At 42.9% G+C, this 57,671-nt stretch carries 40 protein-coding genes (2 of these 40 cut by a window edge); 24 read left to right on the top strand and 16 right to left on the bottom strand.

What is annotated here, in order from left to right:
• Window positions 1-1,287, top strand: partial view of a two-component regulator propeller domain-containing protein gene (locus tag AB3G73_RS19910; protein WP_367745490.1) — the end only. Its footprint begins 2,811 nt before the window's first position; the window shows 1,287 of its 4,098 coding nt (coding positions 2,812-4,098); its start codon lies beyond the left edge, outside the window; its stop codon occupies window positions 1,285-1,287.
• Between the two features lie 86 nt (window positions 1,288-1,373).
• Window positions 1,374-2,663, top strand: a complete 1,290-nt coding sequence (locus AB3G73_RS19905; protein ID WP_234132539.1) for a hypothetical protein — start codon at window positions 1,374-1,376, stop codon at window positions 2,661-2,663.
• 67 nt (window positions 2,664-2,730) lie between these two features.
• On the opposite strand, the gene AB3G73_RS19900 is transcribed toward AB3G73_RS19905, so the two are convergent.
• The 5 genes from AB3G73_RS19900 to AB3G73_RS19880 form a co-directional block, all read right to left on the bottom strand.
• The gene (locus tag AB3G73_RS19900) at window positions 2,731-3,864 is read right to left on the bottom strand and encodes a glycoside hydrolase family 88 protein (RefSeq protein WP_367745489.1); all 1,134 of its coding nucleotides are present in this window, start codon (window positions 3,862-3,864) and stop codon (window positions 2,731-2,733) included.
• A 4-nt stretch (window positions 3,865-3,868) separates the two neighbouring features.
• A complete protein-coding gene (locus tag AB3G73_RS19895) occupies window positions 3,869-5,164 on the bottom strand; it encodes a BNR repeat-containing protein (RefSeq protein ID WP_367745488.1) in 1,296 nt (431 codons plus the stop codon).
• Between the two features lie 9 nt (window positions 5,165-5,173).
• A complete protein-coding gene (locus tag AB3G73_RS19890; RefSeq protein ID WP_367745487.1) occupies window positions 5,174-6,196 on the bottom strand; it encodes a glycoside hydrolase family 43 protein in 1,023 nt (340 codons plus the stop codon).
• 27 nt (window positions 6,197-6,223) lie between these two features.
• Window positions 6,224-7,480, bottom strand: coding sequence for a DUF2264 domain-containing protein (locus tag AB3G73_RS19885; RefSeq protein WP_217721876.1), 1,257 nt, complete (start codon window positions 7,478-7,480; stop codon window positions 6,224-6,226).
• 296 nt (window positions 7,481-7,776) lie between these two features.
• Window positions 7,777-9,333: an ATP-binding protein gene (locus AB3G73_RS19880; protein ID WP_148363992.1), complete on the bottom strand. Its 1,557-nt coding sequence runs from the start codon at window positions 9,331-9,333 to the stop codon at window positions 7,777-7,779.
• Between the two features lie 175 nt (window positions 9,334-9,508).
• Here AB3G73_RS19880 and AB3G73_RS19875 point away from each other — a divergent pair, with 175 nt between their 5' ends.
• On the top strand, window positions 9,509-12,100 hold the full coding sequence (locus AB3G73_RS19875) for a helix-turn-helix domain-containing protein (protein ID WP_367745486.1): 2,592 nt from the start codon (window positions 9,509-9,511) through the stop codon (window positions 12,098-12,100).
• An 87-nt stretch (window positions 12,101-12,187) separates the two neighbouring features.
• A complete protein-coding gene (locus AB3G73_RS19870) occupies window positions 12,188-14,662 on the top strand; it encodes a glycoside hydrolase family 31 protein (protein WP_367745485.1) in 2,475 nt (824 codons plus the stop codon).
• A 688-nt stretch (window positions 14,663-15,350) separates the two neighbouring features.
• On the opposite strand, the gene AB3G73_RS19865 is transcribed toward AB3G73_RS19870, so the two are convergent.
• The 7 genes from AB3G73_RS19865 to folP form a co-directional block, all read right to left on the bottom strand.
• On the bottom strand, window positions 15,351-16,496 hold the full coding sequence (locus AB3G73_RS19865; protein ID WP_074556753.1) for an ATP-binding protein: 1,146 nt from the start codon (window positions 16,494-16,496) through the stop codon (window positions 15,351-15,353).
• Window positions 16,497-16,592: 96 nt separating this feature from the next.
• A complete protein-coding gene (locus AB3G73_RS19860) occupies window positions 16,593-18,563 on the bottom strand; it encodes a glycoside hydrolase family 97 protein (RefSeq protein ID WP_367745484.1) in 1,971 nt (656 codons plus the stop codon).
• A 35-nt stretch (window positions 18,564-18,598) separates the two neighbouring features.
• A complete protein-coding gene (locus AB3G73_RS19855; RefSeq protein ID WP_367745483.1) occupies window positions 18,599-21,073 on the bottom strand; it encodes an alpha-L-arabinofuranosidase C-terminal domain-containing protein in 2,475 nt (824 codons plus the stop codon).
• 36 nt (window positions 21,074-21,109) lie between these two features.
• Window positions 21,110-22,087, bottom strand: a complete 978-nt coding sequence (locus tag AB3G73_RS19850) for a glycoside hydrolase family 43 protein (RefSeq protein ID WP_074556686.1) — start codon at window positions 22,085-22,087, stop codon at window positions 21,110-21,112.
• 45 nt (window positions 22,088-22,132) lie between these two features.
• A complete protein-coding gene (locus AB3G73_RS19845; protein ID WP_367745482.1) occupies window positions 22,133-24,469 on the bottom strand; it encodes a beta-galactosidase in 2,337 nt (778 codons plus the stop codon).
• A gap of 197 nt (window positions 24,470-24,666) precedes the next feature.
• Window positions 24,667-25,431, bottom strand: a complete 765-nt coding sequence (cdaA, locus tag AB3G73_RS19840; RefSeq protein ID WP_148363998.1) for a diadenylate cyclase CdaA — start codon at window positions 25,429-25,431, stop codon at window positions 24,667-24,669.
• Window positions 25,432-25,442: 11 nt separating this feature from the next.
• Window positions 25,443-26,309, bottom strand: a complete 867-nt coding sequence (gene folP, locus AB3G73_RS19835) for a dihydropteroate synthase (RefSeq protein WP_195650099.1) — start codon at window positions 26,307-26,309, stop codon at window positions 25,443-25,445.
• 117 nt (window positions 26,310-26,426) lie between these two features.
• On the opposite strand from folP, the gene AB3G73_RS19830 reads away from it, so the two are divergent.
• Both AB3G73_RS19830 and murF read left to right on the top strand, forming a co-directional pair.
• On the top strand, window positions 26,427-28,442 hold the full coding sequence (locus AB3G73_RS19830; RefSeq protein WP_217721862.1) for a HAMP domain-containing sensor histidine kinase: 2,016 nt from the start codon (window positions 26,427-26,429) through the stop codon (window positions 28,440-28,442).
• 77 nt (window positions 28,443-28,519) lie between these two features.
• Entirely contained in the window at window positions 28,520-29,815 is a 1,296-nt protein-coding gene (gene murF, locus AB3G73_RS19825; RefSeq protein ID WP_367745480.1) for a UDP-N-acetylmuramoyl-tripeptide--D-alanyl-D-alanine ligase, read from the top strand.
• Between the two features lie 118 nt (window positions 29,816-29,933).
• Here murF and AB3G73_RS19820 read toward each other — a convergent pair whose 3' ends face one another.
• Window positions 29,934-30,326, bottom strand: a complete 393-nt coding sequence (locus tag AB3G73_RS19820; protein WP_148364001.1) for a VanZ family protein — start codon at window positions 30,324-30,326, stop codon at window positions 29,934-29,936.
• A 102-nt stretch (window positions 30,327-30,428) separates the two neighbouring features.
• Between AB3G73_RS19820 and AB3G73_RS19815 the strand changes: the two genes are divergently transcribed.
• Both AB3G73_RS19815 and AB3G73_RS19810 read left to right on the top strand, forming a co-directional pair.
• On the top strand, window positions 30,429-31,799 hold the full coding sequence (locus tag AB3G73_RS19815; protein ID WP_367745479.1) for a sodium-dependent transporter: 1,371 nt from the start codon (window positions 30,429-30,431) through the stop codon (window positions 31,797-31,799).
• Window positions 31,799-32,710 (top strand): helix-hairpin-helix domain-containing protein, encoded by a 912-nt coding sequence (locus AB3G73_RS19810; protein ID WP_259022068.1) that lies wholly within the window; start codon window positions 31,799-31,801, stop codon window positions 32,708-32,710. Before AB3G73_RS19815 ends, AB3G73_RS19810 begins: the two co-directional genes overlap by 1 nt.
• Window positions 32,711-32,892: 182 nt before the next feature.
• On the opposite strand, the gene AB3G73_RS19805 is transcribed toward AB3G73_RS19810, so the two are convergent.
• Genes AB3G73_RS19805 through AB3G73_RS19795 form a run of 3 tightly spaced genes read right to left on the bottom strand, consistent with a single transcriptional unit; the run spans window position 32,893 to window position 36,408 of the window.
• On the bottom strand, window positions 32,893-33,549 hold the full coding sequence (locus AB3G73_RS19805) for an ABC transporter ATP-binding protein (protein WP_148364243.1): 657 nt from the start codon (window positions 33,547-33,549) through the stop codon (window positions 32,893-32,895).
• A gap of 7 nt (window positions 33,550-33,556) precedes the next feature.
• Complete coding sequence (locus tag AB3G73_RS19800; protein ID WP_148364004.1) at window positions 33,557-34,291, bottom strand: tRNA threonylcarbamoyladenosine dehydratase; 735 nt, start codon at window positions 34,289-34,291, stop codon at window positions 33,557-33,559.
• Complete coding sequence (locus AB3G73_RS19795; protein WP_148364005.1) at window positions 34,273-36,408, bottom strand: cation:proton antiporter; 2,136 nt, start codon at window positions 36,406-36,408, stop codon at window positions 34,273-34,275. Before AB3G73_RS19795 ends, AB3G73_RS19800 begins: the two co-directional genes overlap by 19 nt.
• Window positions 36,409-36,660: 252 nt before the next feature.
• Between AB3G73_RS19795 and AB3G73_RS19790 the strand changes: the two genes are divergently transcribed.
• The 16 genes from AB3G73_RS19790 to AB3G73_RS19715 all read left to right on the top strand — a co-directional run.
• Window positions 36,661-37,668: an aspartate-semialdehyde dehydrogenase gene (locus tag AB3G73_RS19790; RefSeq protein WP_004299708.1), complete on the top strand. Its 1,008-nt coding sequence runs from the start codon at window positions 36,661-36,663 to the stop codon at window positions 37,666-37,668.
• A 240-nt stretch (window positions 37,669-37,908) separates the two neighbouring features.
• On the top strand, window positions 37,909-40,746 hold the full coding sequence (locus AB3G73_RS19785; protein ID WP_367745477.1) for a TonB-dependent receptor: 2,838 nt from the start codon (window positions 37,909-37,911) through the stop codon (window positions 40,744-40,746).
• 4 nt (window positions 40,747-40,750) lie between these two features.
• Window positions 40,751-41,983, top strand: a complete 1,233-nt coding sequence (locus AB3G73_RS19780) for a DUF4876 domain-containing protein (protein ID WP_259022066.1) — start codon at window positions 40,751-40,753, stop codon at window positions 41,981-41,983.
• Window positions 41,976-43,487 (top strand): DUF6850 family outer membrane beta-barrel protein, encoded by a 1,512-nt coding sequence (locus tag AB3G73_RS19775; protein WP_367745476.1) that lies wholly within the window; start codon window positions 41,976-41,978, stop codon window positions 43,485-43,487. The genes AB3G73_RS19780 and AB3G73_RS19775 overlap by 8 nt, the downstream gene beginning before the upstream one ends.
• A gap of 37 nt (window positions 43,488-43,524) precedes the next feature.
• The gene (locus AB3G73_RS19770; RefSeq protein ID WP_367745475.1) at window positions 43,525-45,141 is read left to right on the top strand and encodes a fimbrillin family protein; all 1,617 of its coding nucleotides are present in this window, start codon (window positions 43,525-43,527) and stop codon (window positions 45,139-45,141) included.
• 203 nt (window positions 45,142-45,344) lie between these two features.
• On the top strand, window positions 45,345-45,932 hold the full coding sequence (locus tag AB3G73_RS19765) for a hypothetical protein (RefSeq protein WP_004322225.1): 588 nt from the start codon (window positions 45,345-45,347) through the stop codon (window positions 45,930-45,932).
• Window positions 45,919-46,485: a PepSY-associated TM helix domain-containing protein gene (locus AB3G73_RS19760; RefSeq protein ID WP_367745474.1), complete on the top strand. Its 567-nt coding sequence runs from the start codon at window positions 45,919-45,921 to the stop codon at window positions 46,483-46,485. The genes AB3G73_RS19765 and AB3G73_RS19760 overlap by 14 nt, the downstream gene beginning before the upstream one ends.
• Before the next feature lie 22 nt (window positions 46,486-46,507).
• Window positions 46,508-47,395 (top strand): ABC transporter ATP-binding protein, encoded by an 888-nt coding sequence (locus AB3G73_RS19755; protein ID WP_148364011.1) that lies wholly within the window; start codon window positions 46,508-46,510, stop codon window positions 47,393-47,395.
• 24 nt (window positions 47,396-47,419) lie between these two features.
• Window positions 47,420-48,088, top strand: a complete 669-nt coding sequence (locus AB3G73_RS19750) for a hypothetical protein (RefSeq protein WP_004305102.1) — start codon at window positions 47,420-47,422, stop codon at window positions 48,086-48,088.
• 42 nt (window positions 48,089-48,130) lie between these two features.
• A complete protein-coding gene (locus AB3G73_RS19745; RefSeq protein ID WP_367745473.1) occupies window positions 48,131-49,165 on the top strand; it encodes a DUF4857 domain-containing protein in 1,035 nt (344 codons plus the stop codon).
• A gap of 261 nt (window positions 49,166-49,426) precedes the next feature.
• On the top strand, window positions 49,427-50,701 hold the full coding sequence (locus AB3G73_RS19740; protein ID WP_367745472.1) for a lamin tail domain-containing protein: 1,275 nt from the start codon (window positions 49,427-49,429) through the stop codon (window positions 50,699-50,701).
• A 92-nt stretch (window positions 50,702-50,793) separates the two neighbouring features.
• Window positions 50,794-52,266 carry a sodium:solute symporter gene (locus tag AB3G73_RS19735; RefSeq protein ID WP_148364017.1) on the top strand — a complete coding sequence of 491 codons (1,473 nt, stop codon included), beginning with the start codon at window positions 50,794-50,796 and terminating at the stop codon, window positions 52,264-52,266.
• Window positions 52,267-52,279: 13 nt separating this feature from the next.
• On the top strand, window positions 52,280-54,730 hold the full coding sequence (locus tag AB3G73_RS19730) for a DUF4922 domain-containing protein (RefSeq protein WP_148364018.1): 2,451 nt from the start codon (window positions 52,280-52,282) through the stop codon (window positions 54,728-54,730).
• 12 nt (window positions 54,731-54,742) lie between these two features.
• Complete coding sequence (locus tag AB3G73_RS19725; RefSeq protein ID WP_367745471.1) at window positions 54,743-56,074, top strand: SpoIID/LytB domain-containing protein; 1,332 nt, start codon at window positions 54,743-54,745, stop codon at window positions 56,072-56,074.
• Window positions 56,075-56,089: 15 nt separating this feature from the next.
• Window positions 56,090-57,373: an MFS transporter gene (locus AB3G73_RS19720; RefSeq protein ID WP_148364020.1), complete on the top strand. Its 1,284-nt coding sequence runs from the start codon at window positions 56,090-56,092 to the stop codon at window positions 57,371-57,373.
• Between the two features lie 46 nt (window positions 57,374-57,419).
• Window positions 57,420-57,671: the 5' portion of an ATPase gene (locus AB3G73_RS19715; protein ID WP_195648826.1), read on the top strand. 600 nt of this gene lie beyond the right edge of the window; 252 of the gene's 852 nt are visible here — the first part of the coding sequence; its start codon is at window positions 57,420-57,422; its stop codon lies beyond the right edge, outside the window.

Here is a 57,671-nt window from a genome sequence, read left to right as displayed (position 1 = left end):
CTGGAGAAAGTCCTGTTCAATCTTCTCTCCAACGCCTTTCGCCATACACGGAATAATGGAGAAATTACAATTGATATCCGCCAATGGGAGCTACCGGCTGCCATTAATAAATATGGAAAACGGTTTGATAATCTGCCGGCAAACGTCAAACAAATAGTGGAAATAAAAGTAAGAGATACCGGACATGGAATTGCGGCAGAAGACCTGAATAAAATATTCGACCCGTTCTATCAAGCCAATAATTACGAAACAAATACAGTTTACGGTACAGGCATAGGCCTCAACCTAACCAAGGGGATTATAGAACTTCATAAGGGAACAATATGGGCAGAAAGCAAGGAAGGTGAAGGAGCTATTTTCCGCATATTTCTGCCTTTGGGAGACGAACATCTGAATGAAGGGGATAAAATAACTCTCTCCAAAGAAAAAATAACTGAAAACATCGAATTAATCCAGCCCAACTTATTATCCAATGTTGAAAACTCCTCTTCTTCCGAGAAGAAAAAAGAAACATCAAAACGATACACTGTTTTAATTATAGAAGACAATCAGGACATCCGTTTTTACATCAAGTCGCAAATAAAACACAAGTTTAATATCAAAGAAGCGGAAAACGGTTTGAACGGCAAAGATATAGCCCTCCATACCATCCCCGACCTTATCGTATGCGATATTATGATGCCTGGGATGAATGGCATTGACGTATGCAAAATTCTGAAAGAAGACATTAGGACATCACACATCCCCATTATCCTATTAACAGCCCGTATCACCATTCCGCAGATACAGGAAGGATTGCAGTACGGAGCAGATGACTATATAACCAAACCGTTCAATGCTGAATTACTTCTAACAAGAATTGAAAATCTAATCATGAACCGTGAAAAACTACGGAAGGCATTCAGCAGAAAAATCACTGTTGAGGATAAATGCATAGCCGGAGAACCAAGCATTGATGAACGCTTCCTTATGAAAGTTCACAACTACATTATGGAGAACATTGATGACCCGGAATTAAGAATTGAAGATCTCGCAGAAAAAATAGGTATGAGCCGTACGCAATTGTATCGAAAAATTAAGGCAATTACAGATATGTCACCACAAAAACTGGTACTTAGTATACGACTAAAAACAGCAGCAACATGTTTGAAAGACGAAGGGCTTAACGTTTCTGAAACTTGCGCAAGGGTTGGCTTTAGTGATCCTTCTTATTTCAGCAAACGCTTCAAGGCTTTCTTTAATATTTCTCCATCAGAATATGAAGAAAAGAATAGAAATGTAACCTAGATACCAGAAATAGAAACATACATCTTATCTCTAATATGACTTTCACCTTACCTTTGTGACAGTATTTACTAATTATTATTCATACCATGAAAAAACAATTCATTTACTCCGTATTAGCCTTATTCGGCTTCTTACTTATTCCGGCAAACATATTTGGTTCCGAATGGTTTGTAAAAAGTGATGCAAACGGGAACGGTACATCCTGGGAAAATGCCACCTCCATTCAAAACGCTTGCAAAAGTGCAGCAGACGGGGACATTATTTATATAGCATCAGGTAATTATGTACTGCCGCAAGGAATAAATATCACCAAAGCTATCTCCTTAATCGGTGGATTTGCCGGTAATGAAAACTCTCTAAAGAATCCTGATGCTCAAAAAAACAAAGCGGTTTTTACCGGTAAAGACAACAGGGCATTTTTTATCAACAACAAGTCAGAATCAAACAAGGCAATCCTCATAGAAGGGCTTTGGTTCGAGGGCTTCTCCCCCAAAGAAAAGAATCATGGAGGCGCCCTGTATATCACCTACTCCACAGGTAATGTTAATCTGAAGAATCTAAATTTCAAAAAATGTATTGTTGTCTCAAGTAATAGTGATGATCCGAAACGCGGTTCAAACGGTGGCGCCATTTACTTTAACAACTTCATCGAACCCATTTCATTCAATATTGATAATTGTACATTCGACTCTTGTTCAGCCAAAGAGGGAGGAGCCATATACATAAATAACAGCAATGCTGATGCCGGAAAAAATATCAATATCAAAAAAAGTACATTCACCAACAACTATGCAGCTGTAAACGGCGGAGGTATTTGTGCACGCATTGGTAATACAATCCGTATCGAGGATTGTCTCTTCCATGCAAATGCCGCATCAGACACAGACTTGATTGGCAATGGAGGAGCCATACAACTTCACCAACAGAATAAGGTCGAACTAATTTCATGTACTTTCTGCAAAAATACTGCTACCAACAAAGGTTCTGCCATTTTCGGTAATGGAAACAAGGAAAAGCCCAACCTCATCAATATCAAGAATACTGTCATCGCAGACAACTATGCTTCTCGCCAAAACAACGGACGTTTTGCTCTTGATGCAGACAACATAGGAGAACACTGTATTTTCACATTGACAGACTGTATCGTTGCAAATAACAAGAATGCTAAAAACAATATAGCTGACATGAATCTATATAACTCATCCAGCAACAACACCATCAAAAACTCTATTGTCAATGGAAGCTATCACTCCAAAACGACAGCAGATACGACCAATGGTAAAGGACGCTACAAAGAATATCTAACCAACGAACAATTGGAAACACTTCTCCAAAGCCGGGGAGTTAAAGATATTAGTATATACAAGAAAAAATAGTTTATCACATTTTAGTCAATATGGGTAGATTTACTACCCATATTTTTTATGTCTTCAGAAACCAATGCTAATTACTAAAGTGACGTACCCGTTCGCAGGCTGCCAATAGAAACGCACCTACTCCAAAATTCGAAGTGGAGTTTGCGTCTACCACCTGACCGGGTATCGCTTTCTCACCAATCGGTTGCACATATCCAATCTTGCCATCAGGCTGCAAAGCAACTGTTGAGAGATATTTCCATGCTTTTTCAACCACCGGCTGATATTCTGCAGCATCCAGGAAACCGTTATTGATTCCCCATTGTAAACCATAGGTAAAGAAAGCCGTTCCACTGGTTTCCGGTCCCGGTGCATGCAGTGGGTCGAACATACTGCGTGTCCAGTAGCCTTCCGGCTGTTGACAAGCAGCAACCGACTTAGCCAGGGTACGGAAACGGTCTATATATTCCGGACGATACTTATCTGTTTCAGGAAGTTCTTTCAAGACTTTTGCCAATCCGGCCAATACCCAGCCGTCTCCACGTGCCCAAAAATCCTTTTTGCCGTTCACACTTTTATGTTTAGGATACACGTATTTTCCATCCCGGTAATAAAGTCCGACCTCTTCATCATACATAATACTATCAGCATAGGAGAGGTATTCATGTAGTTTCTCCAAATAGAGCGGATTCTTAGTTATATTATACATCTTTGTCATGACCGGCATGACCATGTACAAGCCATCCGCCCACCACCAATAATCATGATTGGGGGTACTCATCTGATATTCCATCACTTCGCGGGCACGGGCTATTTTCTGTGTATCCGGTTCCAGATTATAGAGATCGGCATACGTCTGGAAACAAATCTGATAGTCACCGAAAAGCACATAATCATCACTTTCACCGTAACTGTACTTCCAGTTTTCCTTATGATCTGATTTTGCCCCTTTCCATTCATTATGTTCCGCCCAGGCTTTCGAGTATTCCAAATAGTCCGGCTGCTTAGTCAAAAAATAAGCTTCCATATTTCCGGTGTGATAAGCGGCATTATCCCAAAAAGAACGTCCGTGTTCCGGATGATTCGTCTGCCAATAATGATTCACTTTATGAATGGTGTTTATCACTTCTTCAGCAGAAGCATCCTTCTTATCCGTACAACTTGCACAGATTGCACCGCCTAGAAAGAGTGCAGAAAAAAGAGTTGCATATCGTTTCTTCATACCTTTATTTATTTGTATCCATATTCGTTTCCAATACATATATCATTTGAGGCTCAATTTCCGCTGTGCGTTCACCATCTCCCTGACGGGTGTGTTGTACAAAGAGATGCAGTTTCCGCTGCTTTTTCCAAAGTTCCGTATCATGAGAGGGTTCCCAAGCATCCACGGAAAAATCCGTCAGATCCGTTATCGTCCACTTACTCGTACCCACATCATTCGCATATGCCATCGACACACGACTTCCCCGTTCTTCGTCACGGAAAATATAAAAGACTTCTCCACCTTCTACCACAATACGCGGACGGGCAATAGGGATCATTTTCGTACCTCCACCCTTCAAGGTAAAAGGTGTCTGGCGATCGGTTATCTGCCGTTGATGCCACATCTTCCCGTCATTCCAGACGATGCGGTATTGAGGAACATCACTATCGGGTTCCCGCCAATAAGTAGCTATATACGGATTTCCTCCCGCATCGGCACTCATACTCGTCTGATTTATCAACTCACAGTTTTGAGGTAAACGACAGGCATACTCCGCATTGGACAATTTGATCGGGAGTTCATATCGTTCTCCACTCGTCTTATACCAGGTTACCCCATTATCGAAAGAACGGGCATAACAAATATCATGGTTTGTTTCCACATGCCAGGTCTCGCGCCATACCCATGAAAGATGAATCGTCCCTTTCTCATCAACATATAACTGCCAATAGGCATTCCGTTTATTTTCCCCATCGATCAGTATATCCTGCACACGAGTCCATTTATGTTCTTTCAGCGAATAACGGTTCATTACCAGATTTCCACGCCCCGAAGAACCGGAGCGGTAAACAAACAATAAATCTCCTCCGGATAAAGGATAGAACTCCGGATAGGTGACATTTCTTTCGTCAACTCCGGTCATGGGTATTTTATCCCCCAGTTCCAGAGAACCGGGAGCAATACTCCGGCAATAATTCAATGGATGTCCGTGATGGTCAAAAGATATATGTATGTATCCTTCCCCATCTATCATCATGCTAATTATATTATGAGCATCCTTCACATTTCCCTGATATTGGGTGCGATGTAATGTCCATTGTTCCGAATCCAGTTTCCGCTTTCCAAGTACCAGATAGCCATCGTTATCGTAATAACTGATATATTGTTCATCACCGTGTGTAACCAGCGAGTTATTCCGAAAGACCGTCGTATTGACCGAAGTACAGCTATACCCCTTTCCTACTTCAACCAAATGCTGGGAACAGGCAATAACAGGAACGAGCATTATTCCACAAAGTAGCAACAGTATCCGTTTCATATTTATTTTTTATTTGTCAAAGATAGAAAGGTTCCATTTTTCATACCAAGGGATCGTTATTTTCCCATCTTTTACCAACACAGGCAACCATACATAACGGGAATCTTCCAAATCCTTCTTCTTCCAACGGTCGAACATGGCAATATATGCATCCTTCTTTCCGACAACGGGCTGGACATAAGTACTCTGGGCATAAAACGTTTTATCTGCATCCGGTCCCGTACAAGGGTTTCCGATTGTCTTCCATGTTCCCATAATAGAATCGGCTACTGCGATCTCGGCTATATTAGGATCCCAGCCAGTACAACCAGAGCTTAACATATAATATTTACCATTATATTTAAATACTGCCGGAGCCTCTCTCGATTCTTTTACGAAATTGCGTGTAAAACGTCCGCTCGGTTTCAGATAATCATCAGTCAGAAGGCTGATATACATCGTTTCATTATTTTCTGAAGAATAAAACTGATAAGCACGTCCATCATCATCCACAAAAACAGTCTGATCGCGGCTCATCGCATTGTTCGGACGAAAACTTCCCTGATAAACGAACGGACCGACAGGAGAATCGGAAACTGCCACTCCGGCACAAGCCTTACTGTAATCAGCACTTTCCACATGGGCCCACATTACAAATTTGCCCGTTTTCTTATTATAAACTACTTTCGGACGTTCCAATACTTTGGAGGGATGCAGGTCATGATCCGGATCGTCTTTAACAGCCGGAAGCACAATACCCTCAAATTTCCAGTTCAGCAAATCTTTAGAAGAGTAACAACCTACTCCGGTCACATCCGTACGATAGCACTCCCACGTAGCCCAGTCAGGCAAAATGGTTTTCCCTTTCTTGTATTCGCCATACCAATAGTAAGTACCGTTATGATATAGAAGTCCACCACCATGGGCATTGATCGGATTCCCGTCCGTATCTTTCCAAACTTCACCAGGGATAAATGCAGCGTTTTTCTGGGCTTGTACCGGCATCGGCAACAAGCCAAGACAAACTACAATAAATAATAATAGTCTAGTCATATATAAATCTTTATTAGTTAGTCCATCTTAATGAACAGCATGATCTTTCGGGAAATCTTTCCCCTCCCAGGCTTTCTTACTTGTCCAATCCTCGGCAGGTGAAGTCCAGAATGGATGTTCTGCCGGAAGTCCCAATGGGAGAAATGCGAGTGAAGCCATATATAAGCTACCATTATTCGTATACCAGTCTGATATATTCGGCTGCTTACCATTGAATCCTAAAGTCAGGAATCCTTTTTCATTGAAATTATGATTATCACTAAACATTCGTTTGATAACTGCCGTCATAGCTGCACGTACTTGTCCATTTGGTAATTCTTTAGGGAGCCACTCTCTCCATGCCAGCAATGCCAAAGGTTGTAAAGTTCCTGTACGGTACGTGATAGAACGCCCGAATACCGGGAGCGTACCTTCCGGAGAAATAAACCGTTCCAGAATTATTCCAAAGCGTTGCATCCGTTTGACTGCACGATTATAATCGCAATCCGGCATATTCCAGACTTTGTTCTTACCGGCATTTGTCATGATTTCCAACGGTTCTATATACATAGGGTGCAAAACGAAACTATTATAATAGTCAAAAGCAAAATCCGGACCGTCCGAATACCAGCCATCTCCCACATACCATTCTTCCACTTTACGTAGAGCCGAAGCAATGCGATAAGTATCACTCGGTGCACCAGCCTTACGCAGGAAAGATTCCACTGTGGCAGAGAATAACAACCAGTTAGTATAAGGAGGGTCTACCCGGCGAAGTTGGGTAAATTCGGTAATATAACGTTGTTTTGTCACACTGTCCAGCGGAACCCACAAGGCATCGTATCCTCTTATGAAACTTTCTGCAATATAGGCTGCATCCACCAACGTCTGTCCCTCTTTTCTCCACAACAAATAATCGGGACTTTCCGGATCTACAGCCTGCGCATAACTCTTTAACGCCCATTCGCGCAACTGTTTACGCTGAACACCTTCTGCCGTATCATCATCCGGCAATGAAATCCAGGGAGCCAGTCCTGCCATCAAACGCCCGAAGCACTCCATATAAGTGACATTCTTATTTCGTCCATCCCATGTCGGACTCAACTCTACCAACATGTTCTGTTGCAACTTGCCCTCACTCATATTACTAAGCACGGGTTCAGCCATTCGATATAATACTCCCGCCCACAGTTCACGGTCGTTCGGTTCTTTTACTTGTTTTTTCTTTTTCGCAGACAGGTCCTGTGCAGGGATCAACAACATTGCTATCAGCAACAGTAGTAAGTAATGTCTATTCAAATTCATGATATTATTTTAGGTTTTTCGTCTACAAAGGTACTCCATACTTAGATAAATAGAGTCCAAATTTACGTCAAAAAGGGATACAAAAAGACCATTATTCGTATGAAAAGCTTTTATAAGGCCATCTTTTCGCAAATGAGTCTCATTGCCATTATATATAATACGACATTACTCCACTTTCCACCTATCCATTATTCCATATTTCAATGACCAACTATACTGTTTGCATGATATTGATATTGGTTGTTTTTGGGAAGATATATTAATCCCTAAGGCCGCTACATAACTTTCACAATGCACTATGCATCAGCATCAGGGATTATTTTCCACTCCTTAATGCCGCGTGTCTCGGAAGAGAAGTCAACACCTATCTTATATAATTTGCGGGAATCTTTGGCAAAAGGCAAAGCATAGTCCTTCTCCTCTATCTGACGCAAAGCATCGTCGGCAGTACCATCAAGTTTCAATTCCATCACGTAAATATAGTCTTTGGTTTTCAACACAATGTCTATACGCCCATTACTAGTGGTACGTTCTACGTCGGTATAAAAGCCCAACATTTTGAACACCAGATACATTGCATTTTGAAAATAAAGTTCCATCTTCCCCGTTATCTTGTAGTCAGTATCAGCAAACATGGATTGCATTCGCTGCATAAAACTTTCGGGATCTCCACGTTCAATGTCCATGATAAAGTTAGTAATGAAAAATCCGGTTTTTTCCTCTTCTACCGGTGTATAAAAAGGTATCAAATATTTAATGAAACCATTCTCCACTTCCTTATTCGGAAAACCCAACTGATAGTTGCCGAAACGTTCGTCATATCCCTTTATCGTGAGATATCCGCTCTGATAAATGACAGGAATAGGATTGCGTGACATGGAGTCAATGCTATTCAAAAAGTCACCGGGAACTTGCTCTTCGGTTAGTTTATCTAATTGGTAATTCGAATTCTTCATCAGATAAACAAGGAATGAAGGTGTACCTGTTTCAAACCAATAATCGGCAAACTTCATTTTTGCTAAAGTATTGAGGATACTGAAAGGATTATAGAGTCCTTCGGTTTTGTAGTCAAAATGATAACCATCGTACTGTTCCTTCAGTTTAGTGTAACATTCCTCCTTTGTCAACCCATTTCTTTCACCTAACAGTACCACATCATTATCAAAATATTCGTGAAGTTCTCCGTCTGTGATACCGCAAATATTGATGTAACGGCCGTCCATAGAGATATCATTCAGGTTATTCAAATCACTGAACACGCTCACCTTGCCGAATTTCGTCACACCTGTCAGGAAAGCAAGTTTGATATAGCGGTCCTGCGTTTTGAGTACAGAGTAGAAAGCTTTCAGCGTGCTGCGATATTCAGCCTGCAACACCTCGTTGCCAATAGCTTGCAGCATAGGCTTGTCATATTCATCCACAAGAATAACTACGCGATGACCGGTCTTTTCGTAAGCACGTTCTACAATTCCTTTAAAGCGCAGGGCGAAGGTTACTTCTGTAGGAAAGGTGCCATATATCTCTTCCCATTTTTTGAGACTGTCATCAAGAACATGATTCAAGCTATCCATCGCGTCATATTTGGCGGTGTTCAAGTCAAGATGAAGAATAGGATGTTCCTCCCATTTATGTTCCAGCTTCTCGATGGCAAGCCCTCTGAAAAGTTCCTTTTTCCCACTCAGATAAGCTTCCAGCGTAGAAAGAAGCAAGCTCTTCCCAAAACGTCGGGGACGGCTAAGAAAATAATAACGTCCGGTAGTAGCCATTTGATAGACTAACGCCGTCTTGTCCACATACACATAACCGTCATTTATCAGACTCTCAAAGTTCTGTATTCCTATGGGGTAAATCATAATGGGATGATATTTAAGTATTCACTACGCAAAGATAAACGATTTCCTCGCGTAGACAAAGTGAAGGGTGTTAAAAGATTAGGAATGATATCGCAAGAATGATTATATCATAATTATTCCCCCTATCCTCTTTATTTCCGAAAGAAACAATTACCTTTGTAATATTGAAATAGCCATGACTACCAATAGCTTGAGAAACATACGGATTCTGCTCTGCTTATTTTTCTGTTTCAGGATGACACCGTTCATATATGCCGGTGGATTCCTGTTCACCACCATCAATGCGTCGCAAGGATTGAGTGATAACCAAATACGTTATATCCTCCAGTTGCCCGACGGAAGAATGGTATTCACCACCAGCGGTAATGTAAATTTATACGACGGTGTACATTTTAGCTATCTTCACCGCACCACGGAATACGTATATCCATTAAACCAATATAACGGGCATTACCGCATTTACCAGAGTGAGGATTCTCTTTTATGGATTAAAGATACTCACAAACTGATGTGCATTGACCTGTACAGAGAGGAATACATTCCTGATTTAGACGCTTACTTTAAGAACAGAAAGATACAAGCCCCCGTAGAAGACCTTTTTGTAGACGATTCTGGCCACATCTGGCTACTCATAGCTAACGAATTACTGGAATTAAACAACAAGACCCGTATAACCTTGCCCGGCAAGTATTCCGGAAAATTGCAGGACCTAAATGCCGACAGTACCTCCCTATATTTATTCTATGACACAGGCGAAGTGTCCTGTTACCACATAGCCGACCAAAAAACTGTATACAATATAGCCGCTTATCCTGCATCCGAACAGGCTGAATATCAAAATACTTCTCTCGTCGTCAAAAGCGCAGACGGCTTCTATCAACTACGCAACGGGCGTAAAGGCGGTTTATTCTATTTCAATAGCCACAAGCGCACATGGAAAAAACTCTTCGAACAGAACTATACTCTCAATACCCTTATCATTACCCCTAATGGTGAGAAAGCCTATATTAGTTGCGTTCACGGGTTTTGGATTATTGACCTCCACACAGGAACACAAAAATACATCCCCCTATTGGAAACCGGAAACAGACAGATTGTCTCTACCGAAATCAGCACTGTCTTTCAAGACCGGCAAGGAGGGTTATGGCTCGGAACTTTCAATCGGGGATTATTATATCATCACCCGTCCATGCATAAACTGACTCATATAGGTCGCAATGCATTTCCCGTCTCCCCGGAAGAAGAAATCAATATTGAATCTTTCGCCGAAGATAAAGATGGAAATATCTATCTGAAAGCTCATTCCCGAATTTATCGCCTGACAGTCAATGAGCAGAAATCCCATGTATTGAAATCGGCAGCTATCCCTACAATTTCTCCTGAAATCCTGAACCGGTTGAACACCCCAAGGAACTGTTATTTCAGAAACAAAGTATATCATACATTATATACCGACACACGCGGATGGACATGGGCAGGAACTCCTGACGGACTGGAACTTTTCACCAGCGAAAACGACTCTATCCCACGTACCTTCTACCGCGAAAACGGATTGAGCAATAACTTTATCCAGGGTATCATTGAGGATAAATATCGAGACATCTGGGTAACGACCAGTAATGGTGTCACACGCATCCACATAAATCCGGAGAATAAGAACATCAGTTTCACCCGGTTCAATCAGTTGGACGGTGCTTTGGACGGCGAATACATAAAAGATGCCGTATTCAGTTCTTCCGACGGCACTCTCTATTTGGGTGGTATTGATGGCTTTAACATATTCCATCCCGACAAGGACTCCATTCATCCAATGCTTCCTGATCCGCCGGTTTTCACAGCCTTACGCTTGTATGGAGAAAAAGTGAATACTGGAAAAGAATATGGCAACCGCATCATCCTGTCCAAGGCTGCTCCTTATACAACCGAAATCGAACTGGACTATAACCAAAACTTCCTGACTTTCGAATCTTCGGCATTGAATTATATCAATCATGAACGCACATACTACCGTTATCAACTGGAAGGTATCGACCCGCAATGGATGAGTACATTTGCAGGAAGACAGGGAAATGCGACTGTGGGGAAAGGTCTTCTTCAAGCTGTTTACACCAATTTACCACCGGGAGATTATACATTCAAAGTCATGGCTTCGGACAATCCTCTTCAGTGGAACGGCAAAGTGACAGCAATAAAATTAACCATCCATGCACCGTGGTGGAAAACAACCACGGCTTATATCCTGTATGCAGTCATTTTATTACTGATTGTTTTCACCGGTATCCGATTGTATATCTATTGGAGCAGAAAGGAAATGGAACGCAAGCATAAAGAAGAGATTCTATTACTCCGTATACGCAACCTGATCGAACAAAATAATTCTCTAACCTGTAGCATAGAAGAAACGTCTCCCGACCATCAGCAACAGGACACGGAAGAATCTGCATTTCTGGCACAAGCCATCAAACTGGTGGAACAGAATCTGCACGTCAATGGCTATTCGGTGGAGCAACTAAGCCGCGACCTCTGTATGGAGCGAACGGGATTATACCGCAAACTGGTGACTATGCTCGATCAGTCTCCCAGCCTCTTTATCCGCAACATTCGTCTGCAACGGGCAGCACAACTAATAACAGAGGGCAAGCTAAGTATTACAGAAATTGCGGAACACACAGGTTTTAGCAGTTCCAGTTATTTAAGCAAATGCTTTCAGGAAATGTACGGATGCCGCCCGTCAGAATATGCCGAAAAAGTGAAGAAATCAACGTGATTACTGTTTGTTTCAACCTGATTGTTGTCCGTTTTACTTGCCTCTGCCCTACTTTTGCTGCATCATAAAGCACTAAAAACCATGAAAATGAATCTTATTAGAAAAGCCGGTTTCTTGCTGGTATGTGCAACAATGGTTGCAGCAGGCAATGGTACAGCACAAAATGTACAACGTACCTCACAAGGCATCAAGTGTGCCACACAGGGGATGGATGTCAACATTGAGTTTTATTCACCCTCCATTGTCAGGGTTTATAAGACGCCCAGTCAGAAATCTTGCAATAAAGAAAGTCTGGTCATTGTCAAAACGCCTGAGACAACTCCTGTTTCTTTCGGTGAAAAGGGGAAAAATGTGACATTAAGCAGTCGTCTTATCCAAGTGGAAGTGAACCCGAAGACTGGGGGTATCCATTTTTTCGATTCGTCCGGCCAATGTCTGTTGACGGACAAAGATTACGGAACGCAATTCACTCCTTTCAATGATGCAGGTGTTCCGTCTTTCAATGTCCGCCAGGCTTTTTTGCTGGATAAAGACGAAGTAATCTACGGATTGGGACAGCAGCAGACGGGTAAAGTGAACCAACGTAACCAGAAACTACTCCTCCGCAATCAGAATATGAGTATCTGTATTCCGTTTATTCATTCCGTCAAAGGATATGCCCTTTATTGGGATAATTATTCTCCCACTACTTTCCTCGACAATCCGCAAGAGATGTCATTCGACTCGGAAGTAGGCGATTGCGCTGATTATTATTTCATTTATGGCGGTAATGCGGACGGTGTAATAGCCGGAGTGCGCGAACTGACCGGTCAGGCTCCGCTCTATCCGCTCTGGACACTGGGATTCTGGCAATGCCGCGAACGCTATAAAAGTCCGGACGAACTCTGCGAAGTAGTAGACAAGTACCGTGAACTGAAAGTACCTCTGGACGGTATCATCCAAGATTGGCAATATTGGGGATGCAACGAAAACTGGAACTCGATGAAATTCCAAAACCCACGCTATATCAACAAAATGGGTGATCCGGAATACATGAAATTCCTCCCGAACGGAGAAGACAGAAATGCTAATTATGGAACGCCACGCATCAAAAGTCCGAAAGAAATGATCGACTATGTACATAAACAGAATGCACATATCATGATTTCAGTATGGGCCTCGTTCGGTCCGTGGACAGAGATGTACCAGAAAATGGATAGCCTGAAAGCATTGCTTCACTTCGAGACATGGCCTCCCAAAGCCGGAGTAAAACCGTACGATCCGTTCAATCCGACAGCACGCGATATGTATTGGACAGAAATGAAAAAGAACATCTTCAATCTCGGAATGGATGGCTGGTGGCTCGACTCTACCGAGCCGGATCATCTGGAAATCAAGGATAAAGATTTCGACACCCCCACTTATCTGGGTTCATTCCGCAGAGTGCACAACGCTTTTCCTTTGATGTCCAACAAGGGTGTATACGAACATCAACGTGCCACCACTTCCGACAAGCGGGTATTCCTGCTCACACGTTCGTCTTTCCTAGGACAGCAACGTTATGCGTCACATTCATGGAGCGGCGATGTAGTCTCTACCTGGGAAGTGATGAAGAAACAACTGGCGGCAGGACTAAATTACTCACTATGCGGCATACCATACTGGAATACCGACCTGGGCGGCTTCTTCGCATGGAAATATAACAATAATGTACACAATATCGCTTATCATGAATTGCACGTGCGCTGGTATCAGTGGGGAGCATTCCAGCCGATCATGCGTTCACACAATTCCAGTCCGGTAGCTGTGGAAATATACCAGTTCGGCAAGAAAGGAGACTGGGCTTATGACGCGCTCGAAAAATATACTCACCTGCGCTATCGCCTTTTGCCCTATCTCTACAGCACTTCATGGGAAGTTACCAACAAAGCGGGCAGCATCATCCGACCACTCATGATGGATTTTCCTAAAGATAAGAAAGTACTTGAGATGGATACAGAGTATATGTTTGGCCGTAATTTCCTTGTCCGCCCCGTAACTGATTCGCTTTATACATGGCAGGACAACAAACAGAACGGCTATCAGAAGAATATGAATAAGATAGGAAAGACAGATGTTTATCTACCCGCAGGTGCCCAATGGGTTGATTTCTGGACCGGAAAAAGCCTGAAAGGCGGACAAACCATCCAGCGTGAAGTGCCTATCGACATCATGCCTGTCTATGTCCGTGCAGGTTCTATCCTACCTTGGGGACCGGCTGTACAATATTCCACCGAAAAGAAATGGGATAATCTGACACTTCGCATTTATCCGGGCGCCGACGCTGAATTTACTCTTTACGAAGATGAGTTCGACAACTACAATTACGAAAAGGGAGCATACACTACCATTGCCATGAAGTGGAATGATAAAGACCGCACCCTGACGATTAACGACCGCCAAGGTAATTACAAAGGAATGCTGAAAAATCGTAAATTCAATATTATCATTGTAGAACCGGGAAAAGGTTGTGGTGACGGTGATGCTACGACGTTCGATCAATCAGTTTCTTATAAGGGAAAGAGAGTTGGCTTAAAATTATAAAGTTTCAACTTTATTCCCACCATCTCACACTGGGGAAATAAACAGTAACCAATCGGTAGATTTCCCCCTAACACCTATTTTTTAATTTCACAAATACAGCCTTCACCTTTCACAATGCCCTATTCATCGGCATTTGCGGGTGAAGGTTACTCTTTCATCCGCCTTTCACCCTCCGTTTTCTTAACCCTGCATAATTCTTCTCCACCTGTTACTTCTAAAGACATATCTAACCTGTTTCCTACTCATTACTAACTAACTTCTTTTTCATTAACAACAAACTTTCTTTTGATTACTGGTAAACTTCTTATTACCAGTATGTAAACTTGCTTTTCATTAAATGCAATCTATAATTGCAAGTTGCGTTTATAAAAACAAAAGCTTTGATTATACAAATGAAAGTTTCATTTATATAATCAAAGCTTGCATTTATAGTTTTCTTATAAGGCAAAGAAAGTTTGGTTCCTATACAAAGGAAGTTTATCCTTTATAGAAAAGAAGTTTTCCTATAATAGTCCGAAAGCTATCTGCTAACACTTCTTCTGCCAACTATAGATGAAGGATTTAGCAAACTGGACAATCTGTGAAAGTCAGGGTAGAAAGGTGAAAGGAAAGTGAAAGCCTGCCCTTCACCCGCTAATACCGATGAATAGGGCATTGTGAAAGGTGAAGGGTATTTTCTTGAATATGATTATTTTAGTATACCAGCGTAAGGTAATGTCTGCAACCACAATTCCATAAAACGGTCGTATACACAATATCCCTCTTCCGCCTTAAATACATATTCTTTATTAATCAGGAATTTAAGGGCTGCATTAATACTACTCGAACCTTTCAATCCATATTTCTTAATAAATATAGAACTATTAATAGCCGTTACGAATTGCTCCCGGGCGATAGCGCGCAACAAAGTTGACTGATTTTCGGTCAACATACCATATAAACGCTGGTATTCATCCACCTCGGAACGAACTATATCTGCCAAACATTTCTCAAATATGGTTTCATTCAAGACGGGCTCCTTTTGTTCATAAAGTCGGTTCAGCACATACTGTACATACCATGTATGCCCATTAAAACGTCGATAAATCATCTGAAAGAGTTCATCACTCAATTCCTTTCCTCCGGCCTGCATCCAACGTATGGCAAAAAGAGAATAATGCTCTAAAGGGATGGATGCCAGATTCATCTTTTCCGTACTCCGGTAAAAAGGACGTTTCGCTGAACCAAACATTTCTGCCATCAGATGTTGTTTACTTCCTGAAAAAATAAAATGTACATGAGGTAAAAATTGAATGTAAGAACGCAACAAGCCTTCTACTCCTTTTTCCGGATATTCAGTGATCTGCTGAAATTCATCAATAGCGATATAACATTCTTTTCCCGAATGTTCCAGGTAATCAAAAATCTCTTTTAATGTTGCCTGTGCCTGGGAAGGTTGAAAATCAAGAGTTGCTTGTGGCACTCCCGTTAAGACATCGGGGGAAAACACTAAACGACAACTTCTAAAAAAGCCACTGATTGTCGCCAGCGTCTTCTGCGATAAATTATCTAATTTACCAATCACAGTCTGCCCGAACTGAATGATAAAATCATCCAGACATGTCGTAGAAAAAATATCCATGTAAAAACAAGCTGCCTCCGGATACTCCCGTCGTATCTGATGAAAGACGTTCTGTATTAATCCGGTCTTACCCATACGGCGAGGACTCATTAAGGTCACATTTCTTCCATTCCGTAAAGCGGAAATCAAATGTTCCGTTTCTTCTATCCGATCACAGAAATACTTAGGACCAGCATAGGCATAAATCAAAAAAGGATTATTTACGTCATTCATATTCAAGCAATTATTTATAGCGTAATTATTGTAGTACTTTTTATGCTACACAAATTACGCTATAAATAATGATTCTACCAAACTTTTGCCGAACAATCATTTCCCATATGATCCCGCCACGCTTCTATTCACCAATAGAACACCTCCCTGTGGAAGGATTTCCAGTTGCACTTTTCCGTTTTCTTTCACTTTCAACGGCAGAAGCTGCGGTTCTCCTTTTTTATCATCCTCATACAGAGAAACAGTTTTTCCGGCAAACATATCTAAATCCAGCCTCAACTTTACGATTTCTTTCCCGGCATTCACTGCTGCCAGATACCAGGTGTCACCGTGGCGACGCGCCAAAACTACATATTTCCCCGGATATCCGTCAATAAAACGTGTCTCATCCCATGTGGTAGGAACCGTTTTCATATAGTCCATACAAACAGGGGAAACATCTTTCAGGTTGTTGGGAGCAAGCGCAAAATTCTGTATCGGATTCTGGAATAATACGGTAGTGGCTAATTGAAATATATCAGTAGTACGGCGGGTAGTTCCTCCGTCATTGTTGCGATTCAGCCGTTTGTTCAGAAAACAACCACCGAATTCCATGCAACCCACCGCATTGCGGATAAACGGATGCAGACAGGCATTGAAAGCCTCTTCATCACAGAAGTGCTGGCCGAAAACCATATTTTCGGAGGCCAGTACAGCCTCGCTGCCTACATAGTTCGGGTACATACGTTCCCATCCTCGAGGGATGGTGCAACCGTGGAAGATTACCATCAGACCGTGGTCGTCAGCATCACTCAAAATATCTTCATACAGGCGCATCGTTTCCTGCTTGTCGCCACCAAAGAAATCAACTTTGATTCCTTTCACTCCAAGGCTTTGCAACCATTTCATTTCACGTTTGCGGATAATGGCATTGTCCATGTGATTCACCGGCCCCTGCTCAATATCATTCCAATAGCCGGAAGAGCTATACCATAAGAAGAGTTCCACTCCTTTGCTTCGTGCGTATTCTATCAAAGATTTCATACGGTCACGGCCGATGTTCGTATCCCACCAGTTATCGATCAAGGCATACTCATACCCCATTGCAGCTGCAAAATCAATATAGCGCACCTGATCGTCACAGTTGATACTACCATCCTGCCAGAGAATCCAGCTCCATGTGCCGCGTCCGAAACGGTAGTCATGCTTCGTTTCATAAAGAGGACGTACGACATCCCAGATAACGGTTGTTTCCACAATCGGTTTCAAGGTTTCACCAACAGTTATGGTACGCCAGGGAGTAGCACCGGGAAGGGCAAATGCCGGAGCAGAAGTTCCGTTACCGTTATTTTCTTCAGCCATGGGGAAAGCAACCGTATACAGATTGCCTTCGCTTACATCGCTCAAACGAGAACTGCAATAACGACTGTCCACACCTGTTTCGCTGACTAATACCCAACCATCGTCACCGATACGGAACAGACAAGGGAACGTGTAGCCATGCCCGTACTGTGAACGGTCACTCATGGGAGCATCTGCCTTGTACTCTTCCTCATAACTGGGCTTGGTACGCTTCCAACCTATCATGGCATCGCTTTGCGGACATAAGAAAGTAGTTGTTTGTTGCGGAAAGCGAAAGCCGGTTTCTTCGGCAGTTACCGTTACACTTCCTTTTCCATCCTGACGCGGAAGAGTATAACGGAAAGCTACATCGTGATTGCTGACACGAAAGACTACATCTATTTTCTGCCCTTTCGGATTCTCAAAATTACAAATCAGTTCGTTTGCCTGATAATGCACTGTGGAGGTTTTAATACGATCCTGATGATAGACAGTATCAATCGGAGTAACAGCGTGTCCTGTCAGTTTCATCCCTTTTGCAAAATCACCGATATTCGTATTCATACCCAAAGGAGATTTCTCCAACATTGTCTTTCCATTGTAGGTAATCGAATAACTTGGCTTTTCGGCTGGAGAAGCAGATACAACCAATTGCAGTTTTTCATCCGGCCCTTTCACTACCACTTCCTGTGCTATCAGAGAAGTCAGACAGCAACTAGCCAGCAGAGTACTTATTATCTTCTTCATATTATCTATGTCGTTATTATCTTCACTTTTTTCTGTTATTTCTCATTTGCCTTCTTTATGCGGATCACCGTAAAAGAATAGGCAGGTAATTGGTAGTCAAACTTTTCTGCTACTTCCATCGTGTCTTCAACAGGTAGCGGGGTATCGGCCGGTTTGCCGGTCAGTACGGTTCTTTTTGCAGAAGACTGTATAGCACCGATTCCGGAAAGGTCGACATTCGTATTCACTTCTACGGGAAGTAAATTGACCAGCTTCACAATCACATCACCACTTGCCGAGTCACGGACAATAGAAGAAGCAATGCGTTTCCGCACTTGATCGTCTCTATTATCAAGAGTGATCTGCGACGGAAAATATTCGTTCCCGGCATTCTGCCCGTAGAGTTTCTGAACATAGTAGCCGGTGGTAGGTTTCACTTCCCGGTTATTGAAGTAAATCAAATCCGGATTCCACTGGGTATGTCCTTCTTTAGCGAGAAGAGGGGCATAGGAAGTCATGTGTACAACATCGCCATTACGTTCCAAGGCAGCAAGATAAAGAGCTTCTGTCAGTGCTGTTTCGATATTCGCCTTTCGTCCCGGTATGTGAGTTGCATATTCGCCCAAGTATACTTTTGTCTTTTTCGAACGATCGTATTTGTCGTAGAAATCCTGGTTGTTCAGGAACCATCCCGGAGTCTGGTAATAATGTTCGTCGACCATCGGAATACCCAGTTTGTCCGCCAGCTTCCATCCTTCCACGTAGTCTGTACCCTCATTGAACGGTCCCACTGTACCGACAACAATCATTTCAGGATATTTTTCTTTGATGGCATTGAAGATCATCGTGAAGCGTTCTTCGAAGATATCAGTGATAAGATCTTCATTTCCGATACCGATGTATTTCAAATTGAATGGTTTCGGATGCCCGGCTTCGGCACGTACCTTTCCCCACTTTGTCTTCTTAGCGTCACCGTTTGCCCATTCTATCAGATCAAGAATATCCTGAATATAAGCTCCCATTTCGTTCATCGGAATACCACCTTGTTGTCCTCCTCTCAAGTCGCCGTGACAGGCAGAGTTCTGGCAAGGAACACCGGCCGCCAGCACTGGAAGCGGTTCCGCACCAATATCTTCGCAAAACTGGAAATATTCAAAATAACCCAATCCCATGCTTTGATGGTATCCCCAAAGGTTACGCTGTGCTTTTCTTGCTTCCAACGGACCGACTGTGTTTTTCCATTGATAGATATTCTTCAGACCATCACCATGAGCCACACAACCACCGGGAAAACGGATGAAACGGGGATGAATGTCGGCAAGTATCTGTGCCAAATCGGCACGCAGACCATTCTTTCTGCCTTTGAATGTATTTTGTGGAAATAGAGAAATCATATCTAAATCAACTTCGCCTGCTGACTGTGGCTGAATTTCCAAATGTACATCAACAGATGCTTTTGCAATCAAAACCGCTTTATAAGTCTTCCATGAACGGGAGGAAACGGTTACTGAAGTTTCTCCCTGCACTGTCCCCCCAGCATCAACCAAACGTATCAGTAATTTATTGGATTTTCCTACCGGGACACGACCAAATAAAGAAAAGTTATACTTATCACCTGCATTAAGCGCAATTCCGTCGAAGCCTGTATTGACCAAAAAAGCTCCAGGCTGCTTGACATCCAATATAGCATAATTCATATTGTTAGAATGAATAGCGTCTGTAGCATCTGTAACGATCAAAAATTCAGCTTCTCCATTCCCTCTCAATGACCAGGAATGAAAGCCATCCCAGTTCTTATCTCCTTCCCTGTCCGAAGGGTCGTACTCGAAGTCGCGGTTTTGGATAAGTTCTGCGTAGAGTCCTCCGTCTGCCGAATAATTGATGTCTTCAAAAAAAGCGCCCAGCAATACATCACTAATGGCCTTTGCACCTTCCGGTTGTACAGTGACCGTTGCTTTTACAGGCTTCAAACCGGCAAAACGTTCTCCATCCTGTACCGGACGTTCTCCATGTAATGAGTTCCGATATTGATTCCAGCCATAATTTTTATCCAATCCATCCACCAAGGTCCAAGCTACCCGGTTGATATTCCCTTTCTGCTCTTCTCCGGCAACAATAGCTTTCACTCTCACTCCGTCAAAATCCGGTGTAGTACGGGGATATTTCTGACTAGTCCAGTTGATTAAATCCTTGGAAGTAGCCTGGCCGTATCCATCACGGTCATTCAGTTTCCAGGTACAAATCCATTCGCCATCGGGCGATTGTTTCAAATAAGGATCAAGCATTTTCTTCTGTGATCCCCAGCGGCTATAATCGCACCGGAGATATCCGTAGTTCCGGCCAATTTCAAACCAGTTTTCTTTATCTGTACTCCAGGCGAAACGGAGTCCGCTGCGTCCGTCGTCTCCAGAAGTTGCAAAAGAAAACAGATAAACCGAATCGGGTGTACTCGTCATTTCCTTGATTGCAGCTAAAGTGAACTGCTGAAACGACAAAAACAAGACAACTAGAAAGAGGAATAATTTTCTCATGGTATATATTGCATTAAGATTATCAATCGCAAAGTTTTAGAAACTTTCCGGTTTACCATATGCCTTGAAAAGGCGTCGCAATTCTTTTTGAGTAATCGGAATAACAGTACCGTGACGTGGATGAAAATCCATGCTGACGGCATGGTCAATCACTTTAAAGTATTCCAGATCGGAACTTTCGGTAAACTGGTATTTGCCTTTCATATACACATCGTACATCAAGATATATTTATCCGAACCAATCAATGGAAAAATGCCTGCACCTTCTACCGCATCCTTCGTCTGCTGCTTATAATCATCCGATTCCGCCCACTGTCCGGAGGTCAGAGAGGAAGTAGTCGCTTTTTTAATTCCATTTCCATTCCCTTCCGTTTTGTAGAACAAATGATAGAGTCCATCTTTATAAATAATGTCGCCATCAATACATGATTTTCTGTTTTTCGGAAGAAACAGTGGCTTCGGTTCTCCTTCTATATCTGTAAAATCTTTGTTGGCATAAGCATAATAAATGATATCGGGACCATTGCCATGTTGCATAGACCAGTAAACCATGTACTTCCCAGCTTCCTTATCATAAATAGTTTGTGGTGCCCACACACGTTTCAGATCCTCCTGATCTGGATATTTCTTTTGGATATTCACGACATTGGAAGTCCAGTGTACAAGGTCTTTTGATTTCAAAAGTACCATGGCACGGTTAGAACTCCATCCATTTCCGGATACCATATCCGTAACCACCATATAAAACGTCTTCCCATCTTCACAACGCAGAATATGGGGATCACGCACTCCACCTGTCGAACTAATCACACGGGAATCAAGTACCGGCTGATTTCCATTCAAGGCTTTATAATTATATCCATCAAGACTAACAGCCATCCGGACGGCTTCCTCACTCATGCGATTGCCGGTAAAGTAAACAAACAGGTAAGCAGATTGCTGGCAATACCCAGTCAGCACTCCTATAAATAGGAATGCGAAAAGAATTATATTTTTCTTCATATTCATCATCATTTCAATGCTTTTTCATCCATTGTTTTATTCTTGTTCATTCACTGTTTAGTAGTTGAAATCAGCAGGTTTCACATATACGCGATATTCCTTAATCATACCCGGATACCCTTTTTCGGCGCGGGGCAGATAGCGGAAACCGGTCACATTTTCCACTTTGCTCAAGTCAATTACCAATTGATGAGGATAAGGAACATTGTCCACTGTCATCCAGAAAGTGGATTCCTGCAAGTCGAATATCTTGTCGGCTGTACGGTTGCCACTACGTGTTTCTTCACTATCGGCATAACGAATCTTCCAATGTTCGCGGGATACCGGTTTACCATCAGCTCCCAAGACATCAAACTCCGCTATCGCTGCGATGTTATCATTTGCTTGCGGAGAAAGTGCTTCCAGACAGAAATAACGTCCTTTCACCGGAGTGATAAATCGTACCTCCTGCCAGCCGTTGCCCGGAGTGAAAGCTCCTTCGTGAACCACTTTCTCACCCGTCAGTTTCAGTTTCTCTCCATCCTTGCGGTGTGTTTCGGGAGCTTTTTCACGAAGCACATCGAGAATTGGTTTCTTCAAACCTTTGATGGAAGCCCGGGTAGGACCTTTCAAATCCAGAACAAGAATTTCATTCTCTCCTTCTTTCAACCAGCACCCCGGCATAAAGAGAGTCTGCTGCGGACCGATCTCCCAAAAACGCCCCATTGCATGACCGTTCACCCAGACCATGCCTTTCCCCCATGTGCTCATATCCAGAAAAGTATCTCCTACTTTATCCAGTGTGAAGGTAGTCTTGTAATAGGCAGGCATAGTCGGTAACATCTTTTTATCGCTATATTTCTTATCTTTTATAAAGGAATAATCTACCGGGAAGTTATACACCGTCCAGTTTTTCAATTCCTTAGCCCGGTTACCCGAAATAAGTTCCACCTTTTCGGTGATTCCTTTGCGGTCGTGGATAGATTTGTCAAAGTTAACACGTCCCATTGCTTCCACAAGAATATCCAGTTGTGTGCCTTTTTTCAGTGCGGGCATGGTCGTTGTAAATTCTCCTTTACGACGGTCTAAACGTGCCAGCAGTTTACCGTCGGCATATATCTGCGCCCAGTCGTGCACTTCCGTAATTTTCAAAGTGGTGCCTGCAAGAATAGTTTCGGACAATGTGGTGCGATACAGAATCGTTCCCCATCCCTGGTTGAATGATTCCATCGGTTGAATATCCACCGTTTGTTTTGCCTCCGGCAGATTCGAGAAAAGCGGAGCCACTTTATGGAAGTGAAACTCGGGGATTTCAATAACAGGCAAAGCTGCGGGTACTGCGGGCAGTGTTTCACCTGCCGGAAGATAGTTTTTCAACAAGTCACGAAGCAAGAAAAACTTGTCGGTCGTCCATCCGGGTTCGCTAATCGGAGCATCATAATCGTATGAGCTGCACATGGCGGAATAAGCCGGGTTGTTCGCACCTCCCCAATGTCCGAAAGTCGTTCCTCCGTGAGTCATATACAGACTGAAAGAGATGTTCCGGTCGAGCATATCCTTGATGCCCTGTACCATATCTTTTGCAGGACGTGTCTCATGTTTGCGTCCCCAGTGGTCGAACCATCCGCTCCAGAACTCGCTACACATCAACGGAGTTTCGGGGCGAAGTTCTTTGAGTTTTTTAAATTGCTGGTCGATATTGGCACCCGTTCCGAAATTCACTGTCCAAATCAGGTCATCGAGCGCATTATTGGTGAAGTTACTGCTCCAGTCACATTGAAACAGAGGTACATCGGTAAAACCGGATTCACGAACCAAGTCGCGCACGGCAGAAACATAAGGTTTGTCGATTCCATAAGAACCGTATTCGTTCTCTACCTGCACCATGATGATATTTCCCCCCTTATTCACTTGCAGCGGAGCCAGTTGCTTGCCTACTTCTTTCATAAAGACGCCTACCCGTTCCATATAATAGGGATCGAGCGTACGCAAGGCTATATCTTTTTTCTTCAACAGCCACCAGGGAAGTCCCCCCATCTCCCACTCCGCACATACATACGGACCGGGACGGACAATGACATACATACCGTGTTTCTGTGCCGCACGGCAGAAAGCTGCAATATCATTCTGACCGGAAAAATCGAACTTACCTTCTTCCTGCTCATGGATATTCCAGAAAATATAAATACAAATAGTATTCATGCCTAATGCCTTGCACATCTCAATGCGATGTTCCCAATAAGCTTGCGGGATGCGGGTGTAGTGCAACTCGGCAGCCTTCACCACAAACGGTTTTCCATCCAGCAAGAATGTGTTCTTGCCTGCCTCAAACTTCCGTGCGGTAGTTTGCGCCTGTGCAGTACTAAAGAAAATAACTGTAAAAAGTACCAGTAAAGCAATCAATCTGTTTTTCATGGTTTATTCAAAAATAGAATTTTAATAGTATACGGCAAAGGTAGGCGATTCACCTAAAAAGGAGGGCATAATTATCATTCAAAAAGGGTTGGAAATAAAGCAAAATAGGGCCAAATAGCAGATAAAACAACAATGGTCAAACAATGATGGTCATTTTATGACCATCATTGTTTGACCATTGCCTTACCAATATAAAATCAGTTTTCTTTTGTCAATAGACTTTCCAGTTCTTCCGCATTCAGGCGGAGGTAGAATTGTCCGCGATAGGCCACGGAGATACCACCTGTTTCTTCTGAAACAATAATGGCATGCGCATCCGATTGCTGTGAAATTCCCATCGCTGCGCGATGCCGCAAGCCAAGCTCCTTCGGTATATTCAAATCATGGGACACAGGAAGAATACATCCCGCTGCCTTGATACGTTTTTTGCTGATGACCATCGCTCCGTCGTGCAACGGACTATTCTTAAAAAAGATATTCTCGATTAAACGCTGATTGATTGCCGCATCAATCAATTCGCCCGTACGAACGACTTCATCTAAAGGAGTGTTATGCTCAATGACAATCAATGCGCCGACTTTTTGTTTGCCCATGCTTAAACAGGCCATTACCACGGGCATGATATCATCGTGCTTCAACGACTCTTTTTTCGATCCGCTAAAGAGACGTGCCAATGCACTGACATGACGGTGAGATCCCAAAGTCAAAAGGAAACGGCGTATCTCATCTTGAAAAAGAACAATCAACGCTATCACACCCACATTCATCAATGTGTCGAAAATAGAACCCAACAGCTTCATCTCCAACACTTGAGTCACCACCAGCCAGATCAGGATAAAAACCAGGATACCGGTGAATACCTTAATAGAACCGGAAGCTTTCATCAGTTTGTAGGTATAGTACAAAACAAAAGCCACCAGCAGAATATCGATAAAATCTTTTATGCCAAACTCAAAAAACATGCACCCTCCTCTTATTTGTCATATCCACTCTCTATTTTTAATTTCTCTGTGATCCGGACAGCTTCCACCGCCTCACGCACATCATGTACACGCAGGATGTGCGCTCCTTTCATTAACGCAACAGTGTCCAATACGGTTGTCCCGTTCAATGAATCTTGCGGGGTTCCCCCCAATAATCTATAAATCATTGATTTCCGCGAAACTCCCACTAAAACGGGAAGCTCGAATATATGGAACTCTTCCAGATGTGCCATCAGTTCATAATTATGCTCCAACGTTTTTCCGAATCCGAATCCCGGATCGAGAATGATATCTTTCACTCCCAAGTCGCGAAGTTGCTGCACTTTACGAGCGAAATACAGGAAAATGTCTTTAATCAGGTTATCATAAGACGGCTCTTTCTGCATACTTTGGGGAGTTCCCTGCATATGCATCATAATATAGGGCACTCCCAAGTCGGCGACTGTCTGAAACATCCGATGGTCCATTTCACCGGCAGCTATGTCATTAATAATAGCAACTCCATAATCTTTCACACATTCTTCCGCTACATCAGCCCGGAAAGTATCAACAGAAATGATGGCTTCCGGATGATTACGGTTCAGAATTTCCAGACCGGTACGCAGTCTGCCCATCTCTTCTTCAGCAGAAATATGTTCGGCATTCGGCCGTGAAGAATAAGCTCCTATATCAATAATCGAAGCACCTTCATCAAGTATCTGCCGCGCCCGGGCAGCAATGTCTTCTTCAGTCTGCATCCGGCTGCCGGAATAAAAAGAATCGGGAGTAACATTCAAAATTCCCATCACCTGCGGAGTAGCAAGATCGAGCAACCGCCCTTTTACATTTATATAAGTAGGAGATATAGGTTTCATCATTGACAACATTCCTTTTAGATCGCCTACAAATGTAGATAAAAAAAGCAAGTATTCGTACTAAAAAGAAGAAATAAACGTATATTTGCAAACTATAGAAGAAACCGAAAAATTCATACCATGAGCCGATTAACCCTATTTCACGTAGGATTTCTTTTCCTCATTTTGCCCTTTGCCACTACTGCTAAAGCTCAAAAAGAGGCTGAAACTTTCAATGTTGACTCTACTCTCTATGAATATTATCAACGTTGTCAAGAATACTTGTTAGATCCTATTGTGCTTAACATGTCCGACACATTGTTCAGAATGGCCGGTGAACGACATGATGAACGAATGCAGGCAGTAGCCATAGCCACCCAACTGGATTACTATTATTTCCAGGGGACCCATGAAGATAGCGTAATCTACTATACCAACAAAGTAAAAGAATTCGCCAAAGCCACCCATCAGCCTAAATATTATTATTTTGCATGGGCTAACAGATTAATCACTTACTATCTAAAAACAAGCAGAACAAACATAGCACTTTATGAAGTGCAAAAGATGTTAAAAGAAGCACAGGAAGAGGATGACAAAACCGGTCTGTCCCGTTGCTACAATATCATGTCACAAATCTACACCATCAAAAGATTCGATTCGATGGCGGGTGAATGGCGGTTGAAAGAAATCGAACTGACTGAAAAATACAATATCGAAAACTATAACATTTCCCAGACCTATGCCCAGATAGCCAACTATTACATCAGCCGGGAAAAACAAAAAGAAGCATTGGAAGCTATGGAAAAGGCCGTTGCAACAGCCAATTCTTCTACACAGCAAATATCTGCCAAGTTGGAGTACGTAAACTACTACAGTAAGTTTGGTGACTTTCAGGCAGCCGAAAAAATATTGAAGGAATGCCAAGCCGCATTCGAACAGGATAAAAGACTGGAATCGATCAAAAAAAGGCTATATAATATAGAATGTTTATACTACCAGCAGACCAGGCAATATCAGAAAGCACTGGAAGCTGCAGAAAGGCAAGAAAAGGAAGAGCGCCGTTTAAGTGAAAGTATACTTAGCAGCAACCACTATCGCACACAGGGAGAAATCTACCAAAAGATGGGGAATATGAACATGGCAGTCAAATTTCTGCAAATGTATATCAACGCAGATGACTCTTTAAAAATAGCCAATGAGCAAGTAGCCAGCAGCGAATTCGCCACCTTGCTAAACGTTGAGAAGCTCAATGCCGAAAAGAAAGAATTAACGCTCCAGACACAGGAAAAAGAGTTGCATAATAAAACAACATTGATTATCTCATTGATTATTTTATTAGGCGTTCTTTTCTTATTCCTTTATAGAGAAAACTTCCTGAAACGCAAACTGAAAGTTTCGGAAGCGGAACTTAAAACAAGAAATGAAGAACTTACTGTATCAAGGGAAGAATTACGTAAAGCGAAGGATATAGCGGAAGCAAACAGCCGGATGAAAACCACATTCATCCAAAGCATGACTCATGAAATCCGTACACCGCTCAACTCCATTGTAGGCTTCTCGCAGGTGTTAAGCGATCACTATAGCAACAATCCGGAAACACAGGAATTTGTCAATATTATCAAGAGCAACAGTAACGACTTGCTCCGACTGGTCACTGATGTGCTCGCTCTGTCCGAACTGGATCAATACGAACAACTGCCCACAGATGATGAAACAGACATGAATACGATCTGTCAACTTGCCTCTGAAGTGGCCAAAGACAACAGGCAGAAAGAAGTGGAAGTCCTGTTCGAGCCTGCAAGAGAAAACCTGCTCATACGCAGTAATTCGGAACGTATATCACAAGCGTTGAACAACTTGGCGCATAACGCCGCTAAATTCACGACTCACGGCAGTATTCGCATAGCTTATTCCATACTGGAAGCTGAAAAGAAAATTGAAATCAGTGTCACCGATACAGGAACAGGCATCCCGAAAAATCAACAGGAGGCAGTATTTCAACGTTTCTACAAAATGGATTCTTTCACACAGGGAACCGGTCTCGGACTTCCGATATGCCGGAGTATCGCCGAGAAGTTAGGAGGCAGCCTCCGAATCGATTCTTCCTATACGGACGGATGCCGGATGATACTGACTCTTCCTTTGGTATATGCCTAAGTAAAAATCTGTCCGAACTCCCGTCAAATCCGAAAGAATAGCCTATCTTTGCAACGTTTTAAATAAAAGATCAGGTTATGAAACTTTCTGCTCTTTACCAGATTTTTCTGGATTGCCAATCAGTTACTACTGATAGCCGGAACTGCCCGGACGGTTCTTTATTTATCGCCTTGAAAGGTGAGTCGTTCAACGGTAATGCATTTGCTAAGTTAGCGCTGGACTCCGGATGCGCATTTGCCGTTATCGATGAGGCCGAATATGCCATAGAAGGCGATCAACGATATATACTTGTAGACAACTGTCTGCAAACAATGCAGCAGCTTGCCAACTATCATCGCCGCCAACTCGGGACGCGAGTGATCGGCATTACCGGAACTAACGGAAAGACGACCACCAAAGAGTTAATCTCCAGCGTTCTCTGCCAAGCTCATAATGTGCTTTATACCTTAGGTAATCTCAACAATCACATCGGTGTACCGACCACTCTGCTACGATTGAAGCCGGAACATGACCTTGCTGTCATCGAGATGGGTGCCAATCATCCGGGAGAAATCAAGTTTCTTTGCGAAATAGCCGAACCGGATTATGGCATTATCACCAACGTAGGCAAGGCTCATCTGGAAGGATTCGGTTCTTTCGAAGGAGTGATTAAGACTAAAGGAGAATTGTACGATTTCCTCCGTAAGAAAGACGCCATTACCTTTATCCATCACGATAACACCTATTTGATGAATATCTCACAGGGATTGAACCTGATTCCTTATGGAACAGAAGAGGATCTCTATGTTAACGGGCGAATCACCGGCAATTCACCTTATCTCGCTTTCGAATGGAAAGCCGGTAAGGACGGTGAACGCCATCAGGTTCGCACACAGTTGATCGGAGAATATAATTTCCCGAATGCCCTGGCTGCCATCACCATCGGCCGTTTCTTCGGAGTGGAAGCAAAGAAGATCAACGAAGCTTTGGAAGGGTATACACCACAAAACAATCGCTCTCAACTTAAAAAGACAAAAGATAACACGCTGATCATCGACGCATATAATGCAAACCCGACCAGTATGATGGCTGCCTTGCAAAACTTCCGGAACATGACAGTCCCTCACAAGATGCTCATATTAGGAGATATGCGCGAACTGGGTGCTGAAAGCCCGGCCGAACATCAGAAAATCGTTGATTACATCAAAGAAAGTGGTTTTGAGAAAGTATGGCTCGTAGGAGAACTGTTTGCCGCAAGCGAACATTCTTTTAAAACTTACGCCAATGCGCAGGAAGTTATAAAGAATCTGCAAGCAGACAAACCTAGAGGATATACCATTCTAATTAAAGGTTCCAATGGAATCAAACTTAGTTCAACGGTAGAATACTTATAATTATACTATTTTTTCAGGCACGGATTACGCGGATTACACGGATTTTAGAATTAGCATTTATAAAGCGACCGTGTAATCCGCGTAATCCGTGCCTGAAAATCCTTCTAGCCAGCAAATTTCAATCAGCCTTCATCATCCTCGGTCGTACGACATAATAGGCCACTAAACTAGCCAGAATCGCTCCCGTAGTATTAGCTGCAAAATCCAACCAGTCTCCTCCCCGGTAAGTAGTGCAATACTCCTGCAGTAATTCCACACAACCACTAAAAAGTACAGGACAGAAGAATGCACCTACCCACGCATGCCACATCGGAGCATTGTCCCTGCGATGCGCACGCAGAAATTCCAGCCACAACATGCCCGACATACCCAAATACATACAGACATGAACCAGTTTGTCGAGGTTGGGAATTTCATTTAAATCCGTCTTAGGCGGTTTAAAGAACGACAGATAAATCACTGTCAGAATAATAAAAAGCGAGATCGGATATTTCTTAATATAAGATAGCATATCTAAATAATATTACAATTATCGTGCAAATATAAGTATCATTTTCTATATTTGCATTTTATACGTGCATTTTATAACGATTTGTAAGATAAAACAAGATTTATGGCAAAAAATGATAGAGCGAACTTCGGCAGTAAATTAGGGGTCATACTCGCTTCTGCCGGCTCTGCAGTCGGACTGGGTAATATATGGAGGTTTCCCTATGAAACGGGAAATCATGGAGGTGCGGCATTTATATTGATCTATTTAGGCTGCATCTTTCTTCTGGGACTACCTATTATGATTGCCGAGTTTCTGATAGGACGCCGTTCGAGAGCCAACACAGCAAGAGCGTATCAGAAATTAGCCCCTGGAACACATTGGCGTTGGGTAGGACGCATGGGAGTATTGGCCGGTTTCCTGATACTTAGTTATTATGCCGTAGTAGCAGGCTGGACGCTTGAATATATTCTTGAAGCTGCGACCAACGGCTTTGCCGGAAAAAACTCCGGAGAATTCATCTCTTCTTTCCAGCAATTCTCCAGTAGTCCGTGGAGACCGGTTGTATGGTTGGTAGCCTTCTTGTTAATCACTCATTTCATCATCGTGAAAGGAGTGGAAAAAGGAATCGAAAAGTCCTCCAAAATCATGATGCCTACCTTATTTATCATTATCCTCATACTGGTAGTTTGCTCGGTTACTTTGCCGGGAGCCGGTGCAGGCATTGAATTCCTGCTCAAGCCTGACTTTAGCAAAGTGGACGGGAATGTGTTCTTGAGTGCCATGGGACAGGCTTTCTTCTCTTTGAGCTTGGGAATGGGATGTCTTTGTACATACGCCTCCTATTTCAGTAAAGAAACCAACCTGACTAAAACAGCTTTCAGCGTAGGAATCATTGACACTTTTGTAGCGATACTAGCCGGTTTTATCATCTTCCCGGCTGCTTTTTCAGTAGGCATACAACCTGATTCAGGTCCGAGCCTGATCTTTATCACACTGCCTAATGTATTCCAACAGGCATTCAGCGGAGTCCCCATACTGGCATATATATTCTCTGTCATGTTCTACGCGTTATTGGCAATGGCTGCTTTAACCTCCACCATTTCCTTGCACGAAGTAGTAACCGCTTATTTACATGAGGAGTTCGAGCTTTCCCGTGGAAAAGCAGCAAGGTTAGTCACCGGCGGTTGTATCTTCCTCGGAATATTCTGTTCATTATCACTGGGAGTCATGAAAGGATTTACTATTTTCGGACTGGGTCTGTTCGATCTCTTCGACTTCTTAACAGCTAAAATCATGTTACCACTTGGCGGATTGTGTATTTCGCTCTTCACCGGGTGGTATCTGGACAAGAAGATTGTATGGTCAGAGATTACCAACGACGGTTCATTAAAGATACCGGTATACAAACTCATTATCTTTATATTAAAATATATCGCACCAATCGCCATCTCACTGATATTTATCAATGAACTGGGATTGATCAAGCTATAATGTGGAAAGACTTCCTTTATTATACTAAAACTGAACGACAAGGCATTATCGTCCTTGTCGTTCTTATTTTAGGAGTATATGCCGCTCCTAAACTCTTCTCCTTTTTCAAGCACGCTGAAGATACCGACTGCAAAGAGAATGAGAAGTTCGATAAAGAATACAACGACTTTATTTCTGTCCTCCGGGAAACCAAACCTCACCAAAAGTCCGGTCCTTCTTTTCAATCATCCCCTCAAAGGGAAATCAAGCTTGCGATATTCGACCCGAACACCGCAGACTCCACCACTCTCCTGTCACTCGGACTACCTTCCCGGATGGTAAAGAATATCCTGCATTATCGTAATAAACAAGGCAAATTCCGCCATCCGGAGGATTTCCGGAAGATTTATGGTCTAACCGAAGAACAATACCGGACTCTTTATCCCTATATCCAAATTACAAAAGATTTCAGTTCAAAGGATACGGTACGATTATTAACCGCACAAAGTGTACAACGGGACACACTCATGAAATATCTCCCCGGAACCATCATCAGCCTCAACTCCGCAGATACCACCGAACTGAAAAAGATTCCGGGAATCGGAAGCAGCATTGCCCGGATGATGGTGAATTACCGCGAAAGGCTGGGAGGCTTTTTCCGAATAGAGCAGTTACAGGAGATTCATCTAAAGGCAGAGAAACTCCGTCCGTGGTTTTCCATTGACATCCAGCAGACACGCCGTATCAATTTAAATAAAGCCGGTATGGAACGAATGCTGCATCATCCCTACATAAACTACTACCAAGCAAAGGTTATCATAGAATATCGGAAAAAGAAAGGATCCTTAAAAAGTCTGAAGCAATTATCTCTTTACGAAGAGTTCACTCCTATTGATCTTGAACGGTTAGAACCCTACATTTGTTATAATTAATAAAAAAAAGATGCATTCCTATCACACCAGACAAGAATGCATCACACACAAACAAAACAAACACTCTACTATCATCTTCACAGACTTCCGTAGAGAAGCGACTATAAATATATAACTAAAAGATAGAACACTTGCAAGGCTCTACCTTTTTGGTATACATTTTTAGAAATTAGGTTCTCTAATTAATCTTTTTTAATCATACCATCCACCATATGAACGGTCCGGTCCGTAATTTTGGCAAGCCCCTCGTCATGCGTCACAATGACAAAAGTCTGCCCCAGACGGTCCCTCAAATCGAAGAACAGTTGATGTAAATCTTCTTTATTATGTGTATCCAGACTACCGGATGGTTCGTCTGCCAGAATAACTGCCGGATCGTTGATTAAAGCCCTCGCTACCGCTACCCGCTGCTTCTCCCCTCCCGACAATTCGTTCGGTTTATGAGAAGCCCGGTCAACCAGTCCCATAAAATCCAGAATCTTCACAGCGCGTTCGTGCGCCTCTTTGGAAGACACCCCGGCAATTAGGGCGGGAATCATCACATTTTCCAATGCCGTGAACTCCGGCAGTAGTTGGTGAAACTGGAAAACAAAACCAATATTCTTATTACGAAAAGCGGATAGTTCTTTTTCTTTCATCCGGCTCACCACTGTTCCGTCAATCTGTACCACACCTGCATCCGGTTCATCTAAAGTGCCCATTATCTGCAATAACGTAGTTTTACCCGCACCGCTCGGGCCTACAATACTAACAATTTCTCCTTTGTTGATTTCCAGATCAATGCCTTTCAGCACCTGTAATGAGCCGAAACTCTTCGTAATCCCTTCTAGTTTTATCATCATAGCCTTATAATCGTTTAATGACATATTCAGCCAGATAGCACCCGAACACGGCCGGCATATAACTGACTGTTCCACATGTCGATTTCTTATTCTGCTCATCCTCCGTCAGCAGTACGGCCTTCGGATCGGCTTGTTCCGTACTGAATACCACCGGAAGTTTCCGTTTCATTCCCATCTTCTGCAAACGCTTCCGTACCGCCTTGCTCAAACCGCAATGATACGTCTCCCAAAGATCGGCAAAACGAATCTGGGTGATGTCACTCTTCGCCCCTGCTCCCATACTGGAGACAATCTTTATACGACGTTTCATCGCTTCATAAATCAGAAAGCATTTCGGACTGATCGTATCAATAGCATCTACTATAAAATCATATTTATCGGCATCCAGCAGTTCCGGTATATTTTCATCCTTCAGGTAAACAGGCAGGACAGTCAGCTCAATCGCCGGATTTATATCTTTATAACGGGCTGCCAACACCTCCGCTTTCGTCCTCCCCAACGTGGAATGCATGGCCGGCAACTGACGGTTCAGATTGGTAGGCTGCACCGTATCGGCATCTACAATCGTCATCCGCCCGACACCTGCACGGCAGATCATCTCGGCGGCATAAGCACCTACTCCACCCAGTCCCACGACCAATACGTGTGCATTCCGGATGCGCTCCATCTTTTCCTCCCCTAACAGGAGTTCCGTTCTCTGTTGCCAGTCGTATCTTTCCATTAGTTTTTCTTTAGCCATTTATAGAACCATTTACCGACCTTCTCATAATGTTGAGACTCATTATGTCCACGAGGATCGGAGAATGACACAATTTCCTGCGGTTCGCCAAACTGGTCGGGATACAGGATTATCAAACTATTATTAGAGAAATATTTTCCTAATTGTGCCGGCAGGCGCTCAAAAGAGGGATCATAAGAGATAGATCCGCGACGGGCAGAGATAACTACCAATAAATGGTCGTAATTCACCTGCCCTGTCAACAGCAAGAGATCCTCCCACTCCTCCAATATGGAGAATTCTGTCGGGGTACCTGCATGTCTCTTTTTCACAAGTTGCTGAATACGCATCAACGTACGCTCATTGGCAAAGAAATGCACCCGACAGCCCAAGATACTTCCCATACGGCAGAAGTGTTCCACCCATTTAGAGAACCCCGATTCATATTCAGCCTTCGGCGGAACGGCAATATTGATTCGACGCAGGGTATTAACAGGCATCAGGAATTTGGCAATCATCACTTCACGATGCGTACCTTTCAGCAGACTTTCAGCCAGATGTCCGAAGAAAGAGTCGACAATATTTGCCTTCCGGTGCAAACCGATCACAATATCCGTAGCCTCATACTCTTTGATCGTATGGATAATCCCCGAAGCAATATTCAAATCATAACGACTCACCATCGTAACAGGCACATCAGCGGCAGCGGCAATCATGGCAGCCTTCTCCAGATTACGTTTTCCCTGCTGCTCTTTTTTCTCCGAGCTATTATTATCGTTGATAACATTCAACGCAACCAATGCATTCTTCTGCTTGGCATCCTTTATCACTAAAGCCAGATTGACCAGATCTTCAATCGTCTCCGGATTAGCGACCGGAATCAAGATTTGTTCCTTATTTATCTGTTTAGCTTCTTCTTCCGCTTGCACATTTTCATCCAAAGCAAAACGACGGGCCGAACGTTCGGTCACCAAAGAACTGATGACACAAGTGAAAAGTATCATCACTACCGTACCGTTCAAGACATCATCATTCAGCAACCGCTCTCCATTCTCCATTATGATTTCATGACCGATCAACACTGCCGCCAGCGTAGCTGCGGCCTGCGCATTGCTTAAACCGAATATCATGCTCCGTTCATTCGACTGCATCCGATAGATCTTTTGTGTGATCCAGGCAGCCAGCCATTTACTAAAGGTTGCCACCACTGTCATCACAACAGCTACCTTCAATGCTTCACCTCCGGTAAACAGGCTTCTTACATCAATAATCATTCCGACACCAATCAGGAAATAGGGAATAAACAACGCATTTCCCACAAATTCCAACCGATTCATCAAAGGAGATACATGAGGAATCAGGCGATTCAATACCAAGCCCGCCAGAAAAGCTCCTAAAATTCCCTCCATCCCTACAAATTCCATCAATCCTCCTCCGAGGAAAACCATCGCCAGCACAAACACAAACTGCATCACGCTGTCATCGTACTTCCGGAAGAACCAGCGTCCGATACGGGGGAAAAAGAATACAATCAGGAATCCGAGGAAAGCCACTTTTGCCACAAGAAATACCCAGAACCAGCCATCGACAGTCCCCTTAAACATGCCTCCTATAACGGCAAGAATAATCAAAGCAAGGGTGACGGTGACAGCAGTACCACCAATGGTTATATTGACACTGCGCAAACGCGACAGTCCATAACGACTAATAATGGGATAGGCAATTAAGGTGTGGGAAGCATACATACTTGCCAACAGCACTGCCGTGAGAAAACCGTACCCCAGCATACTCATACTACTCCATATTCCCAACGCCATAGGAATCAGAAAAGTGAGCCAGCCGAACACGAAACTTTTTGTCCGGTTCTTCTTGAAATCCTCCATATCCATCTCAAGACCGGCAAGGAACATGATATAATAGAGTCCTACTTTGCCGAACAGTTCGAAACTACTGTCACGGTCGAGCACATGAAAGCCATGTTCGCCAATCAGCACACCTGCCAGAATCATGCCTATAATATGAGGTATATGGAGACGCCCCAAAATCATCGGAGCAAAAAGAATGATAATTAGTACCAAAAAGAACACCCAGGTCGGATCAGAAATCGGCAGCGTTAAATTGAGATCAAACAGGTTCATAGGCTGTGTTTTTTAGGAATTTTCTGCAAAGGAACAAAAAAGTTTGCAGAATCCAATGAATGTCTAATGGTCATTTTACTCCAATAACCACGTCCAACTATACGGAAGCATGAGTAATCCGCCGAAAAACTGAAATATTTCTCTCAAAATCGATGTTTATATGCTAAATTGTTATAATTTTGCAGCCAAATCTTTTCTATTCGACAGGATAAGGAGAGAAATTCAATATTCACAATTTAACAAAAGAAAAAGATGAAAGTAGCTATTGTTGGCGTAAGCGGAGCCGTAGGACAAGAGTTCCTGCGCGTGCTCGATGAGAGAAACTTCCCGATGGACGAGTTAGTTTTGTTCGGTTCTAAACGTAGTGCCGGAACAACATATACTTTCCGCGGTAAACAGATCGAGGTGAAACTCTTACAACACAACGATGACTTTAAAGGGGTAGACATTGCTTTCACTTCTGCCGGTGCAGGAACATCTAAGGAGTTCGAGAAAACAATCACCAAGTATGGTGCTGTGATGATCGACAACTCCAGCGCTTTCCGTATGGATGCCGATGTGCCTTTGGTAGTGCCTGAAGTAAATGCAGAGGATGCATTGGAACGTCCGCGCGGCGTTATTGCCAACCCGAATTGTACGACTATCCAGATGGTAGTTGCACTGAAAGCCATCGAAAAGCTTTCTCATATAAAAACCGTGCACGTGTCTACCTATCAGGCAGCAAGTGGTGCGGGTGCCGCTGCCATGGACGAATTGTACGAACAATATCGTCAGGTATTGGCAAACGAACCTGTGACTGTAGAAAAGTTTGCCTATCAGTTGGCTTTCAACCTGATTCCGCAGATCGACGTATTTACAGAAAACGGTTATACGAAAGAAGAGATGAAAATGTATAATGAAACGCGTAAGATCATGCATTCTGACGTAAAGGTTAGTGCAACTTGTGTACGTGTTCCTGCATTACGCGCTCACTCTGAAAGTATTTGGGTAGAAACAGAACGTCCGATTTCCGTAGAAGAAGCTCGTGAAGCATTCGCTAACGGTGAAGGTCTGGTTCTGCAGGACAATCCTGCCGAAAAAGAATACCCGATGCCGTTGTTCCTGGCAGGTAAAGACCCGGTATACGTAGGCCGTATCCGCAAAGACCTGACAAACGAAAACGGATTGACTTTCTGGATTGTAGGTGACCAGATCAAGAAGGGGGCTGCCCTGAATGCAGTTCAGATTGCCGAATATCTGATTAAAGTAAAAAATATCTAATATAGCGGACTGGAAATAATATCCGGACAGCTATAGATAAGCCCAATAAATCAACCGGCTTGCAATGTGATAGTGTTCGCAGTGCAAGCCGTTTTTTTATTCTCTAAGCTATAGTTAGAGGGGAAATACCTATTCGTAGGTAAGAAATCACTAGTTATAGGTATCATGATTTGCCAAAATAACTATTTATAGCGATTGATACAAACTCGGTTTTTATCGAATTTTGCGCAAAACTTATCTATGAAATATTGTCTTTTTAATATAGCATTCTGGGGGCTACTATTTTTCAATTTATTTGAAGCCGCAGCTAATTCAAACATCTATACAATCTCGGGACGTGTGACCGAGGCAAAAACGAATTCCCCTTTACCCGGTGCTTCTATTCTCATTAAAGGTACCTATTTATGGGCTGTATCCAATCAGAAAGGAGAATTTACGATACATGGAGTACAGGAGGGAAAATACAATCTGGAGGTTTCTTTTCTTGGATATGTACCGGCAACCATTCCCGTAAATGTACGCAGCAATATCAATAACGTTCCTATCATACTCAAAGAAAATACACTTGCACTGGATGATGTGGTCGTTACTGCACAAGCACCCAAGAATGAATTAAACACCACGCTCACTATCGGAAATAATGCATTGGAACATCTACAGGTGTCGAATGTGAGCGATATCTCCGCTCTTCTTCCGGGGGGAAAGACCAAAGTACCGGATCTCACCGCCAACCATATCTTCTCATTACGTGACGGAGGGTCAACAGCCGGTAATGCCGCATTCGGAACTGCTGTGGAAGTGGATGGGGTGCGTATTGGAAACAATGGTTCGTTTGGCAATATGAGCGGAGCGGATACCCGGAATATCACTGTTGCAGATATTGAATCGGTGGAAGTCATTACGGGAGTGCCCTCGGCAGAATATGGAGACTTGAATAGTGGTATGGTCAAAATTCACACCCGAAAAGGGAAAACACCCTGGAACATATTGCTGTCTATCAATCCTCGCACCGAACAGGTGTCATTCTCTAAAGGATTGGATTTAGGAAACGATAAAGGAGTCATCAACATAAACGGTGAATGGACCAAAGCTACTCAAAAGTTGGTATCTCCCTATTCTTCTTATACAAGAAGGGGATTCTCTGCCGGATATAGCAACACATTCCACAACGTATTGAGATTCGACATCGGTGTTACAGGCAATATCGGAGGAATGAATACCAAAGATGATCCCGATGCCTATTCGGGAGAATACAACAAAGTGAGAGACAACGTATTCCGGGCAAACACGTCACTCGCTTGGCTGCTCAATAAATCGTGGATAACCAACCTCAAGTTCGACGCATCGATATATTATAATGATAACAACTCCCACGCGCATACGTTCTACTCGTATGCATCGGAGCAACCAGCTGTTCATGCCACGGAGGAAGGATATTTTATGGCAAACAAACTGCCATATACTTACTTTGCCGACCAAATCATCGACTCCAAAGAACTGGATTATGCCGCATCGTTAAAATATGAATGGAACAGACGCTTTAAGACTGTAAACAGTAACCTGAAAGCGGGCGTTCAATGGAAAGCAACAGGCAATGTGGGCGAAGGAGAATATTACAAAGACCCAGCATTGGCTCCGAACGGTTATCGTCCCCGTCCTTACACTACTTACCCATATATGCATAATGTTTCGCTTTATGCAGAAGAAAGTCTCTCATTTCCTGTGGGAAATACCATGCTTAGACTGATGGCAGGGGTACGTTGGGAACACTTGTTTATCAAGGGAACGAACTATAAAAATCTGAATACTCTATCTCCGCGTTTCAATGCCAGATGGCAGTTGAACGAATATATCGCTATCCGTGGCGGTTGGGGAATTACCGAAAAGCTTCCCTCTTTTTATACCTTGTATCCCAAACAGGAATATCGGGACATACAGACCTTCGGCTTTTCCTATAATAAGATTGAATCATCTTATATATATTATAGTCAGCCCTACACGTTATTGCACAATGAGAACCTCCGGTGGCAACGGAATCAGAACGCTGAAATCGGTCTGGACGTCAACATCGCCCGTACCAGAATTTCATTAGTCGGTTATTTCAACCGTACCAAGTTGCCGTATAAATACACAAATACCTATACTCCGTTCTCCTACGATGTTCTCCAATTGCCGGAAGGATTCACTATGCCTACTAATCCGCAAATCAATGTGGACAACCAGACAGGTATGGTTTACATACGCGACAATGCATCCAGTTACTGGACTCCTATGGATGTCAAAGTGACCGACCAGACTTTTGTAAAGTCAACTTCTCCCGACAATGGAATGGACGTGATTCGTCGCGGAGCGGAAATGATCGTTGATTTCCCGGAAATTACTCCGATTCGCACGCAATTCCGGATAGATGCCGCTTATACTTATACGAAATACATCGACAACTCTTTATCGTATTATTATCAGAATGGATGGTCGCACACCAGTCTTGCCAATCGTTCTTACCAATATGTAGGTATCTACGCCAACGGCGACAACTTATCGAGTACTGCCAACGGCAAGCGTACCCACTCGCTGGATGCCAATATCACAGCCATCACCCGTATTCCGAAAGCCAGACTGATTATCTCGTGCCGACTGGAAGCTTCGCTTGTGAAGCGTTCGCAGAATATCTCCGAATACCAAGGAAAAGAATATGCTTTCAATGTGAGCGAAAGCAGCAATACCCAAACCGGAGGAAGTATCTATGACGGCGACTCTTATACTGCAATCTGGCCGGTGGCATACCTCGACCTGAATAATGAGATGCATCCTTTCACGTCAGCGGAAGCCGCAAATCCGGAATTCTCCTACCTGATACGTAAATCGGGCAATGCTTATACATTTGCTGCAGACGGATATGATCCTTATTTTTCTGCCAATATCAATATCACCAAAGAGATTGGAGACTATGTATCTCTTTCTCTCAATGCGATTAATTTCACCAACTCACGGCCTTATGTAAAATCTCATGCAACGGGTGTAAGCGCTCTTTTCACCCCGGATTTCTATTATGGACTTACTTGCCGTATCAAATTCTAACTATATGAAGCAATCCATCTACATATTATTACTGACAGTGACCGGCATCTTTGCAGGATGCACGGATATCGATAAAGAGAATCCGTATGACAACCAATTGCACAACCTGCAGGTTACCGCCGTATATCCGGACGGATACACGGAGCATCTCAGGGAAGGAGTGACCGTAAAGATTGAAGATGTCGACCGTGGAAATTCTTATAAGGCTAAAACCAACAAGAATGGAGTGGCACAATTCTCTCTGACCAAAGGTATATACCGTGTGCAAATCAGTGACAAAGACGGACAGGATATTTTCAACGGGTTAGCTGATAATGTAAAACTGACCAGTAGTGATATATCATTTAATCTCCCGCTGATTCACTCCAGAGCCGGAACGATCATTATTAAAGAGATTTACTGCGGAGGATGTACCAAGTTACCGCTGGAAGGAAATTATCAGTCCGACAAGTACATTATCCTGCATAATAACGACTCGGAAGTGCAATATCTGGATAGCTTGTGTTTCGGAGCTCTCGACCCTTACAATTCACAAGCCACCAATGTATGGGTGACACAGGACGAAGCAACCGGAGCAACCATCTTCCCCGACTTCGCTCCTATCGCACAGTGTATCTGGCAGTTTGGCGGTACCGGCAAAACTTTTCCGCTTCAACCGGGAGAAGATGCGGTGATTGCCATCAACGGAGCAGTTGACCATGCGGCACAATATCCGCAATCTGTTAATCTGAACAAACCCGGATATTTTGTATGTTACAACAATGTTTATTTCCCGAACACGCAATATCATCCGGCTCCCGGCGATCAGATTACACCGGACCATTACCTGAACGTAGTGTTGAAAACAGGACAGGCGAACGCTTATACATTCTCCATCTTTTCTCCGGCCACGATTATTTTTAAAGCCAAAGATACCACGATACAGGACTTCGTTCTTAAAGAAGGCAGCGTCATACAGAAGCCGGGAAGCACCACCGAACGGGTGATAGCGGTACCGCTCGACTGGGTGATTGATGGGACGGAAGTGTATTATGGCGGTTCCTCCAACAATAAAAAGCGCATTTCCCCATCCATTGATGCGGGATATGTCATTCAAAGTGCCACGTACAACGGACGCAGTTTATACCGTCATGTGGATGAAGAAGCGACACAGGAAGCGGGTTATGAAGTACTGGTAGATACGAACAATTCTTCTACCGATTTTTATGAACGGGAAAAACAATCTTTGCATGAGTGAGATGAAGAAAATATATATAACAGGCCTTTGGCTCCTATGTCTGGCATCCGGAGTTTCGGCACAGACTTATGACATCATCGAACGCCGTAACTTCTGGAATGCCGGGGCAAATGTCACAGGTATCATGACGGACAGTATTTCTGCTTCCTATGCCGAACTGTACGGAAAGAATAACCACGGTGATTTCCGCAACTATTACGAAGCAAAAGAAGCATGGAGTGCCGGAGCGGTAGCAAAGTCCATCACTCATCTGAAAGGTTATTCGTTGACGGGTTCATTCTCCTTCGACCATACTTCCGGCAAGGATATGAGCGGTTCGATGTTCATCCACCCGGGATTTTATCCCGTAGATCTCCTGGAGTTCACGCCCGGACGCAAAGACTTGCAAACCTACGCTTTCATGGGTGGTATTGCAACTGATATTGCACCCAACTGGCGATTAGGAGGAAAGATTGACTTTGCCGCCTCCAACTATTCCAAACGAAAGGACTTGCGGCATACCAATTACCGACTGGATTTGAAAATAGCCCCCAGCGTCATGTATCATTCGGGAGATATGGCAATCGGTTTTTCCTATATTCTCGGTAAAAACAGCGAATCAATGAAAGCAGAAGTCATCGGTACAGCCGAAAACTCTTACAATGCTTTTCTGGATAAAGGACTTATGTATGGAGCTTACGAGGCATGGGACGGTAGCGGAATCCATCTTAGTGAATCGGGTGTCAACGGTTTTCCCATCAAAGAATTGTCGAACGGGGGAGCCTTGCAACTTCAATGGAAAGGAATTTACGGAGATATTGAATACACGTATTCTTCAGGTTCTGCCGGTGAAAAAGATGCTATCTGGTTTAAATTTCCCACCCACCGGATTACCTCCCATTTGAGTTATCATTTCAAACAGGGAAAGAAAGAGCATTTTCTGCGACTGAACCTGCAATGGTCACATCTGGCCAACAACGAGAATGTGATAACTAAAGAAACTGTGAACGGGATAACGACCACTTACGTACATGGTTCCAATCGTATTTTTGAGCAGGATATTTTCTCCGTCCATCCTGAATATGAATTCATAAGTCCCCGCACGGAACTTCGTTTGGGAACGAATATATCAACATTCAGACGACTGACCACACAGATGTATCCTTATGTGACTTCGGAAAAGATGCTTTGCAGCCGGACTTATATCTCCAGTGTATTTCATCTGGGGAAACTCGACCTGAAAGCGGCTGCATCCTTTGCCATAGGAAACTTTACCGGGAAAAACAGGACTACGGCAACAGATACGGAACCGGGTGATCCGCCTTATCGGCTGACTAATTATTACCATCTGAAAAATGAATATGCAACCGCCCCGCAGGCGACATTTCATCTCGGATTGCGCTACCATTTCAACTATGGAATTTATGCGGAAGTACAGGGTAGTTATACGCACGGTTTCAACCTGCAATATATAGATGGTTCGAACCGTTGGAACGAGGCTGTCAAATTAGGATATACTTTTTGAAAACAATGAATATATATATAAACTAAATTATTAAGCAATGAAAAAGAGTTTGACATTTATCTTCGCAGCAGCACTTTTGGTATCTTGCCAACAAGAGGAGAACGAAGCTACGACTCCTGCAAACAGTCGTATTACTATCTCTCCTATTATTACACGTGCTACGGAAGTTAACTTTGAGACCGGAGATAAAATCGGTGTTACAATCACCCAAAACGGTGACTTCGTATATGCGGAAAATAAACTGATGACATACAATGACGGAGTATTTGCCGGTGATTTACTTTGGTATCCGGAAGGAAATGACAAATCGCAAATAGTAGCCTATTATCCCTATAAAGAGGGCAATACTCCGGCTTCATTTACTGTAGAAACCGATCAGACTAGCGGATATGGAGCGTCAGATTTTATGGCAGCAAAGAAATCGGATGTACTTCCGACTACCAACGTTATAAGCATGAACTTCAAACACATGTTTACTAAATTAGTGATTAATGTAACAAAGGAAGTAGAAGCTAACATCTCGTCCATTGCATTGAAAGGTTCTATCCCGACTGCAACTCTTGATTTGAGTGCTCTCACAGTGACTGCTGATGCAAATGCCTCTGCTACAAGCATTGTTGCACAAGCCGTTAAAGCGAATGAGACATACCGAGCTATTATCGTTCCCCAAACAGTAGCCTTGACGCTTGAAGTAGCAACATCCGACGGCAAGACCTTGTCACAGAAGCTCACATCTACCACTTTGGCACAAGGAGGACAATACAGTGTGAACATTCGCGTGTTACCTGACGATATAGAAGTCAAACTTAGCGGTGACATTGAGAACTGGACAGATGAGGGCGAAATTGGAGCTGATAATGAAATTCCTTTTGAGGAACATCTCGATCAGAACTATTTCCTGTATGATAATGTGAAATATAAGACTGTAACTTTCTCAAACGGTACGACATGGATGGCTGAACCACTTTGCTATTTACCTAAAGGATATACACCCTCTACTGATCCGACAGCTGATTCACATATTTGGTATCCATATGAGATTGTTAACAATGTAGCCGTAGCCATAACAGACGAAAGTGCTATAAAAGAATTAGGCTATCTTTATGATTTGCAAGCTGCGCTAGGTGGTAAGGAAATTACTGAAAATAATCTGAAAGACTTTGAAGGCGCACAAGGTATCTGTCCGAAAGGGTGGCACATACCGACGCAAATGGAATATTTTAATCTTGTTGGCAAAAGCAACAATGATGAAGATGGAAATACTCCAGCAGATGGTGATAAAGCTCTCTTTTATGATGCAATCTATGATGGAGCTAAAGTACTGTCACTTCATAATGCAGGATTCAATTACCAATTTTCAGGAGTGCGTATGGTGGCAAATTTCGCATCTACTCCAAGTTACCAGAAAACTGTAATATCCAGCACTACTAGTACAATAACCGAGTGGATTGGAAAACCAGCATTGAATTATTATATGACTTCAACTCCATATAAAGCAATACTTAATGCTAACAACGAACTTACCAACATACAATTTTTTGCATTAATGAGTACGTTTACTTCCAAATATTTGGAAGGCAGATTAACGTTAGGTTATATCAGCACCAAGTCCGGTATGCAACTCCGTTGCGTAAGGGATCAAGCCGGCAACTAAAGGACTAACATTTGTTTCACACCGGGAAACCTTTAGTTCCCCTACGGGGAAACAATAGTTTCTCGGTGAGGAAACAACAGTTTCCCGGCATGAAACTCAAAGTCCCAAGTAAGGTTAAGACTCCTCGCCCGTAAGGCGAACTATGATAAGCTATAAACAAACGATAAACAGATTACAAACTATATAAAAACGAAGCAAGAACAATGAAAACAAAAAAGCTAACAATCGCAATTGCCATCGTGGCAATGACTTTTATCGGAACTTCATGTGGTAACAAACAACAGAAAAGCGCATCAGAAGCGACTACAGAACAGTCTGCTTCTTCCGCTTTGGAAATCGACTCTCTCCTTGCCAATGCCGAAAGCCTTGCAGGACAAGAAGTGACCATTGAAGGCGTCTGCACACACACCTGCAAACATGGAGCAAAGAAAATCTTCCTGATGGGTAGCGACGACACCCAAGTGATCCGTGTAGAAGCAGGAACCTTGGGAGCATTCGACCCTAAATGTGTAAACTCCATCGTTCGTGTTACCGGAACACTGAAAGAACAACGCATTGACGAAGCCTACCTCCAGAACTGGGAAGCACAACTCAAAGCACAGGCTGCCGAGAAACACGGAACCGGTGAAGCCGGATGCGACTCTGAAAAGAAAGCACGTGGCGAAACAGCCAACAGCCCCGAAGCCCGCATTGCAGATTTCCGTGCAAAAATAGCCGACCGCAAAGCAGAGACGGGAAAAGAGTATTTATCTTTCTATTTCATGGAAGCTAACTCGTATGAAGTGGAGTAACAGCATCCGTAAGTGGAGTCGACTCATACATCGTGACTTATCATTTTTCTTTTCCGGAATGGTATTGATATATGCCATTTCCGGAATTGTAATGAATCACCGTGACACGATTAACCCGAACTTCTCCATCACACGGAAAGAGTATAAGATAGCAGAAAAGCTACCGGATAAAGCAGGAATGAACAAGGAAGAAGTACTCACCCTCTTGGAACCGTTGGGAGAAAGCGGCAACTATACCAAGCATTACTTCCCGAAAACGGACGTAATGAAAGTATTCCTGAAAAGCGGATCCAACCTCCTCGTAAATGTGAAAACAGGGGAAGCGGTATATGAATCCGTCACCCGTCGTCCGCTTATCGGAGCAATGTCCCGCTTACATTACAACCCGGGACAATGGTGGACTTACTTTGCTGATATTTTCGCTATCGCTCTTATTATCATTACTCTTTCCGGCATCATCATGCTGAAAGGAAATAAGGGCATTATCGGCAGAGGAGGAATCGAACTAATTGTCGGAATCTTGATTCCCATTCTTTTCCTTTTCTTCTTTTGAATAGAATAACAGATAAAATCAAATGGAACATATTATCGAATGTAACAACCTGACGCACTATTACGGCAAACGGTTGATTTACGAAAATCTTAGTTTCACAGTACCCAAAGGGCGCATCCTAGGACTGTTGGGAAAGAACGGTACGGGCAAGACCACCACTATCAATATCTTGAGCGGTTACCTGAAACCCCGTTCGGGAGAATGTCGCATCTTCGGACAGGAGATACAGACAATGGCACCGGCTCTGCGTCGCAATATCGGACTGCTCATCGAAGGTCATGTGCAATACCAATTCATGACCATCAACGAGATAGAGAAATTCTACGCAGCTTTCTATCCCGGTCAATGGAAAAAGGAAGCCTACTACGAACTGATGAATAAATTGAAAGTAGCCACCGGTCAACGTATCTCGCGTATGTCCTGCGGACAACGTTCACAAGTAGCCCTCGGACTGATTCTCGCACAGAACCCGGAACTTCTCGTACTGGATGATTTCTCTCTCGGACTCGATCCCGGCTATCGTCGCCTGTTTGTCGATTATCTCCGCGACTATGCCCGTTCAGAAGGAAAAACAGTCTTCCTGACCTCGCATATCATTCAGGACATGGAACGGCTTGTTGACGACTGCATCATCATGGACTACGGAAAGATACTGATTCAGAAACCAATCGCCGAGCTACTGGAAAAAGGACGTCGCTACACCTTCACTATTCCCGAGGGCTACGAACTTCCTGCATCCGATGATTTCTATCATCCTTCTGTCATGCGGAACCAGTTGGAGACTTTCTCCTTCCTTCAACCGGCAGAAACAGAAGCCAAACTGAAATCCATGTCAGTGCCCTACACTAATTTTCATAGTGAACAGGTGAATCTGGAAGATGCATTTATCGGCCTGACAGGCAAATACTAGAATCGTTGATAATTGATAAAAACAATGTACGCTATATTTTATAAAGAATGGATAAAGACACGGTGGTATTTTCTACTTGCCGTGCTCGCCACACTTGGTTTTACAGGCTACTGTATGCTCCGCATCAACCGGGTGGTAGAAATGAAAGGGGCTGCTCATGTGTGGGAAGTGATGCTGCAACGAGATGTCATCTTCATTGATATGTTGCAATATATCCCTCTGATTGCGGGAATTTTGATGGCTATTGTTCAGTTTGTTCCCGAAATGCAGCGCAAATGCCTGAAACTGACTCTCCATCTGCCTTATCCGGAGTTGAAGATGACAGGTAATATGCTACTTTCGGGATTAGTGTTGCTACTTGTCTGCTTCGCTTCCAATTTCCTGTTAATGGAAGTATACCTGAATGGAATACTTGCCCATGAACTGAAGAACCACATATTGCTCACCGCTTTAACGTGGTATCTTGCCGGGATTTCCGGTTATCTGCTTGTGGCATGGATCTGCCTCGAACCGGCATGGAAACGTCGTATTCTGAATCTCATTATCGCAGTATTATTACTCCGAATCTTCTTTCTGTCGCCCACACCGGAAGCATATAACAAGTTCCTCCCTTATTTAGTGGTTTATACTTTGTTGACAGCTTCTTTCTCGTGGCTTTCTATCGTACGATTCAAGGCCGGAAAGCAGGACTAGGAACAATTAAAAATTAAAGACTAAAAATTAAAAGATTGAGTAATGAGACGTTTCAGTACTATATTATTATATGTAACCATCGCTTTTCTGCTTCTTTGGCAGTTGCCCTGGTGTTACAATTTCTTTGTCGTAAAGCCGGAGAAGACTCCCTTTACCCTGTACAGTTTCGTAATTGGCGATTTCGCACAGATGGGACAGGAAGAGGGAAAAGGAAGTGTACGTCGCGACCTGGCTGGTAATATTTATTCGGAAGCAGCTTTCGACAGTATCCTGCCTATGTTTTATTTTCGTCAGTTGATGTCTGATGAGCGTTTTCCGGATACCATTCAAGGGATAGCAGTAACTCCTAAAATGGTACAGACGGAGAACTTCAACTTCCGCAGTGTGCCTTCGGATATTAATGCGCCTTCTATCGGACTTTATCCTCTGATGGAATCCATGTCGGGACGTGTAGACCTGAAAATGCCGGATGACGTATTCCGCATCACCTCCAAAGGAATCGAGTTTATCGACATGGCCTCCAACAGCGTGAAGGAAGACAAGAGTCTTCAGTTTACCGAAGCTATGACTAAAAAGGAGTTTCGTTTCCCGGCAACGGAGATCGTAGGAAATCCAACAGTGAAAAAGGAGTATGACGAAGGTTATCTTCTATTGGATGCCGACCGCCGTCTGTTTCATCTGAAACAGGTGAAAGGGCGTCCGTATGTTCGTGCCATCACCTTGCCTGAAGGACTGACACTGGAACATCTGTATCTGACAGAGTTCAGAAACAAGAAGACACTTGCTTTCATGACCGATGTCAACAATGCTTTCTATGTACTGCAGAACCGGACATACGAAGTGGTAAAAACAGGAATTCCTGTATTTAATCCCGAAACGGATGCATTAACCATCATCGGTAATATGTTCGATTGGACGGTACGTGTAACTACCCCGACCTCTGATAATTATTACGCATTGAATGCCGACGATTATTCATTGATAAAAAAATTAGAGAACGAATCGTCCACTCATTCCATGCCCGGTATTACTTTCACATCTTATACAGATAAATATGTAATGCCACGTTTCGAATAGTATTCCCATATTGAATGTAACAGTCGTAAGGGACTATCAAAAGTCAATCTATTAAATATGACTTAGGGTAGTCCCTTACTGTTTTCTTCCCATGCGTGTATAGGAAACAAAAAGAATTACAATCTTTTCTTCTGTAAGTACGGGCTTTTTCCGGCAAGAAAGTTTATCTTTGCCGACTCATTCAACTATTAAAACCGCAATTGCTTCTGCATTATACACAAACAAATACGGTAAAACGAAAAAACTCAAATTAAAAACTGTATGAAAGTTTACAAAGCATTTGCTTTCCTAAGTATCTTCATGATGTTATTCTATCATTGTTCACTTCCTGCTGATGACGAAGAAAAAGGAGATGTAGAAGGAGAAGATACGGCTACTTCCGAACTTCCCTGGGAAGGAGAAACAGAAAAGTTCACCATCAATTCTAAAGAAGGAATTCATCTGAATGACCCACAAGAAGATGCCGGAGCGGCTTATGTCACTATACCGTCCACTTCGGTGAAGAATACCCGTTGGGAATTTGGAGTTCACCTCACCTTCAATCCTTCCGCCAACAATTATGCACGGTTTTATCTGACTTCTTCCTCAAACATTCTTTCCGAGAATTTAAACGGTTATTATATTCAGATAGGAGGAGCCAAAGATAATGTAGCTCTTTATCGTCAAAACGGAGACCAGTCTAAACTGCTGGCTTCGGGAAGAGAACTGATGAAAGGCGACTCATCACCGAAACTATACATAAAAGTAGAATGTGACAATAACGGTTACTGGACTTTTTGGACACGGCTTGAATCCGAGAATGAATACGTAAAAGAAAAACAGATAAAAGATACCGATATACAAACCTCCCGCTACTGCGGTATATACTGCATTTACACCAAAACACGATGCAAAGGATTCACGTTCCATCACATACAGTTGTCCAACGATGTAGAAACGAACACTACACCTGATGAAACACCCGATAATCCCGAAACGGACATTCCTGATAATCCGGACACTTCCGAACTACCGAGAGATGTGAGAGGTATGCTTCTTTTCAATGAAATCATGTATAACAATGCTACTGATGGTGCAGAATATATAGAAATCTACAATCCGACTGAACAGGCTATCATTTTACCGGCACTTTATCTATATAAGATGTATAAAGACGGGGCAATATACAATACTACCATCCTTCAAAATGAAAGTCCTTCTACTCCCCTAACCATTCCTGCCAAAGCTTATCTTTGCTTCACGAAATACTTCAACAGAGTCGTTCAGAAACATAAAGTCGGTGGAGAAAATATAATAATTATACCGAACTTCCCGGCACTGAACAATAATGGCGGGTATCTGGCACTTTCAAGTAGTAAAGAGACTGCACCAGGACATACTTTTGACACTTGTTGTTTTAGAGATGAAATGCACACCATTGATAAAATAACCGGAGTTTCACTCGAAAAGAAATCCCCGGAGTTGCCCTCCCTCAATAAGAATTGGCATTCATCGAAGCATACGACTGGAGGTACACCCGGAATAAAAAATATGTAAGATTATACATATCTATGATAAATTCCCTACATTTGTAGGCAAAGTAAACAAGTTCCGGATATTCATCCTCAAACGAATTTAAAACAGCAGATATGAGTCCAGCCGTTATATCTATTACTATTGTGGCATACTTTATCATCCTGTTCACTATCTCTTATATAGCAGGACACAAAGCCGACAATGAAGGATTCTTTGTAGGAAACCGTAAATCAGCCTGGTATATCGTTGCCTTTGCCATGATCGGTTCCACCATTTCCGGAGTCACTTTCGTTTCCGTTCCGGGCATGGTACAGGCAAGCAGCTTTTCTTATCTGCAGATGGTGCTGGGATTCATAGTAGGACAAATTATCATTGCGTTTGTACTCGTTCCTCTCTTTTATCGTATGAACCTGGTTTCCATTTATGAATATCTGGAGAACAGGTTCGGAAGCTCCTCCTACCAGACGGGGGCATGGTTCTTTTTTATTTCAAAGATGTTAGGGGCAGCTGTCCGGCTCTTTCTCGTATGTCTGACATTGCAGTTTCTTATCTTTGCTCCTTTTCATCTTCCATTCCTGTTGAACGTGATCCTTACGGTATTTATCGTATGGCTTTACACTTTCCGCGGTGGAGTGAAATCATTGATATGGACGGATGTTCTAAAAACATTCTGCCTGGTAGTGTCGGTTGTACTTTGCATCTATTATATTGCTTCCAGCCTGCATCTGAATTTCAGTGGTTTGATTAGTACGATTTCAGACAGTGACTTTTCCAAGACATTCTTTTTTGACGATGTCAATGACAAACGATACTTCTTCAAGCAATTCCTGGCAGGTGTATTCACCGTTATTGCCATGAACGGACTCGACCAGGATATGATGCAGCGCAATCTTAGCTGCAAGAACTTCCGGGACTCACAGAAGAATATGATTACCAGTGGAATCTCACAGTTCTTTGTCATTCTGCTTTTTCTGATGCTGGGAGTACTCCTATATACGTTTACAGCACAGCAAGGCATTGAGAATCCGGGAAAAAGCGATGAGTTGTTTCCGATGATCGCTACCGGAAATTATTTTCCCGGCATAGTCGGAATATTATTCATTATCGGACTGATAGCCTCCGCCTATTCTGCAGCGGGTTCTGCCTTGACGGCACTGACCACTTCTTTTACTGTAGATATTTTACATGCACAGAAAAAAGGAGATGCGGCACTTAGCAAGATACGCAAACATGTACATATCGGTATGGCAATTGTGATGGGGGCAGTCATTTTCGTATTCAATTTGCTGAACAACACCAGTGTGATTGATGCGATTTACACATTGGCCAGTTACACGTATGGTCCTATCTTAGGGTTGTTCGCTTTCGGCATCTTCACCAAGAAACAAGTTTATGATAAATATATTCCGTTGGTAGCTATCGCTTCTCCTATTCTTTGCTATATCCTGCAAAGAAATTCGGAAGCATGGTTCAACGGTTACCAAATTAGTTACGAGCTGCTATTATTTAACGCTGCATTTACTTTCATCGGACTTTGCTTCCTCATTCGAAAGAAATCAACTATGGACAATACGACAGTTCTTTAATATTAAAATCAAGATGAAGAAGAAAATTAATTGCTTCATACCTTTCGGCACCCCGGAAGATATCATGCAGACAGTGAAAGAACTACAAGCGTCAGAGCTAGTAAATAAAATCTATTTATTAGGTTCGGCGCCCGGCAAGAAAGCTCTTCCGGGGTGTGAATATCTCTCTGTTAAAGGGTTCTATTCCACAGACACAATGAAAACAATTGCAGCCAATGCCAATTCGGAATATACTCTGTTCTACTTGAAACAAACTCCATTAAAACTGGGACTGTATGCCTTGGAACGCATGGTGCAAATCATGGAGAACGATAAAAAGAATGGAATAGTTTATGCCGACCACTATCAGCTGATTAACGGAGAACTTAAACAAGCACCTGTCATTGACTACCAATTAGGAAGCGTCCGGGATGATTTCGACTTCGGCTCTATGCTTCTATTCAGTTCTTCTGCCTTCACTAAAATAGCAAATGCTTTGCGTGAAGAGTACGAATACGCAGGACTATATGCTATGCGTCTATTCATCTCTTACAAATATTCAATTGTGCACATCAATGAATATCTATACACCGAAATTGAAACAGATACCAGGAAAAGCGGAGAGAAACAATTCGACTATGTAAACCCCAAAAATCGGAAAGTGCAAATTGAAATGGAAGCTGCCTGCACCGAATACCTGAAATGTATTGATGCTTATTTCATGCCTACTTCTTCACGGCCTGTAAATCTTCACAGCGAAAACTTTGAATTCGAGGCATCTGTCATCATCCCTGTGCGCAATCGTGCTCATACCATCCGTGATGCTGTCAACTCGGCTTTAAACCAGCGGACCACTTTTCCTTTTAACATTATTGTTATCGACAATCATTCCACCGATGGAACGACGGAAATACTCCAGGAACTAAGTACCGATAAGAAATTGATCCATATCATTCCCCAAGAGAATGATTTAGGCATAGGAGGTTGTTGGAACAAAGGTATACATCACGAAAAATGTGGAAAGTTCGCCATACAGTTAGACAGTGACGATTTATACAAAGACGAATCCACTTTACAGAAAGTCGTAGATACTTTTTATAAGGAAAGTTGCGCAATGGTAATAGGCACTTATCTAATGACCGACTTCCAGCTAAACGAAATAGCCCCCGGTATTATTGATCACAAAGAGTGGACACCGGAAAATGGAAAGAACAACGCTCTACGTATCAATGGTTTGGGTGCTCCACGAGCTTTCTACACTCCTATTCTTCGTGATATCAAATTGCCGAATACCAGCTATGGAGAAGATTATGCCATAGGATTACGAATCTCACGGGAATATAAGATCGGACGTATCTATGATGTAATATACCTCTGTCGCCGTTGGGAAGGTAACTCCGACGCCGCATTAAGCACAGAAAAGATCAATCGGAACAACTTCTACAAAGACCGAATCCGCACATGGGAAATTAAGAGCAGAATCCAGATGCATACTATCGATCAAGAGTTTCAGGAACTTGTAGAAGAAATGATAGAAAACCAAAAAGAAAACTGGGAACTTGCGAAAAGGAACTATGAAGCGTTGGAAGAAAATCTGGAAAAGAAAAAAGTATTGAAGCTGAAGAAAGAAGACAGAGAGATGAAAGTTATAATTTTCCCAAATCCTCAACGCATCCTCTCGACCATGGCAAAAACAGATAGTCATTCTATCCAAGAAAGACCTTGTTTCTTATGCGGGAAAAACCGCCCCGCAGAGCAAACATATCTACCATTCGGACATTATGAGGTATGCCTCAATCCTTACCCCATTTTTCAGCGTCACTTGACAATCATCGACAAGGAACATACTCCACAAAGCATGAAAGGACGTTTTGAAGATATGCTTCACTTAGCTGAAAATCTGGACGAGTTCTATATACTCTATAATGGACCGGAGTGCGGTGCTTCCGCCCCTGACCACATGCATTTCCAGGCAGCAGGAAAAGAAGAAGAACTGACTAATCCTTTTGAGCTGAATTTCTTGACGGATATATTAGAAAATGGAAACTGCGTAACAACTTATGTAGACGATTTATTTACAACTTGCATAGGTATTACATCAAGCCTGAAAGTTGAATTAATGCAACAATTTGAAAAGGTCTACAAAAATCTTTCCGCCATTTATTCGGATAAAGAACCTTTAATCAACATGATAACCTGGTATGGCCTCGATAAAATCAGCCATTTCGGAGGTGACGAAGTAGAAGTATGGAATTGCATCATTTTCCTACGCTCAAAACATCGTCCCGTTTGCTATTATACCCCAAATGAAAAAGGGCTATTAATAAGTCCGGCTGTTGCAGAAATGGGTGGCATATTCCCGATTGTCAGAGAAGAAGATATGGATAAATTAAACGCCCAACAACTCACAGAGATTTACAAGGAGATAAGTTTATCTCCCCAACAGTTAAATACTCTATGCGATCAATTATTCAAAAAGGAATAGCAATAAAATAGTATGCAAATCCCTCTAATAAGTGTTGGTATCCTTTCCGGGAAAGAGATTGAATTCTCTTTCCCGGTGAAATTTAATTCTTCTGTCGGAACGGAAATTTCCGGAACACAGAAAGTTATTTATCAGAATGGAAAGATTCATTGGCAAGGGAAAGAATATAATGAATTATCTTTCACTTCCCAACAAAATGCACATGCTTTCTTTGAACTGAAAGATGTGACTATCGGAATCAACTTCCATTGGGAACGCAAAGAAGTCCAAAAATTCAAAGGGGAATTAAAAATTATCATCGAAGGAGAACAACTAACCGCTATCAATGTGATTTCCATTGAAGAATATCTCACCAGTGTCATTTCATCAGAGATGAGCGCAACAGCTTCTTTAGAACTACTAAAGGCTCACGCCGTCATCTCCCGAAGCTGGTTACTTAATAAATTGAGAATTGAGAATGATAAATTAAAAAATACGATGCCGTCAAACAGCGCAGCCAATCCTCAATTTTCAATTCTCAATTCTCAATTTATAAAATGGTATGACCATGAAGCACATAAGAATTTCAATGTATGTGCAGACGATCATTGCCAGCGTTATCAGGGAATTACACGAGCCTCAACACCACAAGCCATCGAAGCAGTCTCCGCCACGCGGGGGGAAGTACTGATGTATAAAGGAGCAATTTGTGATGCCCGTTTCTCTAAATGTTGTGGCGGAGCTTTTGAAGAGTTCCAAAATTGTTGGGAAAACGTAAAGCATCCTTATCTAATCAGACAACGGGATAGCAAGACTGAAAAACGACTTCCCGATTTGACCATAGAGACGGAAGCTGATAAATGGATACGTACCTCGCCTGTTGCTTTCTGTAACACGCAGAATAAGAAAATTCTAAACCAAGTACTAAACAATTACGATCAGGAAACAGCAGACTTCTATCGTTGGAAAGTCTGTTATTCGCAACAAGAGCTTTCAGAGCTGATTCATCAACGTTCAGGGATTGATTTCGGACAAATCATTGATTTAATTCCTGTAGAACGGGGGACATCCGGACGTCTTGTCCGGCTAAAGATTGTAGGAACCTTACGGACACTCATCATTGGAAAAGAGTTGGAGATACGCCGCACTCTATCGACTTCCCATCTTTACAGTTCCGCTTTTGTAGTAGACAAGGAGTACGGAGATGAACTTCCTTCCCGATTTATCCTCACCGGAGCCGGCTGGGGACACGGAGTGGGACTTTGCCAAATCGGTGCCGCCGTGATGGGAGAACAAGGTTATAAGTATGAAGAAATACTATCCCACTATTACCCCAGTAGTACACTTGAAAAACAATATAAATAAAATCGAACGAATGCCATGACAACACCCACTATAAAAAGAAATCCCTGGAGTTGGATTCCAACCCTCTATTTTGCAGAAGGATTGCCTTATGTAGCGGTAATGACTATTGCCGTCATCATGTACAAACGTCTGGGATTATCCAATACCGAAATAGCCTTATACACTTCCTGGCTTTATCTTCCCTGGACTATCAAGCCGTTATGGAGTCCATTCGTCGATCTGGTAAAAACGAAACGTTCCTGGATTATCGCCATGCAAGGGTTCATCGCCGCCGGATTTGCAGGCATCGCCTTTTTTATTCCAACGACACATTACGTACAATTCACTCTTGCTTTCTTTTGGTTATTGGCATTCAGTTCGGCTACGCATGACATCGCAGCAGATGGTTTTTATATGCTCGGACTCAACAACAAGGAACAATCTTTCTTTGTAGGCATCCGAAACACATTCTACCGACTCGCCAATATTTTCGGGCAAGGTATTCTCGTCATGCTGGCAGGATGGTTGGAAACCTCTCAAGGCAATATCCCTCTGGCATGGAGCATCACTTTTTACCTCCTGGCCGGATTATTCCTGGCTCTTACTTTGTACCATCGCTTTATCCTCCCCCATCCCGATTCCGATGTCAAACGTCCCGGACTCACAGCAGGTAAGCTATTAGAAGACTTTCTTCTGACTTTTGTCACTTTCTTCAAAAAGAAACACCTGGGTCTCATGTTCTTTTTCCTGCTCACCTACCGATTGGGAGAATCGCAGCTAGCCAAAATAGCTTCCCCCTTTCTATTGGATACCGCTGAAAAAGGAGGTCTGTCCCTATCTACGGCAACAGTCGGAATGATCTACGGGACCATAGGTGTCGTAGCTTTGCTACTGGGAGGAATTATCAGCGGTTTTCTCGTTTCCCGTGACGGTTTCAAGAAGTGGATATTGCCCATGGCATTAGCCATCAATATTCCCGACCTATTATATGTGTGGATGGCAGCCACTACTCCGGACAATACAATACTGATTGCCAGTTGTGTAGCCATCGAACAACTAGGGTATGGCTTCGGCTTTACCGCTTACATGCTTTACCTGATTTATATTGCGGAGGGTGAACACAAAACTGCCCACTATGCCATCGGAACCGGATTCATGGCACTTGGAATGATGCTTCCGGGCATGCCGGCAGGATGGATACAGGAACATATCGGATATACTCATTTCTTTATATGGGTTTGTATCTGTACTCTGCCTGGTATTATTGCCGCACTAATGATTCGTAACCGGCTGGAAGATTCTTTTGGAAAGAAACAATGAACTTACTTACTGAATAACTTAACACATTAAAAAGATACATCAAGATATGATACTTATTGCAGATAGTGGTTCTACCAAGACCGACTGGTGTGTCATCCTCAACGGCACACCTATCAAACGGATTGGAACGAAAGGGCTTAACCCTTTCTTCCAGTCAGAAGAAGAAATTCAGCAAGAGCTGACACATTCCCTCCTGCCACAATTGCCGGAAGGGACCATCAATTCCGTTTACTTTTACGGTGCAGGTTGTACACCCGAAAAAGCTCCCGTTCTCCGCCGGGCGATAGCCGACAGTTTA

The sequence above is a fragment of the Bacteroides sp. L008 genome, from assembly GCF_040812255.1.
Lineage (GTDB): Bacteria > Bacteroidota > Bacteroidia > Bacteroidales > Bacteroidaceae > Bacteroides > Bacteroides vicugnae.
The sequence above is the reverse complement of the archived record's forward strand: the minus strand, read 5'-3'. Positions and strand labels throughout refer to the sequence as shown.

Excerpts from the sequence above, each read along its gene's own strand:
- AB3G73_RS19905 (WP_234132539.1), top strand. The coding sequence starts at position 1,374 with ATGAAAAAACAATTCATTTACTCCGTATTAGCCTTATTCGGCTTCTTA.
- AB3G73_RS19900 (WP_367745489.1), bottom strand. The coding sequence starts at position 3,864 with ATGAAGAAACGATATGCAACTCTTTTTTCTGCACTCTTTCTAGGCGGT.
- AB3G73_RS19895 (WP_367745488.1), bottom strand. The coding sequence starts at position 5,164 with ATGAAACGGATACTGTTGCTACTTTGTGGAATAATGCTCGTTCCTGTT.
- AB3G73_RS19890 (WP_367745487.1), bottom strand. The coding sequence starts at position 6,196 with ATGACTAGACTATTATTATTTATTGTAGTTTGTCTTGGCTTGTTGCCG.
- AB3G73_RS19885 (WP_217721876.1), bottom strand. The coding sequence starts at position 7,480 with ATGAATTTGAATAGACATTACTTACTACTGTTGCTGATAGCAATGTTG.
- AB3G73_RS19880 (WP_148363992.1), bottom strand. The coding sequence starts at position 9,333 with ATGATTTACCCCATAGGAATACAGAACTTTGAGAGTCTGATAAATGAC.
- AB3G73_RS19875 (WP_367745486.1), top strand. The coding sequence starts at position 9,509 with ATGACTACCAATAGCTTGAGAAACATACGGATTCTGCTCTGCTTATTT.
- AB3G73_RS19870 (WP_367745485.1), top strand. The coding sequence starts at position 12,188 with ATGAATCTTATTAGAAAAGCCGGTTTCTTGCTGGTATGTGCAACAATG.
- AB3G73_RS19865 (WP_074556753.1), bottom strand. The coding sequence starts at position 16,496 with ATGAATGACGTAAATAATCCTTTTTTGATTTATGCCTATGCTGGTCCT.
- AB3G73_RS19860 (WP_367745484.1), bottom strand. The coding sequence starts at position 18,563 with ATGAAGAAGATAATAAGTACTCTGCTGGCTAGTTGCTGTCTGACTTCT.
- AB3G73_RS19855 (WP_367745483.1), bottom strand. The coding sequence starts at position 21,073 with ATGAGAAAATTATTCCTCTTTCTAGTTGTCTTGTTTTTGTCGTTTCAG.
- AB3G73_RS19850 (WP_074556686.1), bottom strand. The coding sequence starts at position 22,087 with ATGATGATGAATATGAAGAAAAATATAATTCTTTTCGCATTCCTATTT.
- AB3G73_RS19845 (WP_367745482.1), bottom strand. The coding sequence starts at position 24,469 with ATGAAAAACAGATTGATTGCTTTACTGGTACTTTTTACAGTTATTTTC.
- cdaA (WP_148363998.1), bottom strand. The coding sequence starts at position 25,431 with ATGTTTTTTGAGTTTGGCATAAAAGATTTTATCGATATTCTGCTGGTG.
- folP (WP_195650099.1), bottom strand. The coding sequence starts at position 26,309 with ATGATGAAACCTATATCTCCTACTTATATAAATGTAAAAGGGCGGTTG.
- AB3G73_RS19830 (WP_217721862.1), top strand. The coding sequence starts at position 26,427 with ATGAGCCGATTAACCCTATTTCACGTAGGATTTCTTTTCCTCATTTTG.
- murF (WP_367745480.1), top strand. The coding sequence starts at position 28,520 with ATGAAACTTTCTGCTCTTTACCAGATTTTTCTGGATTGCCAATCAGTT.
- AB3G73_RS19820 (WP_148364001.1), bottom strand. The coding sequence starts at position 30,326 with ATGCTATCTTATATTAAGAAATATCCGATCTCGCTTTTTATTATTCTG.
- AB3G73_RS19815 (WP_367745479.1), top strand. The coding sequence starts at position 30,429 with ATGGCAAAAAATGATAGAGCGAACTTCGGCAGTAAATTAGGGGTCATA.
- AB3G73_RS19810 (WP_259022068.1), top strand. The coding sequence starts at position 31,799 with ATGTGGAAAGACTTCCTTTATTATACTAAAACTGAACGACAAGGCATT.
- AB3G73_RS19805 (WP_148364243.1), bottom strand. The coding sequence starts at position 33,549 with ATGATAAAACTAGAAGGGATTACGAAGAGTTTCGGCTCATTACAGGTG.
- AB3G73_RS19800 (WP_148364004.1), bottom strand. The coding sequence starts at position 34,291 with ATGGCTAAAGAAAAACTAATGGAAAGATACGACTGGCAACAGAGAACG.
- AB3G73_RS19795 (WP_148364005.1), bottom strand. The coding sequence starts at position 36,408 with ATGAACCTGTTTGATCTCAATTTAACGCTGCCGATTTCTGATCCGACC.
- AB3G73_RS19790 (WP_004299708.1), top strand. The coding sequence starts at position 36,661 with ATGAAAGTAGCTATTGTTGGCGTAAGCGGAGCCGTAGGACAAGAGTTC.
- AB3G73_RS19785 (WP_367745477.1), top strand. The coding sequence starts at position 37,909 with ATGAAATATTGTCTTTTTAATATAGCATTCTGGGGGCTACTATTTTTC.
- AB3G73_RS19780 (WP_259022066.1), top strand. The coding sequence starts at position 40,751 with ATGAAGCAATCCATCTACATATTATTACTGACAGTGACCGGCATCTTT.
- AB3G73_RS19775 (WP_367745476.1), top strand. The coding sequence starts at position 41,976 with ATGAGTGAGATGAAGAAAATATATATAACAGGCCTTTGGCTCCTATGT.
- AB3G73_RS19770 (WP_367745475.1), top strand. The coding sequence starts at position 43,525 with ATGAAAAAGAGTTTGACATTTATCTTCGCAGCAGCACTTTTGGTATCT.
- AB3G73_RS19765 (WP_004322225.1), top strand. The coding sequence starts at position 45,345 with ATGAAAACAAAAAAGCTAACAATCGCAATTGCCATCGTGGCAATGACT.
- AB3G73_RS19760 (WP_367745474.1), top strand. The coding sequence starts at position 45,919 with ATGAAGTGGAGTAACAGCATCCGTAAGTGGAGTCGACTCATACATCGT.
- AB3G73_RS19755 (WP_148364011.1), top strand. The coding sequence starts at position 46,508 with ATGGAACATATTATCGAATGTAACAACCTGACGCACTATTACGGCAAA.
- AB3G73_RS19750 (WP_004305102.1), top strand. The coding sequence starts at position 47,420 with ATGTACGCTATATTTTATAAAGAATGGATAAAGACACGGTGGTATTTT.
- AB3G73_RS19745 (WP_367745473.1), top strand. The coding sequence starts at position 48,131 with ATGAGACGTTTCAGTACTATATTATTATATGTAACCATCGCTTTTCTG.
- AB3G73_RS19740 (WP_367745472.1), top strand. The coding sequence starts at position 49,427 with ATGAAAGTTTACAAAGCATTTGCTTTCCTAAGTATCTTCATGATGTTA.
- AB3G73_RS19735 (WP_148364017.1), top strand. The coding sequence starts at position 50,794 with ATGAGTCCAGCCGTTATATCTATTACTATTGTGGCATACTTTATCATC.
- AB3G73_RS19730 (WP_148364018.1), top strand. The coding sequence starts at position 52,280 with ATGAAGAAGAAAATTAATTGCTTCATACCTTTCGGCACCCCGGAAGAT.
- AB3G73_RS19725 (WP_367745471.1), top strand. The coding sequence starts at position 54,743 with ATGCAAATCCCTCTAATAAGTGTTGGTATCCTTTCCGGGAAAGAGATT.
- AB3G73_RS19720 (WP_148364020.1), top strand. The coding sequence starts at position 56,090 with ATGACAACACCCACTATAAAAAGAAATCCCTGGAGTTGGATTCCAACC.